General features: G+C 43.1%; 51 protein-coding genes, 1 tRNA gene and 3 pseudogenes (1 of these 55 running past the window's edge). 23 read left to right on the top strand and 32 right to left on the bottom strand.

Translation table 11 applies throughout. The features are described 5' to 3' along the window. From VB775_RS18235 to VB775_RS18225, 3 genes are all read right to left on the bottom strand, one after another. Positions 1-163, bottom strand: partial view of a hypothetical protein gene (locus VB775_RS18235; protein WP_281006160.1) — the 5' portion only. Its footprint begins 116 nt before the window's first position; the window shows 163 of its 279 coding nt (coding positions 1-163); its start codon is at positions 161-163; its stop codon lies beyond the left edge, outside the window. A 121-nt stretch (positions 164-284) separates the two neighbouring features. Continuing rightward, positions 285-845 (bottom strand): Panacea domain-containing protein, encoded by a 561-nt coding sequence (locus VB775_RS18230; protein ID WP_281006161.1) that lies wholly within the window; start codon positions 843-845, stop codon positions 285-287. Positions 846-947: 102 nt separating this feature from the next. Then, a complete protein-coding gene (locus VB775_RS18225) occupies positions 948-1,271 on the bottom strand; it encodes a helix-turn-helix domain-containing protein (RefSeq protein ID WP_281006162.1) in 324 nt (107 codons plus the stop codon). A gap of 134 nt (positions 1,272-1,405) precedes the next feature. Between VB775_RS18225 and VB775_RS18220 the strand changes: the two genes are divergently transcribed. From VB775_RS18220 to VB775_RS18205, 4 genes are all read left to right on the top strand, one after another. Further along, positions 1,406-1,648, top strand: a complete 243-nt coding sequence (locus VB775_RS18220) for a ribbon-helix-helix domain-containing protein (protein ID WP_103670259.1) — start codon at positions 1,406-1,408, stop codon at positions 1,646-1,648. Next, positions 1,627-1,998 carry a type II toxin-antitoxin system PemK/MazF family toxin gene (locus VB775_RS18215; RefSeq protein WP_407072996.1) on the top strand — a complete coding sequence of 124 codons (372 nt, stop codon included), beginning with the start codon at positions 1,627-1,629 and terminating at the stop codon, positions 1,996-1,998. Before VB775_RS18220 ends, VB775_RS18215 begins: the two co-directional genes overlap by 22 nt. A 103-nt stretch (positions 1,999-2,101) precedes the next feature. Then, the gene (locus VB775_RS18210; RefSeq protein WP_281006164.1) at positions 2,102-2,431 is read left to right on the top strand and encodes a DUF433 domain-containing protein; all 330 of its coding nucleotides are present in this window, start codon (positions 2,102-2,104) and stop codon (positions 2,429-2,431) included. Positions 2,432-2,434: 3 nt separating this feature from the next. Next, entirely contained in the window at positions 2,435-2,776 is a 342-nt protein-coding gene (locus VB775_RS18205; protein WP_281006165.1) for a DUF5615 family PIN-like protein, read from the top strand. 69 nt (positions 2,777-2,845) lie between these two features. On the opposite strand, the gene VB775_RS18200 is transcribed toward VB775_RS18205, so the two are convergent. From VB775_RS18200 to VB775_RS18175, 6 genes and pseudogenes are all read right to left on the bottom strand, one after another. Further along, positions 2,846-3,259, bottom strand: a complete 414-nt coding sequence (locus VB775_RS18200; protein WP_281006166.1) for a PIN domain-containing protein — start codon at positions 3,257-3,259, stop codon at positions 2,846-2,848. Beyond that, the gene (locus VB775_RS18195) at positions 3,259-3,480 is read right to left on the bottom strand and encodes a hypothetical protein (protein ID WP_281006167.1); all 222 of its coding nucleotides are present in this window, start codon (positions 3,478-3,480) and stop codon (positions 3,259-3,261) included. Before VB775_RS18195 ends, VB775_RS18200 begins: the two co-directional genes overlap by 1 nt. Before the next feature lie 127 nt (positions 3,481-3,607). Continuing rightward, the gene (locus VB775_RS18190; RefSeq protein ID WP_281006168.1) at positions 3,608-3,949 is read right to left on the bottom strand and encodes a DUF5615 family PIN-like protein; all 342 of its coding nucleotides are present in this window, start codon (positions 3,947-3,949) and stop codon (positions 3,608-3,610) included. A gap of 3 nt (positions 3,950-3,952) precedes the next feature. Next, positions 3,953-4,279, bottom strand: a complete 327-nt coding sequence (locus tag VB775_RS18185) for a DUF433 domain-containing protein (protein WP_281006169.1) — start codon at positions 4,277-4,279, stop codon at positions 3,953-3,955. A 225-nt stretch (positions 4,280-4,504) separates the two neighbouring features. Continuing rightward, positions 4,505-4,952, bottom strand: a pseudogene (locus VB775_RS26545) (type II toxin-antitoxin system antitoxin SocA domain-containing protein). A 102-nt stretch (positions 4,953-5,054) separates the two neighbouring features. Further along, positions 5,055-5,378: a helix-turn-helix domain-containing protein gene (locus VB775_RS18175; RefSeq protein WP_281006171.1), complete on the bottom strand. Its 324-nt coding sequence runs from the start codon at positions 5,376-5,378 to the stop codon at positions 5,055-5,057. A 267-nt stretch (positions 5,379-5,645) separates the two neighbouring features. Here VB775_RS18175 and VB775_RS18170 point away from each other — a divergent pair, with 267 nt between their 5' ends. After that, a complete protein-coding gene (locus tag VB775_RS18170; protein WP_281006172.1) occupies positions 5,646-5,945 on the top strand; it encodes an HNH endonuclease in 300 nt (99 codons plus the stop codon). 89 nt (positions 5,946-6,034) lie between these two features. Here VB775_RS18170 and VB775_RS18165 read toward each other — a convergent pair whose 3' ends face one another. The 3 genes from VB775_RS18165 to VB775_RS18155 form a co-directional block, all read right to left on the bottom strand. After that, a complete protein-coding gene (locus tag VB775_RS18165; RefSeq protein WP_281006173.1) occupies positions 6,035-7,582 on the bottom strand; it encodes an HlyD family efflux transporter periplasmic adaptor subunit in 1,548 nt (515 codons plus the stop codon). Positions 7,583-7,773: 191 nt separating this feature from the next. Further along, positions 7,774-10,722 (bottom strand): peptidase domain-containing ABC transporter, encoded by a 2,949-nt coding sequence (locus VB775_RS18160; RefSeq protein ID WP_281006174.1) that lies wholly within the window; start codon positions 10,720-10,722, stop codon positions 7,774-7,776. 234 nt (positions 10,723-10,956) lie between these two features. Further along, a complete protein-coding gene (locus tag VB775_RS18155) occupies positions 10,957-11,661 on the bottom strand; it encodes a peptidylprolyl isomerase (protein WP_323216900.1) in 705 nt (234 codons plus the stop codon). Between the two features lie 470 nt (positions 11,662-12,131). Between VB775_RS18155 and VB775_RS18150 the strand changes: the two genes are divergently transcribed. From VB775_RS18150 to tnpB, 5 genes are all read left to right on the top strand, one after another. Then, positions 12,132-12,635: a DNA recombination-mediator protein A gene (locus VB775_RS18150; protein ID WP_281006176.1), complete on the top strand. Its 504-nt coding sequence runs from the start codon at positions 12,132-12,134 to the stop codon at positions 12,633-12,635. 92 nt (positions 12,636-12,727) lie between these two features. Then, positions 12,728-13,276, top strand: coding sequence for a 3-isopropylmalate dehydratase (locus VB775_RS18145; protein ID WP_281006177.1), 549 nt, complete (start codon positions 12,728-12,730; stop codon positions 13,274-13,276). Between the two features lie 5 nt (positions 13,277-13,281). Further along, a complete protein-coding gene (locus VB775_RS18140) occupies positions 13,282-13,653 on the top strand; it encodes a 2Fe-2S iron-sulfur cluster-binding protein (protein ID WP_281006178.1) in 372 nt (123 codons plus the stop codon). 46 nt (positions 13,654-13,699) lie between these two features. Continuing rightward, positions 13,700-14,281 (top strand): thermonuclease family protein, encoded by a 582-nt coding sequence (locus VB775_RS18135; RefSeq protein ID WP_281006179.1) that lies wholly within the window; start codon positions 13,700-13,702, stop codon positions 14,279-14,281. Positions 14,282-14,455: 174 nt separating this feature from the next. Then, entirely contained in the window at positions 14,456-15,649 is a 1,194-nt protein-coding gene (tnpB, locus tag VB775_RS18130; RefSeq protein ID WP_281006180.1) for an IS200/IS605 family element RNA-guided endonuclease TnpB, read from the top strand. Between the two features lie 33 nt (positions 15,650-15,682). Here tnpB and VB775_RS18125 read toward each other — a convergent pair whose 3' ends face one another. Further along, on the bottom strand, positions 15,683-16,147 hold the full coding sequence (locus tag VB775_RS18125; protein WP_281006181.1) for a pentapeptide repeat-containing protein: 465 nt from the start codon (positions 16,145-16,147) through the stop codon (positions 15,683-15,685). Between the two features lie 404 nt (positions 16,148-16,551). Here VB775_RS18125 and miaA point away from each other — a divergent pair, with 404 nt between their 5' ends. Beyond that, positions 16,552-17,466 (top strand): tRNA (adenosine(37)-N6)-dimethylallyltransferase MiaA, encoded by a 915-nt coding sequence (gene miaA / locus VB775_RS18120; RefSeq protein WP_281006182.1) that lies wholly within the window; start codon positions 16,552-16,554, stop codon positions 17,464-17,466. A gap of 30 nt (positions 17,467-17,496) precedes the next feature. Here miaA and VB775_RS18115 read toward each other — a convergent pair whose 3' ends face one another. The 5 genes from VB775_RS18115 to VB775_RS18095 all read right to left on the bottom strand — a co-directional run bounded on the left by VB775_RS18115 (position 17,497) and on the right by VB775_RS18095 (position 24,869). Then, the gene (locus tag VB775_RS18115; RefSeq protein ID WP_281006184.1) at positions 17,497-18,705 is read right to left on the bottom strand and encodes a type II secretion system F family protein; all 1,209 of its coding nucleotides are present in this window, start codon (positions 18,703-18,705) and stop codon (positions 17,497-17,499) included. Between the two features lie 44 nt (positions 18,706-18,749). Next, positions 18,750-19,904 carry a type IV pilus twitching motility protein PilT gene (locus VB775_RS18110; protein ID WP_281009426.1) on the bottom strand — a complete coding sequence of 385 codons (1,155 nt, stop codon included), beginning with the start codon at positions 19,902-19,904 and terminating at the stop codon, positions 18,750-18,752. A gap of 92 nt (positions 19,905-19,996) precedes the next feature. Further along, the gene (locus VB775_RS18105) at positions 19,997-22,009 is read right to left on the bottom strand and encodes a GspE/PulE family protein (RefSeq protein ID WP_281006185.1); all 2,013 of its coding nucleotides are present in this window, start codon (positions 22,007-22,009) and stop codon (positions 19,997-19,999) included. 273 nt (positions 22,010-22,282) lie between these two features. Then, on the bottom strand, positions 22,283-24,382 hold the full coding sequence (locus tag VB775_RS18100; RefSeq protein ID WP_281006186.1) for a D-alanyl-lipoteichoic acid biosynthesis protein DltD: 2,100 nt from the start codon (positions 24,380-24,382) through the stop codon (positions 22,283-22,285). Between the two features lie 109 nt (positions 24,383-24,491). Continuing rightward, complete coding sequence (locus VB775_RS18095; protein WP_281006187.1) at positions 24,492-24,869, bottom strand: ArsR/SmtB family transcription factor; 378 nt, start codon at positions 24,867-24,869, stop codon at positions 24,492-24,494. 97 nt (positions 24,870-24,966) lie between these two features. Here VB775_RS18095 and VB775_RS18090 point away from each other — a divergent pair, with 97 nt between their 5' ends. The 3 genes from VB775_RS18090 to VB775_RS18080 all read left to right on the top strand — a co-directional run bounded on the left by VB775_RS18090 (position 24,967) and on the right by VB775_RS18080 (position 26,606). After that, complete coding sequence (locus VB775_RS18090) at positions 24,967-25,134, top strand: metallothionein (RefSeq protein ID WP_190580297.1); 168 nt, start codon at positions 24,967-24,969, stop codon at positions 25,132-25,134. Between the two features lie 190 nt (positions 25,135-25,324). Next, positions 25,325-26,173, top strand: a complete 849-nt coding sequence (locus tag VB775_RS18085; protein WP_323216899.1) for a 3'(2'),5'-bisphosphate nucleotidase CysQ — start codon at positions 25,325-25,327, stop codon at positions 26,171-26,173. Positions 26,174-26,276: 103 nt separating this feature from the next. Beyond that, positions 26,277-26,606 (top strand): DUF4359 domain-containing protein, encoded by a 330-nt coding sequence (locus VB775_RS18080; protein ID WP_281006189.1) that lies wholly within the window; start codon positions 26,277-26,279, stop codon positions 26,604-26,606. A 41-nt stretch (positions 26,607-26,647) separates the two neighbouring features. Here the strand turns inward: VB775_RS18080 and obgE are convergent, their stop codons facing one another. Next, on the bottom strand, positions 26,648-27,643 hold the full coding sequence (gene obgE / locus VB775_RS18075; RefSeq protein WP_281006190.1) for a GTPase ObgE: 996 nt from the start codon (positions 27,641-27,643) through the stop codon (positions 26,648-26,650). Between the two features lie 508 nt (positions 27,644-28,151). Between obgE and VB775_RS18070 the strand changes: the two genes are divergently transcribed. The 3 genes from VB775_RS18070 to galT are packed head-to-tail and all read left to right on the top strand — an operon-like array spanning position 28,152 to position 31,611. Further along, positions 28,152-29,006, top strand: a complete 855-nt coding sequence (locus VB775_RS18070; protein ID WP_281006191.1) for a Tab2/Atab2 family RNA-binding protein — start codon at positions 28,152-28,154, stop codon at positions 29,004-29,006. Between the two features lie 42 nt (positions 29,007-29,048). Beyond that, the gene (locus tag VB775_RS18065) at positions 29,049-30,578 is read left to right on the top strand and encodes a diguanylate cyclase domain-containing protein (RefSeq protein WP_281006192.1); all 1,530 of its coding nucleotides are present in this window, start codon (positions 29,049-29,051) and stop codon (positions 30,576-30,578) included. A gap of 22 nt (positions 30,579-30,600) precedes the next feature. Beyond that, positions 30,601-31,611 (top strand): galactose-1-phosphate uridylyltransferase, encoded by a 1,011-nt coding sequence (gene galT, locus VB775_RS18060; RefSeq protein WP_281006193.1) that lies wholly within the window; start codon positions 30,601-30,603, stop codon positions 31,609-31,611. A 171-nt stretch (positions 31,612-31,782) separates the two neighbouring features. On the opposite strand, the gene VB775_RS18055 is transcribed toward galT, so the two are convergent. Continuing rightward, positions 31,783-32,808, bottom strand: a complete 1,026-nt coding sequence (locus VB775_RS18055; protein WP_281006194.1) for a S1C family serine protease — start codon at positions 32,806-32,808, stop codon at positions 31,783-31,785. A gap of 346 nt (positions 32,809-33,154) precedes the next feature. Here VB775_RS18055 and VB775_RS18050 point away from each other — a divergent pair, with 346 nt between their 5' ends. From VB775_RS18050 to adhE, 4 genes and pseudogenes are all read left to right on the top strand, one after another. Further along, a complete protein-coding gene (locus VB775_RS18050) occupies positions 33,155-33,685 on the top strand; it encodes a hypothetical protein (protein WP_281006195.1) in 531 nt (176 codons plus the stop codon). Positions 33,686-33,892: 207 nt separating this feature from the next. Continuing rightward, positions 33,893-36,121, top strand: coding sequence for a formate C-acetyltransferase (gene pflB / locus VB775_RS18045; protein ID WP_281006196.1), 2,229 nt, complete (start codon positions 33,893-33,895; stop codon positions 36,119-36,121). Positions 36,122-36,176: 55 nt separating this feature from the next. Beyond that, positions 36,177-36,917 carry a pyruvate formate-lyase-activating protein gene (gene pflA / locus VB775_RS18040; protein WP_281006197.1) on the top strand — a complete coding sequence of 247 codons (741 nt, stop codon included), beginning with the start codon at positions 36,177-36,179 and terminating at the stop codon, positions 36,915-36,917. 245 nt (positions 36,918-37,162) lie between these two features. After that, positions 37,163-39,763 (top strand): annotated as a pseudogene (adhE, locus tag VB775_RS18035) (bifunctional acetaldehyde-CoA/alcohol dehydrogenase); the annotation flags it as partial. A 58-nt stretch (positions 39,764-39,821) separates the two neighbouring features. Here the strand turns inward: adhE and lpxA are convergent. Beyond that, the gene (gene lpxA, locus VB775_RS18030) at positions 39,822-40,664 is read right to left on the bottom strand and encodes an acyl-ACP--UDP-N-acetylglucosamine O-acyltransferase (protein ID WP_281006198.1); all 843 of its coding nucleotides are present in this window, start codon (positions 40,662-40,664) and stop codon (positions 39,822-39,824) included. Between the two features lie 174 nt (positions 40,665-40,838). After that, positions 40,839-43,781, bottom strand: coding sequence for a response regulator (locus VB775_RS18025; protein WP_281006199.1), 2,943 nt, complete (start codon positions 43,779-43,781; stop codon positions 40,839-40,841). 82 nt (positions 43,782-43,863) lie between these two features. Between VB775_RS18025 and VB775_RS18020 the strand changes: the two genes are divergently transcribed. Beyond that, positions 43,864-44,787 (top strand): TIGR01777 family oxidoreductase, encoded by a 924-nt coding sequence (locus tag VB775_RS18020; RefSeq protein WP_281006200.1) that lies wholly within the window; start codon positions 43,864-43,866, stop codon positions 44,785-44,787. A gap of 171 nt (positions 44,788-44,958) precedes the next feature. Here VB775_RS18020 and VB775_RS18015 read toward each other — a convergent pair whose 3' ends face one another. From VB775_RS18015 to VB775_RS17990, 6 genes are all read right to left on the bottom strand, one after another. After that, positions 44,959-45,303, bottom strand: coding sequence for a hypothetical protein (locus VB775_RS18015; protein ID WP_281006201.1), 345 nt, complete (start codon positions 45,301-45,303; stop codon positions 44,959-44,961). A gap of 288 nt (positions 45,304-45,591) precedes the next feature. Continuing rightward, positions 45,592-45,672: transfer RNA gene (locus VB775_RS18010), tRNA-Tyr, on the bottom strand. An 84-nt stretch (positions 45,673-45,756) separates the two neighbouring features. Continuing rightward, on the bottom strand, positions 45,757-46,626 hold the full coding sequence (locus tag VB775_RS18005; RefSeq protein WP_281006202.1) for a CPBP family intramembrane glutamic endopeptidase: 870 nt from the start codon (positions 46,624-46,626) through the stop codon (positions 45,757-45,759). Between the two features lie 97 nt (positions 46,627-46,723). After that, positions 46,724-47,005, bottom strand: coding sequence for an ATP-dependent Clp protease adapter ClpS (gene clpS / locus VB775_RS18000; RefSeq protein ID WP_281006203.1), 282 nt, complete (start codon positions 47,003-47,005; stop codon positions 46,724-46,726). Between the two features lie 455 nt (positions 47,006-47,460). Continuing rightward, the gene (locus tag VB775_RS17995) at positions 47,461-48,543 is read right to left on the bottom strand and encodes a DUF3474 domain-containing protein (RefSeq protein ID WP_281006204.1); all 1,083 of its coding nucleotides are present in this window, start codon (positions 48,541-48,543) and stop codon (positions 47,461-47,463) included. A gap of 31 nt (positions 48,544-48,574) precedes the next feature. Further along, positions 48,575-50,014: a RecQ family ATP-dependent DNA helicase gene (locus VB775_RS17990; protein ID WP_281006205.1), complete on the bottom strand. Its 1,440-nt coding sequence runs from the start codon at positions 50,012-50,014 to the stop codon at positions 48,575-48,577. A gap of 823 nt (positions 50,015-50,837) precedes the next feature. On the opposite strand from VB775_RS17990, the gene VB775_RS17985 reads away from it, so the two are divergent. Beyond that, positions 50,838-53,003: an EAL domain-containing protein gene (locus VB775_RS17985; protein WP_323216898.1), complete on the top strand. Its 2,166-nt coding sequence runs from the start codon at positions 50,838-50,840 to the stop codon at positions 53,001-53,003. A 35-nt stretch (positions 53,004-53,038) separates the two neighbouring features. Here the strand turns inward: VB775_RS17985 and VB775_RS17980 are convergent, their stop codons facing one another. The 4 genes and pseudogenes from VB775_RS17980 to VB775_RS17965 form a co-directional block, all read right to left on the bottom strand. Continuing rightward, entirely contained in the window at positions 53,039-54,808 is a 1,770-nt protein-coding gene (locus tag VB775_RS17980; protein WP_281006207.1) for a M61 family metallopeptidase, read from the bottom strand. 43 nt (positions 54,809-54,851) lie between these two features. After that, positions 54,852-56,186 carry a cytosine deaminase gene (locus VB775_RS17975; protein WP_281006208.1) on the bottom strand — a complete coding sequence of 445 codons (1,335 nt, stop codon included), beginning with the start codon at positions 56,184-56,186 and terminating at the stop codon, positions 54,852-54,854. Positions 56,187-56,510: 324 nt separating this feature from the next. Further along, a pseudogene (locus tag VB775_RS17970) lies at positions 56,511-57,449 on the bottom strand (ATP-binding protein); the annotation flags it as partial. Between the two features lie 20 nt (positions 57,450-57,469). Further along, positions 57,470-57,671: transposase (locus VB775_RS17965; RefSeq protein WP_323216897.1), on the bottom strand; the 202-nt coding region annotated here is incomplete at its 5' end.

Here is a 57,671-nt window from a genome sequence, read left to right as displayed (position 1 = left end):
GTACACGGCTACCCACACAGATCACCCTAGCCAACTGCTCAACATCCATCTCACGAGCATCCAGATAATTTATCACCGACTCCCGTTTAACAAAATTGGGAATACCTTCTGTATCAGGTTGAAGAATACAACTAAGATCAGATTTGGCTCTGCGCGTAGTCACATTCACAAATAAGTATTTATCGGCAGAGGTTTTAGCGATCGCAATATAATATAAAGATGTTGATCGTTCGGAGGTGTCTCTAACAAAAAAGCATCACCCAAATTAACGTTGATGCTTGTCATTACGCACTCAAAACCTCATCTAAATAAGCCTCTCTTGCCGCTTCTTGCCTTATCGCCGCAATCTCCTCAATAGTCTTGCCCATAAACCTCAGCACATCATCAACCACAATCGGAATACGCGAACCATCAGGATCTTTCCATTCAGGTAGATCGTGCGTCCATTCGGCAACATCAAAAGGATTAAGATGCCCAAAAGTTTGGTAAACCTCATGGATAATTTCCTCCTCTTCTTCACAAAGATCGTCAGTGCTAGGATCTGCTAACAGATAGACATTGTGGTTGACATCACGGACAGAAATAAACTGTTTCCAAAGTGGCAAAGCCCCATCAACAGACTTTCCTTTAATCAGATCATACACACCACTCAGAACAGGACCATAATCCATCGAGAAATAACAATCTCCAGTAATTGTTTGTTCTATACGTTCTAAAGCTATGCGATCGGCAATATAAAGCATCTTCAATAAACCTAGATATTTCATAGGCTTACCATGCAACTTTAAAAACATTGCTGCGGCTTCAACAGCTTTTTGAGGATGAAACCGAAATAAAATCGCCATAACTGGTTTCCTGCTCTTACGGCTTTCAATACTATTATAAAACTTTAACCTTTCAATGAATACCTAAAATTACCTACCTCAAAATAAATCTGGGATATATTCCTAAGCGGCTTTAGCCAAATCCCTTGTTTGGATTTTAATAGAAGCACTTTCTAAACTGCTAAAAGTAAACTCAGTTCTAAATCCGAGCTTATCTAACATGGAAAAAAGCATATCCAAAGTAAACTTATCAATTTTTCCATTCACAATATCAGATACACGCGGCTGAGTAACCGCCAACCTTTCAGCCGCTTCCTTTTGCGTCCAACCTCTATGATCAATTATGTCTCTAATCATGATCGTCAAGTCAGCCTTCAAAACCGACTTACTAGCAACTTCAGGCTCCTCGATCGCATGAAACGGACTTTCGTAAGACTTAATCGCCATATTTTTTTACATATAAGTACTACTAAATTATACAAAATTTTATATAATAAGTCAAATATAGATTTAGCGATCGCTTATACCCTTAGCCAACAATATGAGTTAGCATAATACACATAGCCAATGTGTACCCATATATGTATCAACGCATTAACATCACATTACCCAACGAAACACTACAGCTACTCGATCGCATCGCACCAAAAGGCGATCGCAGTCACTTCATTGACCAAGCCGTTAAGTACTACATCAACGCCGAAGCAAAAAAAAATCTGCGGGAAAAGCTTAAACAGGGCGCATTGCGTCGTGCAGATCGAGACTTAGGGATTACTCAAGACTGGTTTAATATCGATGAGGAATCATGGCAAAACGGAAAATAGAATTTCCCAAGAGAGGCGAAATCTATTTGGTTAACTTTGACCCTACCATTGGCTCAGAAATTCAAAAAACTAGACCTGCCCTCATTCTTCAAAATGACATTTCCAATCAATACAGCCCCATCACCATCGTTGCTGCCATCACATCCCAGTTCGACCCTGTGACATATCCCACAGAAGTTTTAATCAATCCTCCTGAAGGTGGGCTAACCGTAACATCCGTAGTTCTTCTCAATCAGATTCGTTCCATTGATAAACAACGCTTAGTCAAAAGAATGGGTATCGTCTCAGATCACCTCATGGGGTATGTGGATAATGCAATTCAAATTAGTTTAGGATTGATTGAACTATAGAATTAGTTAGCGATCGCCTATCCACTTAATCATGAGATGACAAGGCGATCGCCCTTCACCAGATTGCTTACAATAAACACAGTTCTAATCAACTGAAATCGCCATGACCATTCAAGAAATCGAACATCAATTTCTCAACATATCACTCGCCGACCGAGCCGTGATCGTCCAACGCCTCACCAAAACCTTAAGCAAAAGCGGCAAAGGCATCACCAAAACAGCAGGTGTTTGTGGTGGTGAAGCTTGCATTGCAGGAACCCGAATAGCAGTTTGGTTACTAGTCGAAGCCCAACAACTTGGCATCACCGAAGCCCAACTACTACAGGACTATCCCCACATCACCGCCGCCGATCTCGTCAACGCATGGACTTATGCCGAAGCCTATCCCGAAGAAATTGCTGCCGTAATTCTTGCAAATAACGAGGCAGCCTAACCAATGGCACGACTATATGCAGACGAGCAATTTCCACGGTTAGTCAGCCAACTACTTCGGAATATAGGACATGACGTTTTGACAGTCCAAGAAGCTGGCAATGCAAACTTAGGCATTCCTGACGATCAAGTATTAGCCTTTGCAATTAGCAACAATCGGGCAGTCGTCACCATCAATCGCCTAGACTTTATCAAATTACATCGCGCTAGTTCCGAACATTTGGGAATTATTATCTGTACCAACGACAGCGATCGCCCTCGCATGGCAACTCGAATTAATGAAGCGATCACTACTCAAGAATCTCTACAAGGTAAACTTATTAGAGTTGTGCGCCCATCAAGGTAGGAGCGATCGCCTATACGCTTACCTATGAGATGACAAGGCGATCGCCTTTGACAAGCTTACTACAATGAATTAACTTAGCTGTTTCACCATTTCATCAGGCGACATAATCGGAACTGGAGAACCAACAAAACCCGCAACATCACGAGTAATGATCGCATTTAAACCTGCCCTCATTGCCGCCGCAACCTGCACAGCATCCTCAAAATCAGATAGCCCCAAATCCACCGCTTGTTGGATTACCCCACGAGCTACCGCACAAACTTCCATTAAAATCAATAACTTCGAGATCGTAGCGATCGCTATTTCCGCACTTTTAGTATGACGTTTTACCAAATAGTGAATATCTGTAACAGTCATAGCCGAAATAAACCCTTGAATCTTCCCTAGTTCCACTGCCTCGAAAAGATAAGCAGCATTTTCGATAAAGGGAACACGCGCCAACACCGTATCTAGTATAACATTTGTATCAAATAAGACCTTCATTACTTCTGCAAGAGCCTTGTTTCTAAAATAGATTTAACCTCTTCATCCGTAGGTGCAGGCGCATTAGTCTTCGCAATACCCACTAAACTTGATGCAATGCCCTTATATCTGTTCACCAATGGAGGTTTTGACCGCAGGGATTTCATTAAGATATCGATTAATTCCCAACGATCATCTTCGGGAAGCGTTAGTACTTGTTCGTGAAGTGTCTGAAAAGTCATAGCATTTAAGCCATAGAATGAATTTACATAAGATTGCAACAAATTGTCTTACGTCTCTTCCAGCATTCCGCCAAAATTTAGCGATCGCCTATGCACTTAACCATGAGATGACAAGGCGATCGCTAATTTAAACAGATGGACGTACCACCCGAATCAACTTCCCCCGCAACGATTTCTCTGCTCTCACCGCCTCATCAATCCGTGCCGCAAACTGTTCCCAATTACGATTATTCGTACAAACAACAATCCCGCAATGTGAATCATCACGCCGATGCAAGCGGATAAAATCAATTCTATTGACAGTCAAAATTGATCGCTCTTGACCTACAGCAAACGCCAACACCAGATCATCAGGTATCCGTTGATTAGCATTACCCGCTTCTTGCACCGTCAAAACATCATGCCCTAAATTTCTCAATAATTCCGTAACTTGAAAGGGAAACTGCTCATCCGCATAAAAACTTGCCATCCCCTAATCCGCCTCATTCTGTTCAATTACCAAATCAATCTCATCCGCATGAGCCGCCGCATATACCCAAGCATTCGCTAAATCCGTAGCCGTAATCGTTGGATAGCTCGTTAACAAATCAACATCGCTATATCCAAGACGGCGAGCCTCTACCAGCACCCAAACAGGAATTCTGGTATTCACAATGCAAGCCTCTCCACCACAAACCCTTGGTGTTTTTTCAATTCCCTGCCAATTGCTACCAAGACTTTGAGCAAGTAACTGAATCACCTGCACCTTTTCACTAGGTCTGAGGGCAAGAAGTTGCTTTTCTAGCTCTTTGACGATCACAGATGCAAATCCTCATAATGTTTTGGCTAACTATATTCACCATTCTACATCCTATCTAAGAAACCATTTAAGAATTACTTTCTGCGGTCAAAAGCTCTAAGAGATCCCCCTCAATCCCCCTTAAAAAGGGAAGGATTAAATTCTCCCTGCTTTTTAAGGGGGGCTGGGGGGGATCTAGACAATTCTTAAATAGTTTCTAACAGCCAATGAACATAAACTTACCAATCATTCCGCACTCAAAACCTCATCCAAATAAGCCTCTCTTGCTGCCTCTTGCCTTATCGCCGCAATCTCCTCAATAGTCTTGCCCATAAACCTCAGCACATCATCAACCACAATCGGAATACGCGAACCATCGGGATCTTTCCATTCAGGTTGATCGTGCGTCCATTCGGCAACATCAAAGGGATTAAGATGCCCAAAAGTTTGATAAACCTCTTGGATGATTTCCTCTTCTTCTTCACAAAGATCGTCAGTGCTAGGATCGACTAACAGATAGACATTGTGGTTGACATCACGGACAGAAATAAACTTCTACCAAAAAAGCTATGCGATCGGCAATATAAAGCATCTTCAATAAACCTAGATATTTCATAGGCTTACCATGCAACTTTAAAAACATTGCTGCGGCTTCAACAGCTTTTTGAGGATGAAACCGAAATAAAGTCGCCATAACTGGTTTCCTGCTCTCACGGCTTTCAATACTATTGTAAAACTTGAACCTTTCAATCAATACCTAAAATTGCCTACCTCAAAATAAATCTGGGATATATTCCTAAGCGGCTTTAGCTAAATCTCTTGTTTGGATTTTAATAGAAGCACTTTCTAAACTGCTAAAAGTAAACTCAGTCCTAAATCCGAGCTTATCCAACATTGAAAAAAGCATATCCAAAGTAAACTTATCAATTTTTCCATTCACAATGTCCGACACACGAGGCTGAGTAACTGCTAACCTTTCAGCCGATTCCTTTTGTGTCCAACCTCTATGATCAATTATGTCTCTAATCATGATGGTCAAGTCAGCCTTCAAAACCGACTTACTAGCAACTTCAGGCTCCTCGATCGCATGAAACGGACTTTCGTAAAACTTGATCGACATAGTTTTGGATTACATATACCTAAATGCCACCGAATTATATAAAATTTTATATAATAAGTCAAATATAGATTTGGCGATCGCCCATAACGAGCTTGCTACAATAAACACAACTCACATTCATCAAATCATAGCCAATGCAAATTATCCTAGAAGTCCCCGATCGCCTCGGTGAAAAACTGAAGAATCTGAACTCGATCGCTACTTGCTCTTAGAGCATTGGGTAAGATTATCTAAAGCCCATGCATATAGGCAATTACAGAAATCAGCATGAGCTACGTATCAGTTCCCCTGCGTCGGCTAGTCACCCAACGCGCTGAAGAACAGTGCGAGTATTGTCAATATCCTCAAGCAGCTTCATTCTTTACTTTTGAAATAGAACATATCATTGCTGAAAAGCACGATGGCATTACCGAAGACGAAAATCTAGCTTTAGCTTGCCCTTGCTGCAATCGTTTCAAAGGTACTGACCTCGTTTCCATCGATCCTGAGATAAAGCAGTTAACTCCATTTTTTAATCCTCGTATGACCACAACCACTCGCCAAGCCTTTGCTCAGACTGCATTTTAAAACTTGACTGTGCAAAACTCAGTGTCTGCAAGAACAATCACTGCCGTCAGCAGTCAGGGTATTTGAAAAATCAAACTTCTCAAGTACTTTTATCTGACAAATTTAAGTTTTTCGGTATTTGTGACAAAGAAATCTGTGAATAGGCTCATGACCGTGCGATCGCGGATTTTGATATTTGCAGTTAGAGACATGCCTGACTGCAAATTAATTTTGCGTCCATTCGTCTCTAGGTATTGCTTCTCAAGCTGCACCTTTGCAGGAAATCGATAGGTCGGATTGGCTTGATCAGGGGGTAAAGCATCGGAACCAATCGAGATTAATTTGCCTTTCACATCGCCAAACTCGGTGAAAGGGAAAGAGTCAATTCTGACATCTACCGCCATTCCTTCTTTCACAAAACCAATGTCTTGATTGCCAATAAACACCTTCACTATGAGCATCTCATCTGGCACGATTTTTAAGACAACTTCTCCAGCATTCGGGTTTGCTACATATCCCAGCCCTGCTTTCAGGTCAAATACTGTGCCAGATGCTGGTGCGCGGAGCTCTTGGTTTTTGAGGATCACTTCTGCTTGCTGGATTTGACCTTCTATTTCTGCAAGTCTCTTAGTATTGTCCACTAGGGCTTTGGTAAATTGACTATCGATTTCGGCAATACGTTTTGTATTGTCGGCAATTTGGCTAGTCAATTCCTTGCGGGTAATGTCAAAGGTATTATTCAGTCGCGCTTGTCCCTCTGCGATCGCTGACTGAATTCGCTGCTCTTCCAGTGACAACTGCTGAATTTCTGACTCCAAAGCGATTACCTGTTGTTGTTGTTTGAGGTATTGGACACGGGAAATCGCTCCTTCTTTAACAGCAGCTTCCAGATCGCCAAGAATTTTGGTATCGATCGCCAAGGTGTTTGCTTTGCTAGCGCGGTTAATCCGAGTTTGATTTAACTGTTCGAGCGATTGAGCAATACTTGCTTCAGCAGCTTGCGATCGAGAGTCTAGTTCTGCTCTTGAAGCGATGAGACGATCCTGCTGATCGCCTGTTAAATTTGCACCACTCCCATTAACCTGCATCCGATACAGTTCCATTTCTGTCATTAAGGCTTCGCGATTTCGAGCTAGGGCAAAAAATTCTACAGGGACAGCACTCACTGTTGCTCCATCAATTCCTGAAGTTTTCCCATTAAGGACTTCGCGATAAAACTGATTTTCTTGCTGGAGATTTTTGCGTAATTTTTGCAATGATTCAAGCTGAGACTTCGCTACAGTTTCATCAATTCGCAATAGTACTTCGCCTTCTTTGACTTTCTGTCCATCTTTAATCAATACTTCCTTAAGTACACCATTAGCAGGAATACGTACTTCCTTAACTGCTCCCTGTGGTTCGAGTTTACCCTGAGCAGGGATTGATTCTTCGATTTTTGCGACGGAAGCCCAAATAATTGCCACCGTCACTGAGCCAACTAATGTCCATAAAATCGCAGGAATCCATTTAGGTGACTGGCTTAAGGCTAGGGGTTGATCGAAATTACTTTTTTTGACGATCGCGCTAGTAGGTTTCTCCAGAACATCATTGGAGACTATATCTTCGGGAGAGATCTTTGCTAATTTTGGAGTTGGTTGATTGCCGTTATTATTTGTCATGATCTTTTTACCTTTATTTTATGGTTGGTCTTAAGTGATGATTGGACTTGAGCCTGTTAAGAATTGCTTTAGATCCCCCCCCAGCCCCCCTTAAAAAGAGGGGGGAGAATTTTCTTCTTCCCCCTTTTTAAGGGGGATTGAGGGGGATCTCTTAGAGCTTTTAGCTCCAGAAAGTAATTCTTAAATGGGTTTTAAGAATCACCTGCTGCTTCTTGTTGGCGATATAAACAGAAATAGCGATCTTGCAAAGCCATTAACTCTAAATGAGTTCCCTGTTCAGCAACCCTTCCTTTGTCCATCAACAAAATCAAGTCAGCACTATGGATCGTAGCAAGGCGATGGGTAATAAAGAAAACCGTGCGTCCGCGAAACTCCTCAGCAAGATTTAGACAGACCTGACGCTCAGTATTGTAATCAAGAGCGCTAGTCGCTTCATCAAGAATCAGTAATTGCGGTTTTTGCAGAATAGTACGAGCGATCGCAATCCTTTGTCTTTGTCCACCAGAAAGAGAAGCTCCCCGCTCCCCTACCCGTGACTCGTAACCTTGAGGGAGTTGCATAATGAAGTCATGGGCGCAAGCAGTTTGTGCGGCAGCCACAATCTCATCGGGCGTAGCATCAGGATTGGTCAACGCAATGTTTTGCTGCACCGTGCCATCAAATAGCAAGGTATCTTGCAAAACGACACCTATCTGTCGCCGCAATGAATAAAGCTCTACTTTGCCAATATCATACTCATCGATAAAAATTCGACCAGCCTCAGGTTCATAGAGCCGCGACATTAACTTAGTCAGGGTACTTTTACCCGCTCCACTAGTACCGACAACGCCGACAAATTGACCATGAGGAACATCTAAATTAACGTTATTTAGCTGCAAAGGTCCATTGGGATTAAAACGGAAATTAACATTCTCATAGCGCACTGCTCCTTTAATTGCAGGCATTGGAATATTGCGCCGACCTGCTTCTTCTTGTTCTTGGGGATGATTAATAATATCGCTGAGGCGTTCCAATGAAAGGGCGGTTTCTTGGAAGTTTTGCCAAAGTTGAATCAAACGTAAAAGAGGCGATGTCGTATAACCCGCAATAATCCGAAACGCGATTAGCTGTCCTAGAGATAGCTTGCCATCTAGAACCAAGAAAGCGCCAACCCATAGCAGAAATAGGTTAGAGAACTGATTTAAAAACTGACTCATGGAACCCGCAGTTGTGGAAGTTACGACAGTCTTAAATCCATCGGAAACATAGCGGGCATAACGACGTTGCCATTCCCACCGTGACTGCAACTCGATACTTTGCGCCTTAACAGTCTGAATACCTGAAACAACTTCCACTAAATAGGACTGAGTTGCAGCATTACGTTCAGCTTTACTGCGAAGCTGCGTCCTGACGATCGGGGCAACGATAAAGGTCAGTAGTGCAAACAATGGTACGGTTCCCAATGCTACCAAAGTCAAGAGCCAGCTATAGCAAATCATCACCACGATATAGACGAAGGAAAATACCGCATCAAGAACAACGGTAAGGGCTGTTCCTGTCAAAAATTGACGAATATTTTCCAGTTCACCGATACGGCTCGATAGTTCCCCCACCGATCGCTTCTCAAAATAGCGCAAAGGTAATCTGACCAGATGATCAATGGTTTCGGAACCGAGGGTTAAGTCAATGCGATTAGTTGTATTTACAAACAAGTAGGTTCGCAGTGCAGTAATTAAGGCTTCAAAGAAAGCGATCGTTAAGAGCAGGATGCCTAGAATATTTAAAGATGGCAGAGAATTTTGCAGAATTACTTTATCAATAATTACTTGGGTGATCAGAGGATTTGCCAGTCCCAATAACTGCACAAAGAAGGAGGCAACCAAAACGGTAATTAAGGGATTGCGATAACGCTTGAGGGATGGCAAAAACCAAGATAGACCAAATTTTTGCTGGGGAGTATCCTTAGTCGGTAGAATTAGCAGAATCTGTCCCGATTCGCCCCAAAGATCGGCAAATTGAGCAGTTTTCTTAAAGACAATTCCCTGTTCAGGAATACCTAGTACCTGTTCGCGATCGCTAGTTTTGTAAAGCACCGCAAAGGTATCTTGCCAAGGTAATAAAGCTGGCGTGGGAACCTGACTAATGGCACTCGCAGGAATCGTTACCAACTGTCCATTTAGTCCCATTAGCTCAGCGATCATGCCGCATAACTGCAAAGAGATGCTTTGAGAACGATCATATTGACTAACGATCGCTCGTTTGATCACATGTCGATTAAAGGGCATACTCCAATATTTAGCTAACATCTCAAAACAAGCCACTGAAGCATCAATGGGACCACGCCCATAGATATATGGATAGTCTTGAGGCTTATGATCGCCGCGATCGCTAACAGTCGGCAAATCAGGAGCATAGGGAATATCGAAGGCGGTAGGATGGGCTGGTAATTCGGTCACTATTTCCGTAGCAACGGCAAAATCATCGCGCAAGCCAATTAAACGCAAATAGCTAGACTCTGGAATCTCAAAAACAGTGCGATTTGGTTCAACTCTTGTTCCCAAAGGAATTGTGATATTTTGTCCACCGCTAACGAGCCACACAAAATCAGGATCAAGCGGCGGAATTGAATTTTTCCCCTCAGGTAAAGTCAGAACTCGCGCATCTTGCCATGCATTACGAGCCTGCTCTATAAAATCTTTAGGAGACTGAGCACGGCGATCCATCTCGATCGCAAATAGATCAAATACTTCTGCTGGTGAAACTTGGGAGATAAAAGCCTTCTTAAAAGTAGGATAGCGATCGCAAAGTTGTAAAAAATCTGTGGCATCTAAGGATAAAAAAGTACTTTCAACAGAAGCGATCGCCGTTTCGCAGGGCAAATCACGGATCAAACTCGCCCATCCGATTGCCGCGCCAGTTTTGAGGGTTTCTAGAGTCCTAGGTGATGTCGCCTTTGGTATTTGAGCCAATAGCCTTGCTTGCCCTTCCCATAGAAATAATACTTGCGCTGGCATAGTCTCTCGACGCAGTATCAACTGTCCCATCCGATAGCGCAAGGGCTGAAGGCGATCGCTTATTTCTTTGACGATCAAGAGCTCAAGATTTTGGAATAGGGGGATACGCTCAATGAGATCTTGGATAGCATTACTGTTGGCAAACATAGTCGTTAACTTATAAGGAGCTTAAGGAGCAAAAACAGGGTTGTAAAAATAATGATTTTCAAAGAGAAATATAAGGATGTTTAGAAATCATTTAAGAATTGTCTAGATCCCCCCCAGCCCCCCTTAAAAAGGGGGGAGAATTCAAATTCTTCCCCCTTTTTAAGGGGGATTGAGGGGGATCTCTTAGAACTTTTGACCGCAGAAAGTAATTCTTAAATGGGTTCTTAATCATCATCAGGATTTTTTCGGCGAATTTTCTTCTTGTAAAAGCTCTTCAAAAAGTTGGTTGAGAAGCAGTTGAGTTGTCTGATCGTCAAACTGAGCAGGCACAAACTTTTCTAGTCGTAAAATCACAAACCATTCTTCTAAAGGAAAAGGTGGATGGACTTGCTGGGGAAGACTATGCCGCAATCTTTCCGCGATCGCGGGAGGCAGTTTATTAAGCAATAGTGGTCCAATCATGCCACCTGTTTGCGCTTCTACACCCTGAGAATATTGAGCTGCAATCTCTGCAAAAGTCTGTTCACCATCTTGAATCCGAAAAAATAGTTCTTGCAAGATCTCAGGATTTTTATGGCGAATCAGCGAATAGATCACGCGATCTAAGCTGGTTCTACGATTTAGAAAAGTTGATTCGAGACGATTTGCCCAAGTCTGATGCTTAAATTTTTCGACCTTAAACTCACGTAGGGCGATCGCCTTTAGTTGCTCGTCAGTAAGACTATAAGCCTGACAATAATTTTGAATAGCTTCTTGCGAAACTAACTTATAGCGCTGCTGAAATTGTTGCAGAGCCAGATTAATTTCTTCGGGTTCAAGGGTAATAGCCGCGATCGCGCGATCGATCGCTAGTTCTCGCTTAAAATTTGGTAACAAGCGATAAATCGCTAAAAGCTCCCCAAAATTTCCTTCCTCAATTTTGAGATTGTCAGTAGCCAAGTAACCCACCATAATTTCTTAGAGACAAATATCACAATTCAACCCCTCAATGCTGTAGTGGTTTGAACATGACAGTCCAAATAAAATAAAGGCGGCGCAAAGAGCCGCCTTTATTTTATTTGGACTTTGAGTGAAAACAATATTAATTTAACGTCAGTTCGACGAAAGCGAAAAAAGGTAAGAATCGCTAAGCGATTCTTACCTTTTTTCGCCATTTGCGGCGTGCTTCGCACGCCGCAAATGGCTATATCGAACTCACGTTAATTTATATATAGCGATCCTAAATGATTTGTAAGATTTGAAGGGTTATGAGAGTGCGCCCCTTCGGGGCGCACTCTCACAACCCATTTAGGATCGCTATATATATTTCAGGACAGTCGCATCTTGATTAACTCTATAGTTTGCTTCTCTAGGGTTAAGTGATATTGTGTAAGTATTCGTTCAGTAAGTAGTAATCGAGAGGGATTTGTTTGACTCAGTCAATTAATCTACCCAAGCTAGACGACTTTTTGCAAGAGCTAGCCACGATACAGCAGCAAGGCTCAAAGCGAATTGCGTTTTTAGGCTCCCGCCATGTGCCATTAACTCACCAACTGCTGATCGAACTGCTCAGCTATGCCTTGGCTCTATCTGGCAACAGTATTATTACCTCTGGGGCAACAGGTACAAATTTTGCTGCGATTCGGGGAGCTTTGCGAGCCGACCCCAATTTGTTGACCGTAATTTTGCCTCAAAGCCTTGATAAACAGCCCTATGAATCTCGCGAACAGCTAGAAAATGTGATTCATTTAATTGAGCATAGTGAAAATGATACGTTGCCTTTAGCTGAAGCAAGTAGCCGTTGTAATCAAGAAATCATTTCCAAGTGTCAGCAACTGATTTGCTTTGCGTTTCATGGCAGTGAGACTCTATTACAAACCTGTCAGGATGCTGAGGAGCAACGAAAGGTTGTCACTCTATTTTATTTTGATTAGCTCCAAACCAATTTTTTGTGGCGCGGCTTTGCCGCGCCACAAAAAATTGGGTTTTGATTAGCTGTTTAGCCAGTAGTTTATAAGCGAAGATTATGAGTAAAACAATTAAAGGTAAGGTATTTGTATTGGATGACAATATCGATACTGACCAAATTATTCCTGCGGAATATCTCACACTTGTACCATCTAAGCCCGATGAGTATGAAAAATTGGGTAGCTATGCGATGATTGGACTACCCGATCGCTACGATCGCTTTATTGCTGAAGGTGAGAGCAAAACAGTTTATTCGATCATTGTGGCTGGTGAAAACTTTGGCTGTGGTTCTTCGCGAGAACATGCACCGATCGCCCTTGGTGCTGCGGGTCTAGAGGCAGTGGTTGCCCAGTCCTATGCCAGAATTTTCTTTCGTAACTGTACGGCGACAGGTGAGCTATATCCTTGGGAGTCAGAGGATCGCTTGGTTGCTCACTTTAAAACTGGTGAAGAAGCAACCATTGATTTTGACAATGACCTAATTATTAATGAGACGACTGGAGAAACTTATTCACTCAAGTCTCTTGGAGATGTCCGCCCCGTCATTGATGCGGGTGGTTTATTTGATTATGCTCGACTAACAGGCATGATTCCTACTCGTGTATAAAACCTATGTCCTACCACATTCGCATTCACGATCGCCAAAACGATAAACTCTATGAAGCTGATATCGAAGGCGATCGCTATATTCTTGACTCTTTAGAAGATCAAGGTATTAAACTGCCTTTTTCCTGCTTGAATGGTGCTTGTACAGCTTGCGCGATGCGGGTCAAGTCAGGGCAAATCGATCAACATGAGGTAATCGGTTTATCCAAAACCTTACAAGATGAAGGATACGCACTTATTTGCTCAGGTTATGCCCTATCAGATTTAGATCTAGAAACCCAAGATGAGGATGAAGTCTATCGGTTACAGTTCGGCAATTTCTTTGCCAAACGCAAGCGCCATTGGTTTCAGTTTGGTATTCCCATTGATCATGACTAAATTGCATAAAGGGCGCGAAGCGCCCTTTATGCTTTAAATTATGCCTATGAATTCTAAAGCAGGGAAAAAAGACGCGATCGCCCAATCATCTCCGCGTACATTTATTTGGGTTGTACTGTTAGTTGTTTTTTTGACGATTGCTAATATAGCGATCGCCTTTATGCAGCCCAAGGAACAGATCAATGGCGAAATCTGGATTATCAATCGAGTTGTCAGTGGTCAGACAGTCGAGGCAACAGTTGTGAGTAATCCAAATATGACCGTGCAGCGAGTGCGACTGCTTGGGATGAGTGCGCCACTCAAAGAGCAATCTCCTTGGGGCGATCGCGCTCGTCAGCGTCTATCGGATTTAATCAAAGAGCAGAAGGTGATTTTAGAGTTTGATGTCAAGCAAAAAGATAACTCAGATCGCCTGCTTGCCTATATTTGGAAAGATAATTTATTAGTTAATCAATATTTAGTAGCCGAAGGGTTGGCGATCGCTGATTCCTATTCGCCCAATGTTAAATACGACGCAAGGATCAGTCGCGCCCAATCTAAAGCAAGATTACAAGAGCTAGGAATTTGGGACACCCAAAATCCATTACGCCTCAGTCCTAGAGACTTTCGCCGCCAATTAAGTAATTAAAAAGCGGCGCTTCACACCGCCTTTTAATTAACGCGAACGGGAAGTCCCGCACTCTATCCGTTTACAAGGATGAGTGACGGGATGAAAGTGAGCCAGAAATAAATTGAGCGACAGCGAATCAATAGAAGTTATCTATGCCATAATTAGCTTATCAGTATTCTATAATCTTGATAAATGTATAAAGCATACAAATACAGAATCTATCCCACAAGCGAGCAAGAAACCTTGCTTGCAAAGTCTTTTGGCTGTGCGAGATGGTTCTGGAACTATGCCTTAAACCTATGTCAAGAAACCTACAAAACTACTGGTAAAGGGCTAACTAGAGGATGTATACAAGGCTTACTCCCTGCACTCAAGAAAGAATATGAATGGCTAAAAGAGCCGTACTCTCAATGCTTGCAAGTAGTCGCATTGAATCTATCCACTGCCTACAAAAACTTCTTTGATAAGAGGGCAATGTTGCCTAAATTCAAATCAAAGCATGGTAGGCAGTCAATTAGTTATCCCCAAAACGTCAAGTTTGATGGCGACAAGATTAATCTACCTAAGATCGGGTTGGTACACTGTCAGCGTCATCGCGACTTTGAAGGTGATATCAAAACCGTCACTGTTTCTCGTAATCCTGATGGTAAGCATTTTGTATCTGTCTTGGTTGACGATGGCAAAGCTAGTCCTGAATTAGTACCAGTGGACAAAGCTATTGGTTTTGACGTTGGATTAACTCATTTTGCGATTACCAGTGACGGATCTAAGTTTGATAATCCTAGATTCTTTATCAAACATCAACACAACTTAAAGCGCAAACAACAAAAGCTATCCAAGAAAAAGAAGGGTAGTCAAAACCGTAAAAAGGCAAGATTGGCAGTGGCAAAAGTTCACTCCAAAATTGCTAGATGTCGCGAAGATTTTCTGCACAAACTATCCCGCAAGATAGTCAACGAAAACCAAGTTATTGCAGTGGAAAATCTCAACATTAAGGGCATGGTCAAGAATCACAACTTAGCCAAAGCGATTAGCGATGTTGGATGGGGTATGTTCTGCACAATGCTTAAATACAAGGCTGAAAGCGAAGGAAGGCAATATATCGAGATTGATCGATGGTTTCCTAGCTCCAAGACTTGCCATGTATGCCTAAATCGGATTGACAACCTCAGTCTTGATGTCAGGGCATGGACTTGTAGGCATTGTGGTACTCACCATGACCGTGATGTAAATGCAGCGATCAATATTAGGAATGAAGCCTTGCGGATTATCTCGTTAGGAACTAGCGGGTCTGCCTGTGGAGGGGATGTAAGTCGATCTGGTAAAACTTCGGTTTTGTTGGACGCTATCCCCGTTGAATCAGGAAGCCAGCGCTGTACCGCCTAAGCGGTCAGCGTCTGGTAGTTCACTTACTGGAAATTATTCCTCACTGGTAGCTAGACTGTAATTTGTACCAGTAAAGTCAGCACCGTTCACGTTGGCATTTTTGAAGATGGCATTGTTAATATTTGCTCTGCGTAAGTTCGCATGGATTAACACAGCGTTAGTAAAATTAGCACCCTTTAAATTGGTGTCATCGAGAATAGCATTGGTCAAAAAAGCTTTGGTGAGATTTGCTGTTTCTAGCTTTGCACCTGTAAGATCAGCACCCTCCAAATTAGCATTGGTGAGATTAGCCCCACTTAAGTTTGCTCCCATGAGAGATGCGCCGATTAAGTGCGATTGGCTCAAATCAGTACCTGCAAGATTTGCGTTAGTTAAATCGCAACCTGCACATTGTTTGGTTTGCAGTAGTTGTTGAACTTGGACAGGATCAAAAGCCTCTAAAGGCATAGCCCACCCAATTCCAATCACAGCCAAAATTGCAAATAATTTAGTTTTCATTTTGCCCTCCTCATATAAAAGGAATGCGATACATCTATTATCGCTGCAATTACTTTCAGATTCGTTCTATGGGTTTTGTCGTCACTATTCTTTACCTCAAAAAGCAGAATTAGTAACAAACAATAAACCAAATCCAGATTGCCGCACGGCACTCTGGGTTTTAAGTTTACTTATGCTTAATTAACGTGAGTTCGGGATAAGCTACAAAATTTTAAAAGCCAAAACAGTAAAAGCCTCGCGAAGCGAGGCTTTTACTGTTTTGGCTCCTAGAGAGGGTTCGCAGCGCGAACCCTCTCTAGGAGCTAGTTTGAAATTAACCCGAACTGAGGTTAATTACGTTAATACGAATTCTCAAAATGGTGTAGCCATTTTGAGAATTCGTATAAAAATATTATGCTGAACCAATGATGGAATCGATAAAACAATCTGTTGGTTTAATTGTAATTTTGGGAGCAACAGCGACTGGTAAGACTAGTCTAGCGATCGCACTCGCCAAGCACCTAAACGCGCCAATTCTAAGTGCGGATTCGCGCCAAGTTTACCGTCATTTTGATATCGGTACGGCAAAACCAAATATCGAAGAACGTCAAGGCGTACCCCATTACTTGATTGATATTATCGAACCCGACCAAACTTTGACATTGGCAGATTATCAAGATCAGGCGCAAACTTTAATAGCAAAGTTTCATGCTGAGGGAATTACGCCGATTTTAGTCGGTGGCTCAGGCTTGTATATTAAGGCAATTACCGCAGGGCTAAAAATTCCTAGAGTAGCGCCTCAGCCTGAACTGCGATCGCAGTTTGAGGAACTTGGACAAAATTACTGCTATCAAGTTCTAAAGCAGGTTGATCCTATGGGAGCTACCAAAATCCATGCCAACGATCAAATTAGAACTTGGCGATCGCTAGAGGTTTTTTATGTAACAGGTCATCCCCTCTCAGAGCAACAATATGAGCAACCACCCAGTTATCCAATTGTGCAGATTGGTTTAGATTGTCAAGATCTCGATGCTTATCGCAAGTTAGTCAGCGATCGCACTGAACAGATGTTCCTAAATGGTTGGTTAGATGAAATTCGTGATTTGCAAAAGCTTTATGGAAAGGATTTACCGCTTTTAAAAACTTTGGGCTATGGTGAGATGTCTGACTATTTAGACAATAAAACCGATCTAGAAACTGCCAAGTTATTAACCGTGACCCATACTTGCCAATTTGCTAAACGTCAACGCACATGGTTTCGCGGTTCGGGTAATGGGAATTTACCAATTCATTGGTTGCGATCGGGAAGTACTTGGGAAGATGCGATCGCACAGTTATAAAAAAAGCCCTGCGTAGCAGGGCTTTTTTTATTATTTGATTTTGTCCATAATCGAGAAAATCGGTAAGTACATCCCGACAATAATCGAACCGACCATTCCACCTAAGACAACGATCATCAATGGTTCCATTAAACTTGTGAGAGCCTTGACCGCTTCTTCAACTTCATTCTCATAAAAGTCAGCGACCTTCATAAGCATCTTGTCGATTTCACCAGTTTCTTCGCCAATACTGACCATTTGCAAAGCCATTACAGGGAATACTTCCGTTTTTTCCATCGCAGGTGCAATTTGACCACCTTCTCTCACGGCATTTCTTGCTGAGTCGATCGCATTAGAAATCACCAAATTACCTGCGGTTTCTGCCGTAATTTCCAGTGAAGCCAAAATTGGTACGCCTGCACGAGAGAGTGAGCCAAAAGTCCGCGCAAATCGAGCTACGGCTGTCTTCACTACAAGATCGCCAAACAAAGGCAACTTCAAGAAAACACCATCAAGGTAAAGTTTGCCAGCAGGAGTAGCATAAACACGGTTGTAAACAAAACTAAGAGCAAAGATAGTAATGGGAATAATCGCTACCGATGGACTCTTTAAAAAGTTACTGATATTTACCAATATTTGTGTAAATGCGGGTAATTCACCACCTAAGCTCTTGAATACGCCATCAAATACGGGAATGATGAAAATACACATCGCTAAGAAGATTAAAACAGCGATCGATGTAACCACAATTGGATAGGTCATCGCTGATTTGATTTGGTTATTTAAGCGGGCCGAATCTTCCAGTAATGTGGCTAGACGAGCTAAAACATCATCTAGCACACCACCAGTTTCACCAGCTTGCACCATCGCACAATACAACTTGTCGAATACCTTCGGGTGCTTACGCAGTGCGTCCGAGAAGTTAGTACCTTGCTGCACATCGTCCAGAACTTCGGTTAGGGCAATTTTGAGTCTAGGGTTGGCACATTGATCGCACATTACCCCTAAACCACGCACCATTGATACACCAGCATTAACCAAGGTTGCTAATTGTCGGGAGAACAAAGCTAAGTCCTTGACGGTCACTTTTTTCATCGTGAAGCCAGCGAAATCAAAGCCACCTTTCACTTCTTTGATATCTTGAACAACAAAGCCTTTTTGCTTCCAAGTTTCACGGGCTTCTTTGACTGTTACAGCAACCATTGTCTGCTGTACCGATCTGCCTTGGGAGTCCTTGAGTGTTCCCTTAAACTTTGCCATTATTGAACCTCATTTGATAGGAATTATGGATTGAAAACTATGGGTTAACCGCTAATTGACCGCGATTTGATCATGTCTGGCGATCGCAAATCTCCAGTTGCTTTTCGCTTCATTACAGGAGCAGGATTTGGTCCAACTACACGCAATAATTCTTCAGGACGCGAAGTCTTCGACATTGCTGCTTCAAAGGTAATGTCGCCATCCATATATAACTTTGCCAACACCGATTCAAGAGTTTGCATTGATTCTTTACCACCTGTTTGGATAAAGCCATACATTTGTGCAGTTTTACCTTCACGGATGAGGTTGGAGATCGCAGGTGTGACCACCATAATTTCCTGAGCCATCACGCGCCCAAACTGCCCTGGTTGTGGATTATGTCGCTGGACAAGGGTTTGGCTCAATACAGCCACAAGGGAGTTAGAAAGCTGTACGCGAATTTGTCCCTGTTGCTCAGGTGGGAATACATCCACCATGCGATCTACCGTCTGCGAAGCAGAACTGGTATGTAATGTCCCAAATACAAGATGTCCTGTTTCGGCGGCGGATACGGCTAACTGAATCGTTTCTAAATCACGCATTTCACCCACGAGAATTACATCTGGATCTTCCCGCAGCGCCGCTTTTAATGCATTTGCAAAGGTTTTAGTGTCTTCCCCGACTTGACGCTGGTGGATCACACTTTTGACGGATTCATAGACAAATTCAATCGGATCTTCAACCGTGAGAATATGTTCGGCACGAGTTTTATTGATCGTTTGGATCATTGCGGCTAAGGTCGTGGTTTTACCTGAACCCGTGGGGCCTGTAACTAGCACTAGTCCACGCGGCTTTTCACTGAGTTCACGAACAATGGGCGGCAAGTTGAGATCGTCCATATCAGGAATCTTAGAAGAAAGCGCCCGTAGACAAGCAGCATAGGTTCCCCGATCTTTATAAACATTCACCCGAAATCTTGCAAGTCCCTTAACCCCATAGGAGCAGTCTAACTCCCAGTTTTGTTCAAGGGCTTTACGCTGATTGTTATTCAGCATCGCAAAAATCAATCGCTGAGTTTCTTCTGGGGTAAGTGGATCGCGATCGGTACGGGTGAGGTGACCATTAATACGGATGTAAGGGGGAAGTCCTGCGGAAATGTGGAGGTCAGAACCTTTGCGTTCTACCACCTCTTCCATCAAGTCTTCAATGATGTAGTCCATTACCATAGCGGGCTATTCTCCTGATCTAATCTTAATTAAGTGCATGATTCCCTATATAGCCGATAAAAACTGCGCTTCGCGCAGTTTTTATTTTAGAAAGTTCGAGGCGTTGTACAGTACGGGCATTCAACTGTTTCGGGTGTGAGCATAGCATCACAGTTGTCACATTCCAGCCCTTTACCGCGTCGGGCGCGTTCTTCTGCTTCACGTCCTTTGTCTGTATATACGACTCGCAGCACTTCGTCTAGAGTCGTTGCTCCATTTCGCACCAAGTCAAAAGCATATGCCATCAGAGTCTTCATGCCCTCTTGGACAGCAATTTCTTTAATTACTTCGGTTGTTGCGCCTTTGTTGATGGCACTTTGCAAGCGTTCGGTCATTTTCATGATCTCATAGACACCTGCTCGACCTTTATACCCAGACCCACTACATTTTGGACATACTCGTTGTCCAGGTAGCATGGCTTCGCGGTTAACGATGTTGGCTCGATAGAAGGTTTTTTCGAGATCGCTGCTGGGTAAACCGAAGCGATCGAGTTCTTCTTGGCTAGGGTTATAGGGGATGCGGCAGTTGTCACAGATTCGGCGAAGGAGACGTTGGGCAAGAACACCAATGATCGCGGTACTTGCCATAAATGGCTCTACGCCCATTTCTTCCAGACGAGCAATACTGCTAGGCGCGTCGTTGGTGTGTAATGTCGTGAGAACTAAGTGCCCTGTTAGCGCAGCTTCGATCGCTGTTTTTGCTGTTTCTGCATCTCTGGTTTCACCAACAAGGATTACGTCAGGATCTTGTCGTAAGAAGGCACGGAGAATGCTCGCAAATGTCATTCCCTTTTCACGCAGCACTTGGCACTGGGTCAGACCAGGTAAGTTATATTCAACAGGATCTTCAGCAGTACTGATGTTGATACCAGGATCATTACATTCAGCAAGGGTCGAGTATAGGGTGGTAGTCTTGCCTGAACCTGTGGGACCTGTAACCAAGATCAATCCATAGGGACGTTTGGCAAAGCTTTGCATCAGTTCTAAGCTTTCGGGATCGCTAATCAGTTTATTAAGTCCAAGTTGCGTATTGGAGTTATCCAGAATCCGCAAAACTACTTTTTCCCCATTTTGAGTGGGACAGGTATTGACGCGGAAATCCACCCGCCGACCTTGGAAGTTGCGCTTCAGTTTGCCATCTTGAGGAACGCGCTTTTCAGCAATATTCAGGTTGGAGATAATCTTAAAGCGCGAGATAACAGCATTGACGATGTTACGTGGTAAGCGCTTGCCTTCACTCAGGAAGAAGTATTCGCGCAGTACTCCATCTTTACGAAGACGGATGCAAAGGTCTTTTTCTTGTGGTTCGATGTGGATATCTGAACATCCTTCTTTGAGCGCTTTAACGAGAATTTTATCGACGAGACTGATGATTGGAGCGGAATTTTCGCCGCCCACCATGAGTTCATCGCCATCATCTGCCCCAGTGATATCTTCACTAAAAACATCATCTTTGATTTGAAGATCTTCGTCGCTGATTGCTCCTTCAGCCTTAGCACTCTTGTTAACTTGAAATTGGACAATATTGTCAAAGGTGCGATGAAAATCTTCACGGGAGATCACGCGCCGAACGATTGTGATGTTTTTAAGTAGGCGAGCAATCTCATTTTGGACTTTGTAGCTGTCGGGAGAGACTACAGCGATCGTAATGCTATTTTCAGTCTTAACTAGCGGCAATACTTCGCAGTCCCGACAAGTGGAAATTGGAATAATGTTGGAGTCAAGTAAGGTGCTGAGAGTAGGAATGTCAAACTTGTCAATTTCGACATCGGGATCGATCGGTTCTAGCCCGTAAAGAACCCGCAGTTCAAAAAGTTGTTGGCGCTTGTAATAGCGGGTAATGTCTGGAGCTAGTTGCTGCCCCAGAATTTGCTCTAGGACGCTGAGGAATGGAACATTTTGTTCTTGGCTATCTTTGACAGCGCGATCGAACTGGTCTGAGGTGGCATGTCCTGCTTGAATCAGTTTGCTCTCGAAGGGAGTTCGACCTCCCCGTTTTGCCAGAGCTTTAGTTTTGTTTCTGCTTGCGGCAGTGGTTGGCGCTTGATCTGATGTATTCATAGCCCAAGATTTCCTAAGAGTTCATTACCCAAGTGAGATTAGATTTTACGATCGCCAAGTAATATGAGGTGCGTTCGCAAAGCCATGTAAGGCGATCATAGCTGTTTGCATAACTATATTGGGCAAAAATAGCACAAGTGTTTCATAGTTTTACAAAATAAGCTAAAAATTTGGGCGATCGCCCATAGCCATGTAAGTTTTGCTTTGGGTCAAAAAGATGAGTGGCGGCGCTTCGCGCCGCCACTCATCTTTTGGGTTTTATAGCGCTTTGCGCTATTTCCCGTTCTTAGGGAGGACTTGCCATCGGACTTTGGGGTTTTGAGCAAGCAGTTGAGAGATGGCGATCGCTCCTTTTTTGTTTAAGTGGCTGGGGTCTGAAAAAAGGTCGGATTGATTGATAATCGCTTGGGAAAGATCGAGATAGGTAAAGCCTTCACGTAAGGCGAGTTCTTGCATTCGACCATTGAAAATAGCCTCATATTGAGTACGAATTTGATCGAGATAGGTGGCATGTAAGGGCATATTCACGACCAAAAGCTCAATATTATTGCGGCGACAAAAATCAACTACATTGGCAAAAGCCTCGAATTGGGAGCCATTGGTCTCAAAATTGCGATAGTCCAGATCGTAATCCCCTGGGACTTGGGGAAATTTTTGAAAATAGGTGTTGGGATCGAAGGTGACATCAAACGCAACAAAGCCTTTGGGGTCAAGGGCGGTAACGGTGCTGGGCATGGTCGCCGCAATCAGGGCTTCGCTATTACTGAGCATTTGCGTATTGCGATCAAATTTCTGGACTAACGAAGTCCGAATTTCTTGCCGTTTGGAAAAGGTAGTAAACAGAAGGTCAAAGGATGTGGTGATCGGATTTGGTGATGTGGTAGCGATCGCATTTTGGTTAGCTATAGGCTCAAGATTCCGATTTTTATCTTTGAGAGTTTCCTGCAATTGCGTATAGCCAACCGAAGCCGTAATTTCCTCATAGGTAAGATCTTTGCGACTACTATTAAAAGCTCTCAATCCATCAGCCCAAATAATTAGACGCGGTAGTTGAGATGGTGAGAGTATTTGCGTAATTTGCAAGTTCACCACCTTAGCGGTTGCGCCATCAATACCGAGATTAAAGACGCTGACATTTTTGTAGCCTTTGGTGATCAGCGTTTTTTCTAAGGTTTTTGGTTCGATGCCCCGTAAAGCCCGCGAACTACCCACAATTAAAACTTCAGGCGATCGCTGTTTATTTGTTGTCTGCCAATCAAGAAGAGATAATTTCTCATTGAATAAAGCAATATTAAAATTAGGAGCAGGCTTATTGGTAAACCCTTTTTCGGGAGAAGTTTCGGGTTGATTTACTGACACATCAATTTTGGAGTCAGCAATGATCAGCTTGGTTGACTGATCGGGTTGAGCATAATTACTCAGCGTCCGATCAACCACGATTGTTGTAGCAATACCGATCGCTAAGCTTGCCATACAAGCAGATAAAGAGAGCATTTTCGGTTCAGTCTGCCCTAGCCATTTCAATCCAAAAATGGCTTGTCCGACCGCAAGTATTTTCGTCCCTGAATATCCACTTAGTTTCTGCCAAGCATTAGCTTCCTCTACATCTTCACCAATAAACTCAATGCTTTGCTCTTGTTCATTTTCTATCGTTGATAGTTCGTCATCATTAGAGTTCTGTAGACCGATCGCTAGCAAGTCAATTTCAAACGACCAACTCGGTTTTTTCTCACCGATGACGCGGCTGGATACTGTCACTGATTGAAAATATTCCGATGCACTCACGGTTCGCAAAGTATTTAACATAGGCAGTGCGATCTCTGCTTGCAAAATCGCACTGCGCGTCTCACATAGTAAATTGAGACAGTTATTTTGGAGCAGCAACTTCAGCTTAGTTTGAGCAAGTTTTGGGGCTAGTTGCGGATCTTGACGGAAGCTGGTCAGTAATGCGGCAATAATTTCAGCAGCGATGATTGCCGATGGGGCGATCGGCAAATCCAGTCCCAACGCCCATGCATTGCCATGCAACTTCAGACGGTGGATTCCTTCGGCATATAAAACTGAACTTTCTAAATCCTGTGTGCTTGGGGCGATCGCCTCTAATATCTTAGTTGCACAGTTGACTTCTCGATCTTGACTATAGAGATATAAGCAATCCCCTTTTTGTTTGGTATGGGAAAGTTTGATTCCTGCTAATTCCTCCGTCAAAATGCTTGGTGAAGATTCCTGTATCAAAGTAGGCTTGATAGTAGGCGCACTCAATTGATGATTGGGCAAACGAGAGGGTTGATTCGCATCCGTACCTGCATCTGTACTCGAATCTGGGCTTGGTGTTAGTAGTGGATTTGCATCTAAGGATGATGTTATTTCCATTGGCTATTTGAAGAGGTCAGCAGGATAAAAAATTTGCTACAAGGTTAGCACGGCGAATTCACAACCAGACAAAAAGTTGTTTTATAAGGCAACATACGGCTTATGTTGCCTATTCATCTAAATGCTCAGACACAGATCGATAAAGTTCTAAGACATGATGATCGAGGAGTTGGTAATAGACTTTGCGCTTACTTTTACGATAACTAACTAGACGCATTGTGCGTAAAACTCGCAACTGATGAGATACCGCCGATTCACTCATGCCCACTACGACGGCAAGATCGTGAACGCAAAGCTCTTGCTTCGATAAAACTGAGAGAATCCGCAGACGATTAGGATCACTCAACATTCCGAAAAATTCCGCCATGGTTTGTGCTTTCTCGGCTGGCAAAATCTCATTAACTAAATCCTGTAATGCTTCAGGGGCGATCGCATGGAGATCGCAAGTCGGCAAGTGATCAAAAGAAAGTGCAGAAGAATTTAGCATCGTTACATTTTACAAAAAAGCGATCGCTTTTGTAATTCGCCTTGATATATGAACGTATATTCATATATAATAAATTCAATTGAATAGGATTAAACATATGACAACTCTCACAGAAACTAAATGCGCTTGCCCTAAATGTAGTTGCATGGTCTCCCTAGACACAGCGATCATGGCAAATGGCAAACCCTATTGCAGCAAAGCTTGTGCCGATGGACATCCTGAAGGATCGGCAGGATGTAAAAAGTCTGGTTGCGGTTGCGGTTAGATTTTATTGACAGAGAAAACTGGGTGCAAAGCACCCAGTTTTCTAAATAATGGCGGCACTTTGCGCCGCACCACTAATTCTTTCTTGGGAAGTGGGTATATAAAAAGGAGCAAGTGGGCTTTACCTACTTGCTTCTTTTTGGCTTTTGGTTACAGAATAGAAGCAATCATTCGCTTCACCAAAATTCAAGATGCTGAATTTAAACGAAATTATGTCGCTGGCTCGCCCGATCGCTTGGGGGGCTGGAGATATTCTGATGAAGTACTATCAGGAGCCTCAAGACTTAGAAATTAGGTTTAAGGGGGGCGAAGAGGGCAATGTGACTTCCGCAGATTTGGCGGCTAATGATTTCATTTTGAGTCAGTTAAAGCAATCATTTGGCACTGAGAACTTTGCCTATCTCAGCGAAGAAACTGAGGACAATATCGATCGCCTTGAGCATGAATGGGTGTGGATCATTGATCCGATGGATGGCACGAGTGACTTCATCCGTCGGACTAATGAGTTTGCGGTGCATATTGGTTTGACCTATCGCCAACGTCCTGTCCTAGGACTCGTGGCAACACCTGCTCAGGATCGTCTTTTTCAAGGCATGTTAGGCAATGGGGCATATATCGAGACTAGAGATGGTTTACAGCAACGTATTCAGGTTTCTAATAAAGTCGATCTCAATCAAATGGTGGTAGTGGCAAGTCGTAGCCATCGCAATTATCAACTCGAAAGTATTCTCCAGCAATTACCTAAGGCTGCCGAAATTGCGGTTGGTAGCATTGGCGGTAAATTTGCGGCGATCGCCTCAGGTAATGCTGATGTCTATATCTCGGTTTCGGGGAAGTCTGCACCTAAGGATTGGGACTATTGCGCTCCTGAAATTATTCTGACCGAGGCTGGTGGACAACTCACCCATGCTGATTTGTCATTGCTGTCTTACAACAATTTGGAACTGCGCCAGTGGGGAACGATCGTGGCGAGTAATGGGCATTGTCATCATGAAATTTGTCAGATTAGCCAAGATGCGATCGCGCCGATCAAAAAGTAGAATGGGCAATGCATATCCTACTTTTTGTAGCAATTATTCAGTAAAGTTAACACACTTAGAAATTTAAGGAACAATGGGCTTAAGCCCATTGTCTGAGTTGATTATGAAATTACAAGTAATTTTGATTGGTGCTGCTGTAATCGTTGGCGTAATGGCTGTTAGCAATCCTAGTAAAGAGCGTTACATCGATTATGCAACCGAGCAGTTTTCGGAAACGGGTAAAACCTCAATTTGTGCTGGAGATAATATTCCGATCGCGGCTCAGCAATCCTGCAAATTTGTTATCTCTCAGGGAAAAGGTGCGATCAAGTTAGTGGTTGAGAACTCGACTAAGCAGCAAAATTTTGTAGTATTCAGTCTTTACGAAACTGATATGCCTAACAAAAAAGTAACCACAGTAGGCGCTTTTGGCAATTTCTTCATGTTCAAATAAAAGTTCAAATAAAAAAAGGCGGTGCAATGCACCGCCTTTTTTTAGGGATTTTGCTGATCGAATTTCTCCAAGGTTTTCCAGACTGATTTCAAAAGTTGATCTAGCCCCTTTTTGGAAGCCGCCGAAATAGCGAGAATCGGTAGATCAAACTGCGCGGCGATCACCTCCACATCTTCAGGCAACATCGCATCAATCTTATTCAAAGCCAGAATTTGCGGTTTATCAGCTAAGCCATGCCCATAAGCATCTAGCTCTTCTTGAATGGTGTGATAAGCCGCTAGGGGATCATCTTGAGTGACATCAATCAGATGAATTAATAGTTTTGTGCGTTCCACATGGCGCAAAAAGTCATGCCCCAAACCAATACCCTCAGATGCACCTTCGATTAATCCTGGAATATCCGCAAATACAATCCCATCACCTGACGGCTTAGAGACTACGCCCAAATTTGGTACAAGCGTGGTGAAAGGATAATCAGCAATTTTGGGACGAGCTGCCGATACAACAGAAATCAATGTCGATTTACCCGCATTAGGTAAACCAATGATCCCGACTTCGGCAATTAGCTTTAGTTCTAAATAAAGATTAAGTTCTTCCCCTGGTAAACCTGGTAAAGCGTAGTCAGGGGCGCGATTTTGATTACTCAAAAAGTATTTATTGCCCAAGCCGCCTTTGCCACCTTTTGCCACAAACAAAGTTTGATCAACCTCGGTGAGATCGCCTAAAACATCACCTGTCTCTTCATTCATCACCACTGTACCGACGGGGACTTTGATCACGCGATCGCTGCCTTTGCGACCCGTCATATTGCTGGGACCACCGCGTTCACCATTTTCCGCCTTAAAAATATTCTCGAAGCGAAAGTCTAGAAGGGTTTGCAGATCGGTTGTTGCTTGTAAGATCACCGAGCCGCCATTGCCACCATTACCACCCGCAGGACCACCCGCAGGCACATATTTCTCGCGGCGAAATGCAACTAGCCCATCGCCACCATCACCAGACTTGACATGTATCGTAACTCGATCAATAAAATGCATTACTAACTCAATTGCTTGCTCTGTGTAACCAAGACAATCCACTTAACTTGCAGGATCATCTTCACTGGTTTTATCTCTATTATGCAGTGATTGCGGTAGTAATAAAACTAGATGTGGCGATCGCTCGTACTTCAAATCTATTAGACTCTACTTCATAATTTACGAATGCGAATTGTAATCGGATACTTTTCACGATAGAACACCAATTAAGCGATCGCCTAAATTAACGTCAGTTCGACGAAAGCGAAAAATGGTAAGAATCGCTAAGCGATTCTTACCATTTTTCGCCATTTGCGTCGTGCTTCGCACGCCTCAAATGGCTATATCGAACTCACGTTGGGTTAAGAAACGGCTCTGCAATTTCTTAACTAGGTAAGTAAACTAGAAAGCTGTCCCGCCCGCTTAGCGGGCGGGACAGCTTTCTAGTTTACTTATTAATATCAGCTCTCGAAGGTGAAGGGAGTATTATGAAAAAAGTCAATTTAAACAAGTCAAGTCAAAGCATTTTATGTCGAATATTTGGGAGTTAGATTTTTATTCACGTCCCTTACTGGATAGCAATAATAAAAAAGTTTGGGAACTGCTGATCTGCGATCGCGATCGCCAGTTTGAATGGGTGCGAGAATGTCCATCCACAGAAGTCAACTCCGAATGGTTAGCCAAGCAACTCACCGATTGTGTAAATAGTACTGGACAAACTCCGATTAAGATCCGTTTCTTCCGTCCCAGCATGACCAATATTATTATGCGTGGTTGTAAGCTGGCAGGGATTACTGGACAAGCGTCGCGTCGCGTATTTACGATGTCAGCTTGGTTAGTGGAGAGAATGGCGAGCATTTATCCTAACCGAGATGGATTTCAAGCCGTTGATCCTAATCCTTTACCATTGAAAGTATTAGCCGCCCAAGATCCTAAGCCTGTACCTGATGCGCTGATGGGTGAGCGGTGGATCTTGGTGTCACTGAAGGCAGGGGATTTTGCCGAAGCAAAGGAATGGTCGATGGACTTTAGCGAACTGCTTGATATTAGCCATCTTGATCCCGACACCATTATTTCAGGGATTATTATTATTTCGTCAAGGGCGACGGCTCTAGCGGCTTGGATGTCGGGTGTTGATCCTGTATTTATCAAGTTTGAGCGCAACTTACTAGGCGATCGCACCCAGATGCAATTAGAGGCAAGTGCTGATGCCCAATGGGTTTTGGCAAATCTGCAAGCACCCAAGGATAAAGAGGCGATCGCCCAAGGAGCCACCTTTGAGGAAGCCAAACAAAATTCTCAGGGATTTCACTTCTTAGCAGTACAAACTAGCCCAGATATCGAACATTTTGCGGGATTTTGGATGCTAAAAGAGGTTATATAGGCTGTAAAATAAGAAAAGCCTGATAATTTCACAGGGTATTACATGAAAGGCAATTGGCTATGGCAGAGGGGAATTGCTCAATTTATTATTCTGAATCTGTTGATAGCAATTGCCTATGCTTATGGGGTAAGGATTAGTCATGACTTTGCGACTTTGCCTGGTACAGTCGCTTCAGTTTGGTTTCCTTCAGGGATGACTTTAGCCCTAGTTTATTTACTAGGCGATCGCGTCATTTTAGGAATTATTGGTGGCTCTACCTATGCCCTGACATTAGGTTTATTAAAAATCTCATCATTATCGGTTTTTAATCTCGTATTAATTCTGATTGCTTGTGCTTGTGGAAATGTTCTACAGCCGATGATTGCCACCTATCTAATTAAAAGGTTTTCACCCCACAAACAGATCTTTAGTCATGTCAATACAGTCGTCCTATATATTTTGGCGGCAGTTTTTTCACCAACTATATCCGCTTTCTTGGGGATTACCAGCCTCTGTATCACTGGAATCATCCCATGGACGAGTTATGGCATTAGCTGGATGACTTGGTGGCTCGGTAGTGCGCTGCCACATTTAATCTTTACCCCGACTATATTGCTATGGCAAAACCTTTCTTACAAAGAGATCTGGACTAAATCTTGGGAGATAGGACTGGGACTGAGTATATTTTTAGGTGTTAGCTGGATTGCTTTTGTGAGTGGCTATCCCTTGGCTTATCTATTTCTGCCAATTCTGATTTGGACAGTGTTTCGGTATGGTAGTTTTTTTGCGAGCTTATTAGTGAGTATCGTTTCCCTAATTGCAATTTTAGCTACGGCAAAAAATCATGGTCTCTATATTCCCAATGAACCCAATGCATCTTTGTTGCTACTGCAATCTTTTATGGCGGTGCTGGCTTTAACATCGTTAATTCTTTCGGCTGTCATTGATGAGAAAAAAGCAGCCCAGCTATCACTCAAACAAGCAATGGAAAATCTTGAATTGCAAGTGATTGAGAAAACTACAGAATTACAACGCAGTGAAGCTCTTCTTAAAAAGGCAAACTTTGAATTAGAAAAGTTGGTGAATATTGATGGATTGACCCAAGTTGGTAACCGTCGATGTTTTGACGATCGCCTGAAAATGGAATGGCAAAGACTGAGCCGAGATGTACAACCAATCTCTTTGATCTTATTTGATATTGATTATTTCAAACTCTATAACGATCTTTATGGACATCAAATGGGTGATGCTTGTTTAACGGCGATCGCCCAAACCGTTAAACAAGTTTTATCTCGTCCTGCCGATCTAGTAGCTCGCTATGGCGGTGAAGAGTTTGTCATAATTTTACCAAATACCGATATTCAAGGTGCATTGATAGTTGCGGAGCAGATTCGGATTGCGATTACAAATTTAGGTATTGTTCACCAAAGTTCTAGTATCAGCGATATAGTTACGATTAGTCTTGGCGTTGCTAGTCTGCTACCAAATTCTAAGCAAGAGCTAGCAACACTGATCAAGCAAGCCGATACCGCGCTTTATCGTGCCAAACAGCAGGGACGCAATCAGTCTGTAGTTTTCTCTGATAGCGCTTAGCACTCAAACTTCGTAAATTGCTATGTCACATCTTCGCCAAAACGTGATTACTAAAGACTGGGTGATTTTTGCTACAGAGAGAGCGAAGCGCCCCCATGAATTTGTGCGATCGCATGACGATATTCCTCCAGAACTACCGATTTATAGACATAGCTGTCCTTTTTGTAAAGGCAATGAAAATCCATCGGAAATCGAATATTTACGCATAGAGGACGAACGCGGTTGGCGAGTGAGGATTATCCCGAATAAGTATCCTGCGCTTTCTCCCATAGGCGATCGCATTCGTCATAGTGAAGGTATTCATCGCTCGATTACAGGTATCGGCTATCACGAAGTCTTGATCGAACATCCTGATCACAATGCGACGATCGCCCTAATGGATATTAGTGATGTGATTAATATCCTCAGTGCTTATCGTCAGCGCTATAACGTTATTAGTGAAGATAAGCGCATTGAGAGCATCATCATCTTTAAAAATCATGGTGAGAGCGCAGGGACATCTTTAGAGCATCCCCATTCACAAATTACTGCCACGCCTGTTGTGCCTTCCCAGATTCGCTATCGGATGGTCGAAGCAACTAGTTATTTTGATGATATGGGCGAATGTTTATTTTGCTATACGCTCCGAGATGAGTTAAAGGCAAAGGAGCGAATTGTTTTAGAAACAGAACATTTTGTCACGTTCATTCCCTATGCGGCGCTTTCGCCTTTCCATCTGTGGGTATTTCCCCGTAAACATGTTTCCTGCTTTGGTGATATTACCGATACTGAATTAGAGGATCTTGCCTATAGTCTAAAAACAGTTCTAGCTAAGCTCTACTATGGTTTAAATAACCCCGCTTACAATTATACAATTCGCTCTATGCCCACCGATGAGAGGCAATCTGACTATTTCCATTGGTATTTAGCGATCGTGCCGCGAGTAACTAGGGCAGCAGGCTTTGAGCTAGGTAGTGGCATGTATATTAATCCAGCGATGCCAGAGGATAGCGCTAAATTTTTGCGAGAGATCGATGTGTCTTCTCAAATTTAAAAACCTTTGCTTACTCCCTTCCCAGTGAAAGAATAGACGTGGCGGCGCTTCGCGCCGCCACGCTATTTCTTGGTTTTATATGTCTATTTCTTCGGTGGGAAGGGAGTAGCTCAGGTCTAAAGCCGAAAAGAGAAAGGGCGGCGCTAAGCGCCGCCCTTTCTCTTTTCGGCTTTAGAATTTGATTTGATAGTTGGTAATACCTGTAGTTCTGGCTACGGTCAGAAGTGCAACCGATGGACGCTGAGCCAGATAATCAACAATTTGTTTCGCATCGCTGAGCGGTGCGCCATTTAATCCAATCAAGCGATCGCCACGTTTTAAACCCATAAGACTTGCCAGAGAGTTAGGGCGCACTTCATAAACAGTGAGGCTCGCTGGATTGAGAATCACTCCTAATTGAGGTCGTTCTGTTAATCGTGCAGTTTGTGCCGAGGCGATCGCTGGAGTCTTGGTTTGGGGAGATAGGGCAGGTGCTGATTTCGTCTGAGAACTAGGAAGACTAGCGACAGTATTGGGCTTGATGAGCGCCGCGCTACGGGTGAGAAATTCTTTGGCGATGGGGGCGCTTATGGCAAAGCCAATTCCTGTATTGGAGCGTCCATCGGGGCTAAGAATCGCTTTATTTACACCAATCATTTCACCACGAGAGTTGAGCAAGGGTCCCCCAGAGTTCCCAGGATTGAGTCTGGCATCGGTTTGCAGATCGCCATTGGTTGCGACACGGCTGAGAATGCCAGTGGTGAGCGTACCTGACAATCCAAAGGGGCTACCGATCGCAAATACTCTTTGACCGACCAGAATACTTTCGCGATCGGCAAATACTAGGGTAGGAAAGCGATCGCTAGAGTTAATCCGCACTAAAGCCAAATCATTTTTGCGATCGACCGTAAGGACTTGTCCGTTATAGGTTTTCCCTTCAGTATTGATAATTCTGACCTGACCATTTTTTGCGTCACGAATGACATGCTCATTGGTAATTACTAAGCCTTCAGGGGTAATGATGCTGCCTGAGCCAGTGCTATTCGCCGCTTTGATGGTTACTACCGCAGGATTTGCTGACCGATAGACTTCCATCGTAATCTTTTCTTCAGGCTCAAAATCCTTGGGTGCGGCGGATACGGTGGTGACTCTGCCAAAGCTGGGAATGCTAATTAATAAGGCGGTTATCACACTCAAGGCGATCGCTTTGGGTTTCATTGGCTTCTCTGCTGTCTGTATAATTCCTGTTCTGTCAATTTTGACGCGAGTTGCGATCGCACAGTTCCGATTAATGTTTAAGCCATTTGTCGCAGATTAAAGCGCTTGGCGCTGTAATCCCCAATTGTGAGAGTAGTGCTTTGCGCCGCCATTCTGTTCTAAGACCCTCACCCCCCAGCCCCCTCTCCCGCAGGAGAGGGGGAGTAAGACTAATTTCTTGTTCCCCTCTCCTGCGGGAGAGGGGCTAGGGGTGAGGGTCTTAGAAACTTCCGATTAACATCAGTTGTTAATACAAAGGAGTAGAATATAGATATAAGCAACTTCCTATTTAGGAGGTAATGCAATTGTGTCTAGCAAGAACAATCTCCTCAAGTTCTGCGGCGTGATTTTGGTAGCTGTCTCTATGGGTTTATTCCTCTCTAGTGACAAAGCTAATTCTCAAAATGCGATCGCCACGCTATCAAATGGCAACTATCAGTTTTGTAGTCAACCGCAACCCCAAGATTGGCGCAATGGCGTAGGAGTCTGTTTTAATTTTGTCAAAACAGGCGATCGCGTGGATGGATATTATGGCTACCCCCATACGGATGACTTAATCTGTGTTCGCGGTGAAGTGAGAGGTAGTCTAGTGACAGGCGAAGCTCTAGCAATGTCTTGGGGTGGTAGTCAATGGATTGGGATTCCAAGCACTAAATTTAATTGGGATCAAGAAGGGCGCTTGTCTCTCCAAGATGGCAAAGTCATTCGTACTGCTATGGATCGAGGCGGAAAGACTGAATGGATTTTGTTTAATGATGCAAAGCTGAATACTGAGGGATTTTATCAATATCAACAGCCGCTCATGACTTCTCCAACACAACTGTGTGGATGGAAATAATTTACAGCAAGTTTCATGACCTAACTAACTCCAAGCTTTTGTTCTCATCAAGCGATGTGATGAGTCGATCGCGTAGTTAACTTTTGTAATGACATTAACAGCATTCTCTTGAGAACTTGTTGATAAATCTATAATGGAATAGAAAGATAAATTGATTTTAATTAAATTGATTTTAATCTTTCGCAAAAAAAATTGGAGATTAAAGCAATGTATGTAGAATGGCAGGGCTTTACGGAAGGCAGTTGGACAAGAGAAATTAACGTTAGGGATTTTATCCAAAAGAATTACACTCCCTATGAAGGATCTACCGAATTTCTAGTTGCACCAACCGCAAGAACACAGCAGCTTTGGCAGGAAGTCTTGGAACTAATGAAGCTAGAGCGCGAAAAAGGGGTATTGGATGTTGATACAAAGATTCCTACCGCGATCGCAGCCCATGATGCGGGATATATTGATCGCGAACTAGAACAAATTGTGGGTTTACAAACCGATAAACCTCTAAAACGCGCCATCATGCCCTATGGCGGTATTCGTGTGGTTAAGGCTGGACTAGAAGCCTATGGTTATCAACTTGATCCCCAAACGGAAGAAGTTTTTACTAAATATCGTAAAACCCATAATGATGGTGTGTTTGACGCTTATACCAGTGAAATGCGAAAGGCAAGGAAATCGGGGATCATTACAGGTTTACCTGATGCCTATGGACGGGGACGGATCATTGGTGACTATCGCCGTGTGGCTCTATACGGGGTCGATCGCCTGATTGATGACAAAAAGACCCAGAAAGAATCTCTCGAATTAGATGTAATGGACGAAGAAACCATTCGTCTGCGTGAAGAACTCTCCGAACAAATTCGCGCTTTGTTTGAGCTAAAGGAAATGGCGGCTAAGTATGGCTTTGATATCGGTCGCCCTGCATTGACCGCAAAAGAAGCTGTGCAATGGCTGTATTTTGGCTATCTAGGTGCTGTCAAAGAACAAAATGGGGCTGCGATGTCCCTCGGTCGAGTTTCAACGTTTTTAGACATATATTTCGAGCGGGACTTGCGGAATGGTCTAACCACAGAAATTGAATTGCAAGAACTGATCGACCATTTTGTGATGAAGCTACGCATGGTAAGATTCTTGCGTACACCTGACTACAATGCTCTGTTCTCAGGCGATCCCACATGGGTTACTGAAGTGATTGGCGGAATGAGTGCCGATGGTCGGACTTTAGTTACCAAATCTAGTTATCGATTTTTGCATACGCTCTCAAATTTGGGGGCAGCTCCTGAGCCTAACTTAACGGTGCTTTGGTCAGAACATTTGCCTGAAAACTTCAAACAGTTTTGCGCCAAGATTTCCAGTGACACCAGTTCCATCCAGTATGAAAATGACGACTTGATGCGTCCCATTTATGGTGATGACTACGCGATCGCCTGTTGTGTGTCAGTAATGCGAATTGGTAAGCAGATGCAATTCTTCGGGGCGAGGGTCAACCTTGCGAAGACTTTGCTCTATGCGATTAACGGTGGTAAAGATGAGAAGTCTGGGGATCAAGTTGCGCCAAACTTCGCACCAATTACCAGTGAATATCTGGATTATCAAGAAGTTAATGATCGCTTGCAGCAAATGATGGGCTGGCTGGCGAAGGCATACATCAATACGCTCAATGTCATTCACTATATGCATGACAAGTATTGCTACGAGCGGATCGAAATGGCGCTGCACGATCGCGATGTCTATCGAACCATGGCTTGTGGAATCGCTGGTTTGTCCGTAGTGACGGACTCGCTCTCGGCTATTAAATATGCCAAGGTGAAAGTGATTCGCAACGAGCAGGGCTTGGCAGTAGATTACGAAACTGAAGGAGACTATCCTAAATATGGCAATAACGATGATCGCGTAGATAATATGGCGATCGACATCGTGGCAAGGTTCATGAATGAAATTCGCAAACATCCTACCTATCGCCATGCAGTGCCTACTCAATCCGTGCTGACCATTACTTCCAATGTGGTCTATGGCAAGAAAACAGGTAACACTCCCGATGGACGGAGGGCTGGCGAACCCTTTGCCCCCGGAGCTAATCCGATGCATGGACGCGATATTTGCGGCGCAATCGCCTCGCTCTCATCGGTTGCTAAGCTCCCCTATAGCGATTGTCAAGATGGTATCTCCAATACTTTCTCGATTGTGCCAATGGCTCTTGGTAGACAGGAAAGCGATCGCACTAATAATCTGGTTGGTTTGCTAGATGGCTATTTCCATGATGGCGGCCATCACATTAATGTGAATGCTCTGGATCGCAATACTTTACTGGATGCGATGGATCACCCTGAAAACTATCCACAACTGACGATTCGGGTGTCGGGCTATGCGGTGAACTTCATTAAGCTCACCCGCGAGCAGCAATTGGATGTGATTAAGCGCACGTTCCACGAACGTGTCTAATCTATAAAGAGTGCTGCAAGGCAGCACTCTTTATAAAAATTACTTAGGAAATTCTATGTCGGGAATTGGACGCATTCATTCGATTGAAACTTTTGGCACGGTGGACGGTCCTGGGATCAGATTTATTGTCTTTACTCAAGGCTGTCCCCTGCGCTGTCTCTACTGTCATAATCCAGACTGTCGCAGCGCCCATGATGGCAAAGAAGTCAGCGTTGATTATTTAATTGACGAGATCAAAAAATGTAAATCCTTCATTCGCAAAGGTGGCGTAACCGTCAGTGGTGGCGAACCTTTGATGCAGCCTGAATTTACAAGGGAAATATTTAAGCGTTGTCATGAGCTAGGTTTGCATACTGCCCTTGATACATCAGGTTACTGTGCGATCGAGGCAGCAAAATCAGTTCTCGAAGAAACTGACTTGGTTCTGCTGGATATCAAATCCTATATTCCTGAACTCTATTACAAAGTTACCAATGTTTCTATTGAGCCAACGCTAGCCCTAGCAAAACATCTCAGCGAAATTGGTAAACCAGTATGGATTCGGTTTGTCTTAGTGCCACATCTCACAGACAACGAGGAAAACATCAATCAACTTGCTGATTTCATCGCCACTTTGAAAAATATAGAAAGATTGGAAGTTCTGCCATTTCATAAAATGGGGGAATACAAATGGGAGCAGCTAGGCTTACCCTATTCCCTCAAAGACACACCACCAGCAACACCTGAACTAGTAAAACAGACGGTTGATATATTTCGCGATCGCGGAATTAATGCACTTGGGGCGGTGGGGCTTTAATTAGCTTTTAGCTTTTAGCTTTTAGCTTTTAGCTTTTAGCTTTTAGCTTTTAGCTTTTAGCTTTTAGCTTTTAGCTTTTTCGTTTGGTAATGGGTGATTGGTGATTGGTAGCGGATTTTTAATTCTAGTGCAGTAAAAAGCTAACAGCTAACAGCTAACAGCTAACGGCTAACAGCTAACAGCTAACGGCTAAAAGCTAACGGCTAACGGCTAAAAGCTAAAAGCCCAAAAACAAAAATGAGGAGTATTTACAAATGAAAGTTACAAATGTCGAAGAATTGGAATTGTTGATTCAGCGCGTAAAAGTTGCTCAAGCTGAATATGCTACTTTTACTCAAGAACAGGTCGATCGCATTTTTAAACAGGCTGCTCTAGCGGCAAACGCGGCGCGGATTCCTTTGGCAAAGGCGGCGGTGAAGGAATCGGGAATGGGTGTAATTGAAGATAAGGCGATCAAGAATCACTTTGCCTCGGAAATGATTTACAACAAGTACAAGAATGATAAAACTTGCGGTGTGATTGAATCGGACAAGCATTTTGGCTATGAGCGCATTGCTGAACCCGTGGGGATTTTGGCGGGGATCGTTCCTGTCACCAATCCCACTTCAACCGCGATTTTTAAATCTTTGATTGCTTTAAAAACCAGAAATGGCATTATCTTCTCGCCCCATCCTCGTGCTAAAGAATGCTCGATCGCTGCTGCTAGGATCGTTCTTAATGCAGCCGTAGCTGCGGGTGCGCCCCCAGATATTATTGGCTGGATTGATGAGCCGACCGTGCCGCTATCTCAGGCTTTGATGCAAAATCCGAATATCAAGTTGATTTTGGCTACGGGGGGACCGGGAATGGTCAAGGCAGCCTATTCTTCGGGACATCCTTCGATCGGTGTGGGGGCTGGGAATACGCCCGCGATTATCGATGAAACCGCGCATATTCAGATGGCAGTCAGTTCGATCATTCTCAGTAAAACCTTTGACAATGGCACGATTTGCGCTTCCGAGCAGTCGGTGGTGGTAGTTGATGCAATTTATGAGACGGTGCGAGAGGAATTTATTAAGCGCGGTGCGTATTTTCTTAATGAAACTGAACGAGATCTAGTTCGTAATGTAATTCTTACCGATGGACATTTGAATGCGGCGATCGTCGGACAAACGGTAATTAAAATCGCTGAAGTTGCAGGATTTGCGATCCCCGAAAATACGAGGGTTTTGATTGGAGAAGTTGAAGCAATTTCTAAAGAAGAACCCTTTGCCTATGAGAAGCTTTCGCCAATCCTTGCCATGTATCGCGCTCAGGATTTCCATGATGCTGTGGACAAAGCTGAGAAGCTAGTTTTATTTGGAGGGCATGGACATACTTCGGTTCTATATACCGCCGCTAGTAATCAAGACCATATCCGCTATTTTGAGCATAAGCTGGAAACATCGCGAGTGTTGATTAATACCCCCGCTTCACAAGGGGCGATCGGAGATTTGTATAATTTCCGTCTCGATCCTTCGCTAACATTGGGTTGCGGTAGCTGGGGCGGTAACTCGATTTCTGCAAACGTGACTCCTCACCATTTACTGAATATCAAAACCGCCGCCGAACGTCGCGAAAATATGCTCTGGTTTCGCATCCCACCAAAAATTTACTTCAAAGCTGGCTGCTTGCCTGTCGCTTTGCGGGATCTCATGGGCAGACAACGCGCATTGATCGTCACCGATCGCCCTTTGTTTGAATTAGGCTTAACCAAAGAAGTCACCGATAGCTTAGAAGAAATCGGTATCGCTCACTATACTTTTTATGATGTCGAACCCGATCCTTCCCTTGCCACAGTCCGTAAGGGTTTAGCGATCTGCAACAGTTTCCATCCTGATGTAATTATTGCCTTTGGTGGTGGTTCGCCGATGGATGCCGCCAAAATCATGTGGCTGATGTACGAACATCCCGATATCGAATTTGAAGGCTTGGCGATGCGATTTATGGATATTCGCAAACGGGTGTATGAACTTCCTCCTTTGGGTGCAAAAGCGATGATGGTTGCAGTTCCCACCACGTCGGGAACTGGTTCGGAAGTTACGCCTTTTGCGGTCGTCACCGATGAGAAAACAGGCATTAAGTATCCGCTTGCCGACTATGCCCTGACCCCCAATATGGCGATCGTCGATCCTGAATTGACGATGAATATTCCCAAACGCTTAACGGCTTATGGCGGTATTGATGCCCTCACCCATGCGATCGAGTCTTACGTTTCCGTACTTGCCTCGGAATATACCAATGGCTTAGCTCTGGAAGCAATTCGTTTGTTGTTCAAATATCTACCTAGCGCTTATAACAATGGAGCCAAAGATCCCAAAGCAAGGGAAAAAGTGCATTACGCCGCTACGATCGCAGGCATGGCTTTTGCCAATGCCTTCTTAGGAGTATGTCACTCGATCGCCCACCAATTGGGCGGCACTTGTCATATTGCTCACGGGCTAGCCAACGCGCTGATGATCTCCCATGTGATTCGTTACAACGCCACCGACACGCCCTTTAAGCAAGCGATCTTTTCTCAAAATAAGTATCCCAATAGTAAATGGCGCTATGCCCAGATTGCTAATTACCTAAATTTGGGTGGTGATACCGATGATGAGAAGGTGGAATTATTGATCGCGGCGATCGAAGATCTTAAGCGTCAAGTGGATATTCCTGCCACGATTAAAGATGCTCTCTTGGAGCAAGGTACGGGTGAAGAATTCTTCATGACCCATGTAGAAGATATGGCTGATCATGCCTTTGACGATCAATGTACGGGTGCGAATCCTCGATATCCCTTAATTGCTGATCTTAAGCAGTTAATGATCCAAGCTTATTATGGCTAAGCTTCGCTAAAGCCAATCAAGCAAATCACGACCGAGCAAGGCTCGGTCGTGATTTGCTTTAATCCCGATCTTCTTCGATGCGACTTGCACCTTTTTCATAGAGCTTACAAATGCCTCGACGACTATTCTTGATGAAACTACAAAATAATTGAATATCAGGATTGTTGGCGAATTCGGGATCTGACTCTAGAAATTCGATCGCTTGAGTTCGATTGCGATCGGACTTATAGATCACTTCATAGGCGGAGAGAATAGAGCGGCGGCGATCGTGGCTAAACCCATTGCGGCGTAAACCAAGGCGATTGAGTCCAAATACCATATTTGTGTCCACAGCCATGCAGTAGGGAGGCACATCCATGCCAAGGCGAGTTTGTCCACGAATCATCGCATAGGAACCGATGCGCGTAAATTGATGTACTACTGAGTCCCCACCCATAAAGGCATAGTCATGTACTTCCACATAACCTGCCAACAACACATTATTTACTAAAATTACGCGATCGCCGATCGCACAGTTATGAGCTACATGAGCGCCTGTAAAAAACAAATTATCATTGCCAATGGTTGTGGCTGAGCCTTCCTTAGTGCCGCGATTGACCGTCACATATTCTCGCAACACATTGCGATCGCCGATTTCCACAAAACTAATTGCGCCTTTGTAAGAAGTATCCTGAGGCTCCGAGCCAACGATCGCACCATAGCCAATTTGGTTGTCATTGCCGATTTTAGTATGCCCTGTGATGATTGCTCTAGCGCGAATCTCGCAGCGATCGCCAATCTCCACAAATTCGTCAATAATGACATCGGCTCCAATAGATGTACCCTCACCAATTTTGGCATGGGGATGAACGATGGCGCGAGGATGGATCGTGATATTAGGATTTGGTTTGGTGTTTGGCATTGAAATAGCGGTCTATATGCTGGGGCGCTAGAAAACAATCAATAGTCTATCGCAATCATTGGCAAAGTACCCAGAATTTGAAGATTTGCCGCGCCGTAGGCGCGGCAAATCTCTATGGATAGCCATACCAAAAAATTAGAGGCAGCGCGAAGCGCTGCCTCTAATTTTTTGGGTTTAGTTTGCTAAGACTCCTAATTTATAGAGTCTTTGGACAATTTCTTCTAGAAGTTGCGTGTAACTATAATTAGTCTTTTGCAGGATTTTTTGGAATGAGCCACTTAGACGAATGCAGTCTGCATTTGTTAAATCTTTAGCGGTAATGATGATAATTGGAATTGGTGGAGTGTTATATCGTAGCCTTAGCAGATGAATAAATTCAAAGCCATCACTATTTGGCATCATCAGATCGAGCAAAATTATTTGAGGTAGTTGATGCATCATTGATTCTAAAGCGACATGCCCATCTTGAGCCTCTGAAACAACACAACCCTCCTTTTCCAGAATTCGCTTCAACATGGCTCTAGTATTGGAATCATCTTCAATCACTAATACTGAAATCTTAGAATTTTGCTCAGTACGGTATTTATCAATGATTGAAATCAAGCGATCGCGATCGATCGGTTTAAACAAATAATCATTGGCTCCAATTTCATAGCTTTGATGGGTTTCGTCATTATCACTAATTGTTAGCAAAATAATCGGAATTCCAGAAGTTAAAGGTTGTGACTTCAATTCCTTCAGCATTTCCCATCCACGCATAGAGGGAGTTTGCATATCTACAATAATCGCATCAGGTAAGATTTGATAGACTAATTTCATCGCGTTTTCTCCACTCAAGGATGAGTAGATAGAAACTCCCAGATGATTAAGAGAGGAATGGGTACTTTGATGAATCATCGGATCATCAGAAATCACTAAGATCGCGGGGTGCTTTTGCTGCGAATCGTCTGCTTTGTTTGATAGAGATTGAGGTAATATCGATAAATTAGGCGAGGAATTCTGTCCTTTTGTGGGTAAGTTTTTGATTGCTCTTTCGCAATCTACAGGTAAGCAAATCGTGAAAGTGGAACCTTGTCCTAATTCGCTGGTTACTGAAATATCACCATTCATCATTTGGCAAAGACGATGACTAATGGCAAGCCCTAGTCCTGTCCCACCATATTGCCTTGTTGTGGAGCTATCAGCTTGGTTGAATGGCTGAAACAGTCTTTGTAGATTTGCTGGACTAATTCCTATACCCGTGTCACTAATCGTGAAGCAAAAAAATTCTCCCTGAACATAATTGTGGCGATTTACCTGAATTTTAATTTCTCCAGATTTTGTAAACTTACAGGCATTACTTAGAATATTTAAGAGAACTTGTCGCAGGCGCGTCATATCGGCGCGAATCTCCCCAAGTTGGAGATCGCATTCTATCTCTAGACGATTATTGTTTTTGAGTAACAATGGCTGAATCGTTTTACTGGTATCGAAAATTAGCATTGGCACATCAAAATCATCGTAATAAATTTCTAATTTACCCGCTTCGATTTTGGTCATATCCAAAATGTCATTAATCAAATCTAGTAAATGCTTGCCAGAACGATAAATTTTCTGGAGATCATCCTTAAAATCATCTAATCCCAATAAAGCCGCATCTTCCTCCAACATTTCACTGTAGCCAATGATTGCATTTAGCGGTGTGCGTAACTCATGGCTCATATTGGCGACAAAGGTGCTTTTAGTGCGACTGGCTTCTAAGGCGCGATCGCGAGCCAGTGCAAGTTCTTCATTCACTAAGCGAAGTGTTTCTTCATCCCGCTTACGACGCATTAATATCCCTAACTGCATGGCGATCGCCCCGATTAAGCCCACTAGTTGTTGATCGCGATCGTTGGGAATTCTGGTAAAAAAAACCATAATCGAGACTACATTGGTGTCGGCACTGACGGGAATTGCTAAACCCGATCGCAAACCACATTCTAAAGCGGGATATTTGCGTAAAAAGTTAGATTCTGCCTCCAGAGAAATATCCCAAATCCACTCTGGTCTTTGATTTTCCCAAACTCTTCCTGGAAAACCAAGCCCTGTGGAGAAAGAGATTCTCTCACTGATTTGACGGAAATTTCCCAAGCCATCTATACTGCTGTACCATGCGGGGCTACAGATCAAATGCTCATTCCCCGCAGGTATCCATGCTTCACCATAGTCCCATCCCGTAAATTGACAAATTTTGGTGAGAGCAACTTCTAGCGCTGTTTGAAAATCATTAGCAGCACTAATTTCTAAGGTTAAGCATTGCAATAATTGTGATTCTTCTTCCGCCCGCTTGCGTTGAGAAATATCCTGTACAGTACCTTCAAATCCGATCAGAGTGCCATCAAAATTCCTAACTGCGCGTACATTTTCTGAAATCCAGATTTTTGTGCCATCACGGCGATAAACCTGAGACTCAAAATTAGAAACGGTATCATGGGTACGCAAAACATTAATAAATTCTTGACGGCGTAATGGATTGACATAAATCTGATTGGCAATATTCGTAACATTACTAATCAGAGACTCCGCCGAAGGATAACCATAAATCTGAGCCAACATGGAATTGGCGATCAGATAACGTCCATCAATCGTCGTCTGGAAAATCCCCTCGATCGCATTCTCAAAAATGCCCTGATACCTAGCTTCAGCATTTTCGAGGTCGTTACGCAGTTTGGAAGTTCTTAATTGCAATAATTTGTGAATTTCGGTCGCCTGCTGCACGACTTCCACTAAATCTTCTACCTTGAAAGGCTTAGTAATGTATTTAAAAACTTTTGATTGATTAATTGCTTCCACCAAATCGTCAACATCAGTGTGAGCAGTCAGAATGATTCGTAACGTATCAGGATAATGATCTGCAACTTGACTCAAAAACTCAGTCCCCGACATCATGGGCATTCGCTGATCGGAGACGATTACCGCAATGTCTGGTTCATTCGCTAAAATTGCCAAAGCCTCAAACCCATTTTTAGCTAGCAGGATCAGATGACTTCGATGAAAAATACGTTGAAGCAAGTCTAAGTTATCTTCTTCATCATCCACGATCAACAACTTATTGCGTGATTTTTTACTTTGTTTATTTTCTGGTGAACTATGCATGTATGTGGTTACGAAGATGTTTTCACATTAAAATAAGCGACTAGTCTTAGGCTGATATCTCTAGTAATTTAAACAAAAATATATGACAAAGATTGTATTAACGGGTGCTACTGGATTTGTTGGAGTGAAATTAGTTGAGCGTTTACATGCTTTAGATAATCGCATTATCGTTTTAGCGCGTAATTCCCAAAAAGCCAATCAGCAATTTCCCCAAGAATCTTTTCCCAATGTTGAAGTAATTAGCTACACGCCTTTCAAATTAGGTGATTGGGCTAAGGTGATATCAGGTAGTGATGCGGTAATTAATCTGGCTGGCGAACCCCTCGCTGGTGTGCGTTGGACTGATAAACGTAAGCAAGAAATCCGTAATAGTCGTATTTTAACCACAAAAGTGTTGGTTGAAGCGATCGCCCAAGCCGATGTGAAACCACAGGTATTAATTAGTGGCTCAGCGATCGGTTATTACGGTACAAGTCTAGATAAATCCTTTGACGAATATAGTAATGCAGGTGATGACTTCTTAGCTAATGTCTGCAAGGAGTGGGAAGCTGCTGCCGATGTTGTTACTGGTCTGGGCGTGCGCCTAGTCAAGCTAAGAACGGGAATTGTGTTAGGTATGGGTGGGGCGATCGGCAAAATGTTACCGATTTTTCAAGTTGGTGGCGGCGGCAAAATTGGTACTGGCAAGCAATGGTTTTCTTGGATTCATCGTGATGATCTGGTAGAACTAATCATTTATGCTGTGAATAATGCTCAGATTACAGGGGTGCTTAATGCGACGGCTCCTAAAGCGGTCACCAATGAAGATTTTACGGTTGCCTTTGCTAAGGCAATTAAACGTCCTGCCTTTTTACCTGTACCTGCGGCGGCATTGATCTTGGTATTTGGCGAAGGGGCAACGGTATTGCTAGATGGTCAGAGAGTTGTGCCACACAAAGCTGAGATTAATAAATTTGCATTCCAATATCCAGATATTGATAAAGCACTCGCGCAAATCTTTGCTTAATACCAAAACACAAAATGGCTACGCTATTTTGTGTTTTGGTAGCTATATCCACCTGTATCAGCACAAATCAAACCCCAAATAGTGTGAGGCGGCGCAAAGCGCCGCCTCACACTATTTGGGTTTTATGTCCTAAGCAAAACTTACATTGCTATATATAAGAGATTTCCTTTTTTATTCGTCGTCATCTGGTTCAGGTTGATTGTTGATCAGTAAGTCTAAAATGCGCCGATTTTCGGTTTGTAATCCTTTAAGAATGCGTTGATGTCGGTCTAGTTGTTTTTGTTGCTTAGCAATCATCTCTAAAACTGCATTGCGCTCTTCCCGATCCATTGCCATCTGCTGCAACATAGCCTCGACCGCACGAGCATTTGAGTTAGCGATCGCCTTAGTTTCTCTGGTGTCGTTGGCATTCTGAGCCGCGATATCTCTAGTTTCAGCGATCGCAGTTGAGTTGCGATTAGTAATCTCTAAGGTCTGTGCAATCAGTTCTTGCATTTGTTCAAAAGTCATTGTCATCAGGTCTTTCTCCTTAGTTGGATAGCCATGCTTTTAACTCATTGTACTTAGTCCATTTTGGCGAATCAGTATTAAATTCTCCTATAAGTACCCGTGCAAAATAAATTACCAAAACCCGTAAAGTTGCGCCCCTGCGGGGCGCAACTTTACGGGTTTTGCTTTGTAATTAATTATGCCTAGCTACTTATTCTCATGAAACTAAAAATCATGATTTTTAGAATTTGCCTAAAAAAACGGCTATTTAATATTGGTCATTGACCAACATTAACTAGCCGTTTTTTATTTAGATGGGCCGAGATGGATTTGAACCAACGTAGCTTACGCAGCGGATTTACAGTCCGCCCCCATTAACCACTCGGGCATCGACCCTTTGCTTAGTTGTTTTCCAAGCGAATCTAATCATATACACTTATTGCACTACTTGCAAGAGGAATTTCAAAAAAATCAGAGATGCTAAGCATCTCTGATTTTTTTGAAATTCTGAAAGCCGATCGCGATCGCGCTTAAAAAAACAATTCCCATCACACCTGCGATCGGATTGCCATGAATACCAGTTACCCATTCAGGCACAGCGCCTGTTGGTTTTAGCCAATGGGTCGTATTGACGATGTAATAACACCAAACCAAGCCACCATGTAAGCCCACTGAGATCCCTAATCTGCCATCACATCTGCGTCGGGCAAGTACTAAAGCAACACTAAGCATCACCAAACCGAGAAATTGGCTCCATGTTTCGAGAATTACATTTAGAGGCTTGATAAAGTGCAAAATCGCAAATACTAAACTGCAACCCAGTAAAGCCGTATTTTTGGAATAATCGCGCTCTAGCTCCGATAGCACCCAACCACGAAATAACATTTCCTCTGCAAATCCCACACCAACAGAAGTCAACAGCCCTGGCAATATTGCCCCTTGCCAATCGACAAAATACACGCCGATCGCTGGTAGTAGGTTGTCTGGTAAGGGCTGCTGCCAAGTGACAGTTTGCACTGATAGCCAACCTAGACTCACCTGTAGTCCAAAGAAAATAATTAGGGTCACGCATCCTAGTCCCAAGCCAAACAAAAAATCGCTGCCATTTTGGCGAGTAAATGACAAACCGTAATAGCGATAGGGATGCGAATATTTAGCGATTTTGCGTCCCCAGAACCAAATTAATCCCAAAAATCCGCAATACAACAAAATTGTCAGTGCAACCCCAACCGCCTCACCCCAAATTAAATACATTGGTGCAGCGATCGGTAGCCATAGCACCAATAAAGTTAGTAAAAACAGAATGATGCGGGCTGGTGCTGGATAGGAATTTAAGCGATCGAGATTCACAATAAAAAAACAGGTAGGATTTTGTTAATAACAATCCTACCTGTTAGCGTTTGGCAATGTGAGCGTAAAAAGGGAACGCTTAGCGCTCCCTTTTTACTTATGACTCTGGCTCCATCGTGCTGGTTAAGCCCTTACTTTGCAGCCCTTCACAATAAAATTCAGCATGTTCTTGTACACAGGTAATTACTAAGGCGCAGCCACTCGCATGAGCTGCCATCATAATATCGACAGCTTGCGGCTGCGTAAGCCCATTTACGACTTGCATTAAGGTTTCGACGACATATTCCATTGAGTTGTAATCGTCATTATGTAACAAAACCCGATATCTAGGTGCAATTTTGCGTATGGTTTCGGGACGTTGAATAGTTTCGGTAGACATATTATTAGGTAGCCTCCAACAAAGGTTTGCAATCAGAGAAATATACGTTGTTAGATATAGCCTATTGAGGCTTTGAGTAGTACAGAGAAATTTGGGAAAGCGGCTCTCCGCGCCGCTTTCCCAAATTTCTCTGGGTTTTAGTTAAGCGCAAAGCGCTGTAATTGCGATATTAGTTTGGAGTATTAAGTAAGATGAAAGTGTTTGCAGATCTGCTTTGGAGATAATACCAAAGCACAAAATGCGTAGCTATTTTGTGTCTTTAAAACCCTTACTGGGTTTGGGGTTTAACTCACAGAGGTGTCGTCACACTTGTGTGAATTGGTAGTAAGACAGTAATAATACTTAATGCTCACTTACATTATAAGTACGAACCCAAAAAATGTGAAGTGGACGGATTTTGCCCAAAAGAAAGAGGGGGACGCAATGCGCCCCCCTCTTTCTTTTGGGATTGGTTTTTAATCTGTAATGCGATCGCTGTAATATACGCCACTGCCTGAGTCAGGGACAAATATACAAGCCTTTTGAGAAGTAAAGAAGGATTTCCAGATTGGCACGTTGGAAACTCGGTAATAGGAGCCTAAAACTGGTTTGATCGCTTCAGTAGCAGTCTTAAGGTGATAGTGAGGAATGCCAATAAAGATGTGATGGGCAACATGAGTGCCGATATTGTGGTGGATATCGTTGAAGATTCCATAATCACGATCAATGGTAGAGAGTGCTCCCTTCAAAAAGTACCAATCTTTACCGCGATACCAAGGAATATCAGCTTCGGTATGGTGTAAGTAGGTAACAAGATCAAGCCACACTACAAAGATCAGATAGGGAACGATGTAAAACTTAAACAGAAATAGGAAACCATAGGTAAAACCCAACCATCCTAAAAACCCAACCATCGCTGTAAAGAGGATACTGCTGGTGAGAATGTCGTTAGTCTCAGATTCACGGAAAAGATCATTGTTGGGAACGAAATGCGAGGCTGTGGGACGCGCAGGAGATCGCTTAAATAAGTACAGAGGATAGGCAAATAACAAAGCATCAAAGCGGATAAATTTCCCAATCCAGTCCATCGCCTTGTATTGACTTTCAGTAACTGGATACCAACTTTCATCGGTGTCAATATTAGCTGTATTTTGGTGATGGGTACGGTGGCTGATGCGCCAGCCATGATATGGCACGAGGATCGGAATATGGGTTAGGTGACCAACTAAGTTGTTTAGCCATTTAATGCGTGAGAAAGAACCATGTCCGCAGTCATGACCGACGACGAAGAAAGCCCAAAACATTGTCCCCGTTGCAAACCAAAAAATTGGATAAAACCACCATGCATCTAAGTAAGCAGCAGTGGCGTACAAACCTACGATAATCGCCGCATCGGCAAAAAAATAAGCGAGCGATCGCCATACGTTAGGAGCAAAACATTCAGCAGGAATCGCAGATTTTACATCTTGGAAGGTAAACGGAAGCTCAGTTTGAGATATCGAAGATGTATCGGTTAGCGGATTGTCAAGATTGATCCGATGAATAGTCGAAGACGACACGTATATTTCCCTGTTGTTAAGAAAAATTAAGTTAGCTTCTAGATTTTAGCAGTAACTTGGATTCTTCCTCAAAACCAAAGTTATCAAGTAAAAAAGCCCAGCGATTGCCTTTTACGCAGCTATAAGCTTGCATTTGAGCAATTTTGCTTTGATCCCCCATTTGTTGTTTTAGTTTTTGTTGCTGGTTATGTAAGCTATGAATTTCATAAATAAAAGGTGTTTTCCATGTGAGATGCCCTGCCCGATGCAACAGCCCCAGAGCGATCGCAGCATCGGGATGTAATTTGGCAACTTCCGCGAAATTCCCTTGTTTCGGGAGCTTGGGCAAAAGGGCGAGAGCTTGTTGTTGGATTTTTTGCTGCTGTTGTAAGAAAAAATTTACCCTTTGGCGATCGCTATCATCGAGTAATCCTGTTGGTTCACTAACTAACATCAATGCCTCCGCAGGTTTGCCATCGCGTCCTGCCCGTCCAATTTCTTGGATATATTCTGAAAGTGTTAAAGGCGGATGAAAATGTAAGACCCAACGGGTGTCTGGTTTGTTAATGCCTAGCCCAAATGCTGAAGTGCAGATTACAAAGGGATATTGATTAGTCAGCCATTGCTGCTCGATATGCCGACGCTCTTGGGGTGGCAAGCCTGCATGATAGGCGGCAGTTTTAAACGAGTTTTCTTGTAACCAAGTGGCTAACATTTCTGCATCACGACGACTACGCACATAGATCAATCCCGATTGCCCTTTGCGATCGCGGATAAATTTGAGGGCGCGGGATTTGCGTCCTGCGGGTGTCCATGCGATCGCCACTTGGAGACTGAGTTGGGGACGATAGGGACTGGTACGCACAATCTGGGGATTCTCTAGATTTAAACAAGCTTGCAACTCCGCAGTCGTGTCGCGATCGGCGGTGGCTGTAAATGCTGCTAGAGATATGGGTGGGTGATGATCGGGCTTTTGAGCGATCAGAGCCGATCGCACGGCTCCTAAACGACGATAGCTCGGTCGAAATGAGTCTCCCCACTGCACCAGACAATGGGCTTCATCAAGCATTAGTCCTGAAATTTTTAATTGGCGATCGCTGAGTTTTTCCCAGACAGGCTCACTCAAGAGGGTTTCTGGTGAAACATAAAGCAAGCTCGTGTTTGGAAGATTTCGCAAAACCTCACGCCGCTCTATTTGTGATAAATTGCTATGCAAACAAGCGGCTGGGAGATTTCTCGATTTACAGTCTCGAACTTGGTCTTCCATCAGGGCAAGTAATGGAGAAATCACCAAGGTTAATCCTTCGTTGATTACTGCGGGCAATTGAAAACAAATAGATTTGCCGCCTCCTGTCGCCATAATTGCCAAACAATCTTGTTTCCTTAGCAAACTGGTTACTACTGTGCGCTGAGATGGGCGCAGATCGTCATATCCCCATATTTTCTGAAATGTTTGTCGAACTTCCGTCCATTCTCTAAATATTTCTGTCATTGTTATTAATGAGCCATTAATATAGCGTTTATCATGACTGACGATCTACAAAGGTTTGTTTCCCCGTAGCAATTCTCATTATGAAGCCAATTTTAGTGTTTCCAGCGCTTTTGGCACTGGAAACACTAAAATTACGTGAGTTCGATATAGCCATTTGCGGCGTGCTTCGCACGACGCAAATGGCTAAAAATGGTAGTCCCTTCCCACCCAAGAATTAGTGTTGCGGCAAGAAGCTTCGCCCCTGCTTACCTAATTTAAAATGATTTATGATTACTATATAGCGCTCTTAAATGAGTTGTAAGATTTTGAGTGTTTTGAGAGTGCGCCCCTTCGGGGCGCACTCTCAAAACCTATTTAGGATTGCTATAGTACCTACTGCACTTTGCGCTCAAGCCCAAATCAAGAGATTGTTTGAAATTGTTGCTTTGCGCTCAAACCCAAATAATCTCTTGGGGTTCGGGAACCTACTAATTTGCCTAAAATCTCTAAACAATTACTTAAAAAGCAGTTAAAAAGCAATTAAAAAGCCATAAACTTACTAGTATTTACTTCACAAACGTTAAATCTGGTTGTATAACCGTAAGTTAGATGACTGTTTTCGACTAACAAATTTATATAATTAGAGTTAATATCCTTAAATACTAGTAATCCGCAAAAGTAAAGAAATTCTGATATTAGAAATACATGCGCTTAGAGCATATTTCACTTTAGCAAGAAACGAATTTTTGTTAAAACTATCGGTTAATGATACTTTTAACACATATGTAATGGTTTATATAACTGCCAATCCTTCTAAAGCTCGTTGTAAAAGGAAATTATTCAGGTGAGACCAGAAGAGTCATCCACTCTTGAGATCAAAGAGATGCTTCATCACGTACTTACGGTTGAAGATCCACAAGGTTTTCGCAATTTTCTCTTGAATAATATGACCTATTCTTTGGGACGAAGCTTGGGTAATTCAATAATTCTGCGGTCTAATCTTGTATCTCGCCAACATGCAACTTTGTTAGCGGTAACCTCAAAGAAGTCTTCATGCTTTTTCCGAATAATTGACGGCAGTATAGATGGAAAACGTAGTACGAATGGGATTTTAATTAACGGTCGAAAGAGATTTTCGCATATATTATCCCATGGTGATGAAATTCTATTTAGTAAGGATACTAAGGCGGTGTTTCAGGTAATCAGTGCGATTACTAATATTCCCAAAATCAATATTTCTCAAAATCAGATTACTAAAAGCAGCTATCCTCATCTAAATAATCAACCCTTTGATGAGACTGAACTGTTTCGGTTTTCTCCTTTACAGTCTATTCTTGATCAAGATTTATCAGCGCATGTTCATAAGACTGTAAATCAATTCATTTCATCACCTGAGTTAAACCCGCAACCAATTATTGAGTTAAATCTCGTTGGCAAAATCTTATATCTTAATCCTGCGGCGTTGACTCAATTTCCTGATCTTGAAGAGAAGAGAATTCGCCATCCTTTGCTGCAAGAACTGTTAGTGCAGTTAGTGACATTGGTTAATCCTGTCAGCCAATTTTTTGTGCGAGAGGCGATGATCGATGACAAGGTATTTGAAGAAATTATCTATTTTATGCCTTGGAATGAGGTCATTCGTATCCACATAGCTGATGTGACTAAACAAAGACAAGCAGAAGCGATTATTGCTTATCAAAGTCATCATGACACATTAACAGGGCTACCAAACCGAAAATATTTGCATGAACATTTGGTTGAAGTTATCAACAAGTTAGAAGATAAAGAGCAGCAATTTTCAGTTTTATTTTTGGATATCGATCGCTTTAAGTTAATAAATGATTCTCTAGGACATAGCGTTGGTGATTTGTTGCTAAAAGCTGTGAGCGATCGCCTCAAGAGTTTGCTGAAGCAGGGTGATTTAATGGTGCGTTGGGGTGCTGATGAATTTGCGATCGTGGCTATGGAGATTCATTCTACGGATGCCGTTGTTCAATTTGCTGAAGCCATGATTCAGTCTTTGACTTTACCTTTTAATTGTGGTGGTCATGAACTCCATATCACTACCTGTATTGGTGCAAGTATTTATCCAGATCATCATACTGAAGTTGAGGGTCTAATTCGGAATGCAGATATGGCTATGTATCGGGCTAAAGCTGAAGGACAGAATAGTTTTCAGTTCTATGTTCCGAATATGCAGGAGCAGAGTTTTCAGCGCTTGTCCATGGAAAACAATCTGCGAAGAGCGCTAGAAAACAACGAATTACTTACCTATTATCAACCTCAAATCGATCTTTGCACTGGCAAAATTGTGGGCTTGGAAGTATTGCTGCGTTGGAAACATGTTTCTTTAGGGTCGATTCCACCGAGTCAATTTATTCCCCTTGCCGAAGAAACAGGGCTAATTACGGCGATCGGATCTTGGGTATTGCGACAAACTTGCTTACAGGCGATCGCATGGCAAAATATGGGTTTACCGCCGATTCAAGTTGGTGTAAATTTGTCGATCAAGCAACTTCAGCAAAAGGACTTTCTATCTTGTTTACAACAAATTCTTGAAGAAACAAATCTTGATCCGCATTTTCTAGAACTAGAAATTACTGAAGGGATCATGATGGATAATGTGGAAGAAAAAATTATCTTGTTAAATGAATTCCGTCAGATGGGCATTCAGTTGTCAATTGATGATTTTGGAACTGGTTACTCGGCTCTAAGTTATTTGAAAAATTTGCCCATTGATACGCTAAAAATTGACCGTATTTTTATTGAATACGTTACTCACAGCGCACACGATCGCACAATTGTCGCTTCGATTATTAATTTAGCCCATAGTTTAAATTTGAATGTGATTGCTGAAGGTGTGGAAACGATAGAGCAGGTGGATATATTGCGATCGCTTGGCTGCGATCAGATCCAAGGTTATTTTTTCTATAAAGCTTTGCCAGCAGACGAAATTGAGGTTTTGTTAAGGGCGCAAGGTGTAACTAAACCGAATAAAATCGAACCATAAAAAAGAGAAGCGGCGCAATGCGCCGCTTCTCTTTTTTATGGTTCGATGCTGAGCCACAATCTTAGGTTTAGCTCTTGGTTGGGTGAAGGATTGGTAATTTGGACTAGATCGAAATGATTACAGATGGGAGCTTGTAAAGTAACCTCAACAGTATTTAACAAGTCTTGCTGGAAAGTGGTAACGGTAATCGTTTCACCCGATGTGTAATCACGGAGGCGATCGCTAAAGTTTTCTGCCGTGACTCGAATTCCTGCGATCGCGATTACCATGTCACCTGTGCTAAGCCCAGCCTTTTGAGCAGGTGAGCCAAACTCAACCTTCTCAACTTCCGCAAGCCCATTTTTAGTTTTCAGCGTCATCCCCGTGAAGGGAATGTCTTGGCGAGATGTGCGTAATTCTAGTCCGAAGGGTTCGAGATAATAGTTATAGTCCAGTTCTTTTGTACCGTAGAGGTAATCATTCCAGAAATTAGATAGGTCAACACCTGCGACGGTCTCGATGACTTCATGGAGTTCTGCTTCGCTAAAGCCAATCTCTTCTTTCCCAAAGCGCTCCCACATAATCTGCATGACCCGATCAAGCGATCGCAGATTATTAGTTTTAGAACGAATTAGTAAATCTAGCAGCAGCGATACTAATTCCCCTTTAAGGTAGTAGGAAATTTGGTTGTTGTGGGTATTTGGATCAGGACGATAGAGCTTAATCCATGTGTCAAAACTAGAATCATAGAGGGATTGAACATTGCGTCCAAAGGTTGTTTGCAGACGAGTAATGGCTTTGCTGACTAGTTTGAGATAATGCTTAGCATCGTAAAGCCCAGCCCGAAGCGGGAAAATTTGGTCATAATAACTGGTAGTTCCTTCGCTAAACCAAAGTGAACTAGTGTAATTCTCATTGTCGTAATCAAATTTTTCTAGGGCTTTAGGACGAATCCGTTTTACATTCCATGTATGGAAAAACTCGTGGGCAACGAGATTCATAAACTGGAGATAGCTCTCTTCTTTGCGAAAGCCTAAACGGTTGTAGAGCAGGACGGTGCTATTTTTATGCTCTAGTCCGCCAAATCCATTGCTAGTATGAAGAATAAAGTCATAGCGATCGTAGGGTAAGCCTCCAAATATTTCCGCCTCCACAGCGACGATCGCTGCCGTATCTTTCACAATACGCTGCATATCTGCATTATGTTGTCCCCAGACGACAAAGCTATGGGGTTTATCCAGAACTGTGAATTCATAGCGCTGATGCATCCCAATCTCAAAGGGACTATCAACTAAAGTGTCAAAATCCTTGGCATAGAAAGTATGCGTAGCATTCTCAAGTGCTGGTAAAGCTGTCGCAATTTGCCAATTATCTTTGATCTCGCCAATCTCGACGGTATAGGGTTGTTGCTGATGTTCGGTCACGTACATAAATACGGCTGCACCAGTCAAAAAGGCATGGGTGCGATCGATATGATTAGTACGGACGGTTAATTCATTGCAGAAGATGCGATAACGAATTTTGATGGTTGAATTAATGATCGAATTATTGGGATGATCGCTATTAATTGCACATTTCACCTGCCAATGGTTTTTACTGATTTTTTGCCACGAGAGAGGAGTTCCCGACGCATCAGTTGCCTCAAAATCTTGCAGATGTTTGGCATATTCACGCACCAAATAGGAACCAGGTGTCCAGACTGGCAACTTCAGATCGATAAATTCAGCTTGCCAATCAGCGATCGCTAGTTCAACTTCTAACAGATGATTTTCTGGCTCTGGAATCGATAGACGGTAGTTAAATTGGCTGCTAGAAAAGTTTTTCATGGGTTTTTAATTTATCGTTAGCATAGTCGGCGCTTTGCGCCGACTATATCAAATCATCAAGTTCTGCATAGTCGGGCAAAGTTGTATCGATCGCTATGCCATTTCTAAACACAGTGCGATCGCCTTGGTGGCGAGAGAGTAACTCATTATAGCTACGTGCTTTAAATAGAACCAAATCCGCAACTTGTCCAATTCCAATCTTACCAACATCAGATAAGCCCATTAAAGCCGCAGGGCGTGAAGTCACTGACTCGATCCAGTTGTCATAGGGTGTATCTAAATGCGAAATTTTTGTTCCCATGCTGAAAACTTCTAATAGATCATGATCGCCAAATCCATAAAAAGGATCGCGGCAATTATCACTGGCTAGGGATACGATCACACCTGCTGCATCAAGTTCCCGCACTAGCGTTACCCCACGCCAGCGCGGTGTGCGAGCCGCCACTCGATCTTGTAAATACAGATTGCACATTGGCAAACTAACGATGCCGATATTTGCTTCTTTGATGAGTGCGATCGTGGCGTTGGCGGTATCTTCCTCTTGTAATGCCAAACTACAGCAATGACCGCAGACTATTTGCGAACTGAAATTATTTCTTAAACCTGCTTCGGCGATATGATGCAAGGTGCGTGACTCAGGGTCATTATTTTCATCGGCATGGAAATCAAGACTGAGGTTCCGTTCGGTAGCCAAGGTCAGAATCCGATCTAAATGTTGATCTAGTTCTGGAGTCATATGGGCAATGCCACCAAGAATGCAACCTAAGTCAGCGATCGCATCCGCAAATTGTTCTCCTTCCTTAGTTGCAAAATAGGGGAGTTGCACTAATGACACAGCTTGAAGGGAGATTTTCTCCTTCCATTTTTCGCGCAATTCTTTAAATACTTTAAGGGTTGTCTCAACTTGATGCGGTGGACAATCTAAATGTGTCCTGATTGCCTTTGTGCCGTGGGCGTAACTACATTTCAGCCCAAATTCCATGCGGCGATAGAGGTCGTCATAGTTCCAATTGCCCTGCTCTGTGCAATCTCGATAAATACCTTTGAGTGCGCCTTGGAATGTACCATCTAAATTTGGACTACGTTCCCACATATGTCCTTTGTCAAGGTGGGTATGTAAATCCGCAAAGCAAGGAATCATGATCCCTTGTTTCCCATCAATGATTGGTAAACTTTCGGTCGGGATTTGAGAGATTTGAGAGTTCGGTAAAATATCTGTTATTTGACCATTCTGAATTTCGAGATGACAAGGAAATAGGCGATCGCGTTGTAATGTTGGCGTGAGGTTAGTTTCTAAATCTCGTCCAAGCATCTCACTATCGATAAAACAATTAGGAATCCGAACATTAACAATCCAATAATGCGAAGGTTCTGACATAGCGAGGATGATTGTATCTTTAGCTAAATATACCGTGATGTGTAATACCAATTAACGAAAGTGTGACCACACTTTTGTTAATTACTGATGTTAAGTGGATGGAATGCCTGCGATCATTGAAATCAAGGGCTGGCACGGGGGCGCAGCCCCTACAAGCTCTAAATTATTGGGGTAGGGGCAATCCCCCCGTGGTTGCCCTGTTCTGCTAGCAGCAAGAGATTCATCATCTTAGTTCCAGTAACATCAGTTAATTAAAAGCCAAACCCAGTGAGGGTTTTAAAAGCACAAAATGCATAGCCATTTTGTGCTTTCGGATAACTATTTCTAGTCCGTCAAGTAGTCGTTGATTTTTTTGACTAGCTGTTTTAGTGACACTGGTTTACTGAGATAGTCATTTGCGCCCACCTCAATGCACCGATCGCGATCGCCCGCCATTGCTAGGGCAGTCAAGGCAATGATTGGCGTATCGGCTAACTCAGGTATTTGGCGAATGCGCTGGATCGCTTCCAATCCATCCATTTCTGGCATTTGAATATCCATTAAAATTAGATCGGGATGGGTTTGTTGAGCTAAGTCGATCGCCATTTGTCCGTTGTGGGCAATGACTAAGCGATAGCCCTTCAGACTTAAATATTCAGCAAACAGGTTAATATTGTCCTCATTATCCTCGGCGAGTAAAATTACTGGTGTGCTATCGGTTTCAACTTCAATCACTTCGGTGTTAGACGGAAGCGTGGGTTCTGGCTCTATGGATAAGTCACAGAATGGCGAGATCGGAATTGCGATCGTAAAGCAACTGCCCACGCCTAATTCACTGGTTAATCTGACTTCGCCGCCATGCAGCTCAACCAAGCGCTTGACGAGGACTAAACCCAATCCCGAACCTTCGTAGTTACGGTTGAGGGCGCTCTCAACTTGCACAAACGGTTGGAATAAACGTTTAATCTGATCTGGCGGAATCCCAATGCCAGTATCAACGATGCTAATTTCTAGGGTGTCATATGCGCCACCTTTCGCGATTTCGTTATTTTTATTACCCAGAACCTTTATGTAGCTTACTTTTAGGGTGATTTTGCCGCCGTTCGGCGTGAATTTGACGGCATTATTGAGCAGATTAATCAGAACTTGCCGAATTCGCCGTTCGTCAAGGTTGATGGTGGGCAGGTTGGCGGGAATCTCTGACTCTAGTTGAATATTTTTACTGAAGGCTTGTTGCTTAATAAAGACTAAACTTGATTGACAAAGGGCTTCTATGTTACTGGGTTGACAAGATATAGCGGTTTTCAAATGAGCGTGGTACGAGCGTCACATTCGTAAAACCAGCCAAAGAAGTCAGAATCGGAAACAGAATTGAAAGCGAGAGTGATAGCATCATAAAGCTGCTCAGTGGTTCTCGGAGCAATCGAACGCAGAATGGATTTGATTTTTGACCAAAACATCTCAATCGGTGATAAATCAGGAGAATAAGTGGGCAAGAAAATCAGT

The organism is Pseudanabaena sp. CCNP1317, from assembly GCF_034931345.1.
In the GTDB taxonomy this organism is placed as follows: domain Bacteria; phylum Cyanobacteriota; class Cyanobacteriia; order Pseudanabaenales; family Pseudanabaenaceae; genus Pseudanabaena; species Pseudanabaena galeata.
The sequence above is the reverse complement of the archived record's forward strand: the minus strand, read 5'-3'. Positions and strand labels throughout refer to the sequence as shown.

Coding starts and splice junctions, on each gene's coding strand:
- VB775_RS17975 (WP_281006208.1), bottom strand. CDS start 56,186: ATGTCAGAACCTTCGCATTATTGGATTGTTAATGTTCGGATTCCTAAT.
- VB775_RS18090 (WP_190580297.1), top strand. CDS start 24,967: ATGACAACTCTCACAGAAACTAAATGCGCTTGCCCTAAATGTAGTTGC.
- clpS (WP_281006203.1), bottom strand. CDS start 47,005: ATGTCTACCGAAACTATTCAACGTCCCGAAACCATACGCAAAATTGCA.
- VB775_RS18190 (WP_281006168.1), bottom strand. CDS start 3,949: ATGGCAAGTTTTTATGCGGATGAGCAGTTTCCCTTTCAAGTTACGGAA.
- obgE (WP_281006190.1), bottom strand. CDS start 27,643: ATGCATTTTATTGATCGAGTTACGATACATGTCAAGTCTGGTGATGGT.
- VB775_RS18105 (WP_281006185.1), bottom strand. CDS start 22,009: ATGAATACATCAGATCAAGCGCCAACCACTGCCGCAAGCAGAAACAAA.
- VB775_RS18080 (WP_281006189.1), top strand. CDS start 26,277: ATGAAATTACAAGTAATTTTGATTGGTGCTGCTGTAATCGTTGGCGTA.
- VB775_RS18055 (WP_281006194.1), bottom strand. CDS start 32,808: ATGAAACCCAAAGCGATCGCCTTGAGTGTGATAACCGCCTTATTAATT.
- VB775_RS18070 (WP_281006191.1), top strand. CDS start 28,152: ATGTCGAATATTTGGGAGTTAGATTTTTATTCACGTCCCTTACTGGAT.
- VB775_RS18195 (WP_281006167.1), bottom strand. CDS start 3,480: ATGACTTTTCAGACACTTCACGAACAAGTACTAACGCTTCCCGAAGAT.
- VB775_RS18095 (WP_281006187.1), bottom strand. CDS start 24,869: ATGCTAAATTCTTCTGCACTTTCTTTTGATCACTTGCCGACTTGCGAT.
- VB775_RS18175 (WP_281006171.1), bottom strand. CDS start 5,378: ATGTCGATCAAGTTTTACGAAAGTCCGTTTCATGCGATCGAGGAGCCT.
- VB775_RS18205 (WP_281006165.1), top strand. CDS start 2,435: ATGGCACGACTATATGCAGACGAGCAATTTCCACGGTTAGTCAGCCAA.
- VB775_RS18135 (WP_281006179.1), top strand. CDS start 13,700: ATGAATTCTAAAGCAGGGAAAAAAGACGCGATCGCCCAATCATCTCCG.
- pflB (WP_281006196.1), top strand. CDS start 33,893: ATGTATGTAGAATGGCAGGGCTTTACGGAAGGCAGTTGGACAAGAGAA.
- VB775_RS18100 (WP_281006186.1), bottom strand. CDS start 24,382: ATGGAAATAACATCATCCTTAGATGCAAATCCACTACTAACACCAAGC.
- VB775_RS18140 (WP_281006178.1), top strand. CDS start 13,282: ATGTCCTACCACATTCGCATTCACGATCGCCAAAACGATAAACTCTAT.
- VB775_RS18200 (WP_281006166.1), bottom strand. CDS start 3,259: ATGAAGGTCTTATTTGATACAAATGTTATACTAGATACGGTGTTGGCG.
- VB775_RS18145 (WP_281006177.1), top strand. CDS start 12,728: ATGAGTAAAACAATTAAAGGTAAGGTATTTGTATTGGATGACAATATC.
- VB775_RS18170 (WP_281006172.1), top strand. CDS start 5,646: ATGAGCTACGTATCAGTTCCCCTGCGTCGGCTAGTCACCCAACGCGCT.
- VB775_RS18085 (WP_323216899.1), top strand. CDS start 25,325: ATGCTGAATTTAAACGAAATTATGTCGCTGGCTCGCCCGATCGCTTGG.
- VB775_RS18225 (WP_281006162.1), bottom strand. CDS start 1,271: ATGGCGATTAAGTCTTACGAAAGTCCGTTTCATGCGATCGAGGAGCCT.
- VB775_RS18125 (WP_281006181.1), bottom strand. CDS start 16,147: ATGAAAACTAAATTATTTGCAATTTTGGCTGTGATTGGAATTGGGTGG.
- VB775_RS18115 (WP_281006184.1), bottom strand. CDS start 18,705: ATGGCAAAGTTTAAGGGAACACTCAAGGACTCCCAAGGCAGATCGGTA.
- VB775_RS18210 (WP_281006164.1), top strand. CDS start 2,102: ATGACCATTCAAGAAATCGAACATCAATTTCTCAACATATCACTCGCC.
- tnpB (WP_281006180.1), top strand. CDS start 14,456: ATGTATAAAGCATACAAATACAGAATCTATCCCACAAGCGAGCAAGAA.
- VB775_RS18065 (WP_281006192.1), top strand. CDS start 29,049: ATGAAAGGCAATTGGCTATGGCAGAGGGGAATTGCTCAATTTATTATT.
- VB775_RS18025 (WP_281006199.1), bottom strand. CDS start 43,781: ATGCATAGTTCACCAGAAAATAAACAAAGTAAAAAATCACGCAATAAG.
- VB775_RS18230 (WP_281006161.1), bottom strand. CDS start 845: ATGGCGATTTTATTTCGGTTTCATCCTCAAAAAGCTGTTGAAGCCGCA.
- VB775_RS18020 (WP_281006200.1), top strand. CDS start 43,864: ATGACAAAGATTGTATTAACGGGTGCTACTGGATTTGTTGGAGTGAAA.
- VB775_RS18160 (WP_281006174.1), bottom strand. CDS start 10,722: ATGTTTGCCAACAGTAATGCTATCCAAGATCTCATTGAGCGTATCCCC.
- VB775_RS18165 (WP_281006173.1), bottom strand. CDS start 7,582: ATGACAAATAATAACGGCAATCAACCAACTCCAAAATTAGCAAAGATC.
- pflA (WP_281006197.1), top strand. CDS start 36,177: ATGTCGGGAATTGGACGCATTCATTCGATTGAAACTTTTGGCACGGTG.
- VB775_RS18110 (WP_281009426.1), bottom strand. CDS start 19,904: ATGGACTACATCATTGAAGACTTGATGGAAGAGGTGGTAGAACGCAAA.
- galT (WP_281006193.1), top strand. CDS start 30,601: ATGTCACATCTTCGCCAAAACGTGATTACTAAAGACTGGGTGATTTTT.
- lpxA (WP_281006198.1), bottom strand. CDS start 40,664: ATGCCAAACACCAAACCAAATCCTAATATCACGATCCATCCTCGCGCC.
- miaA (WP_281006182.1), top strand. CDS start 16,552: ATGATGGAATCGATAAAACAATCTGTTGGTTTAATTGTAATTTTGGGA.
- VB775_RS17980 (WP_281006207.1), bottom strand. CDS start 54,808: ATGAAAAACTTTTCTAGCAGCCAATTTAACTACCGTCTATCGATTCCA.
- VB775_RS17990 (WP_281006205.1), bottom strand. CDS start 50,014: ATGACAGAAATATTTAGAGAATGGACGGAAGTTCGACAAACATTTCAG.
- VB775_RS18015 (WP_281006201.1), bottom strand. CDS start 45,303: ATGACAATGACTTTTGAACAAATGCAAGAACTGATTGCACAGACCTTA.
- VB775_RS18220 (WP_103670259.1), top strand. CDS start 1,406: ATGTATCAACGCATTAACATCACATTACCCAACGAAACACTACAGCTA.